This window comes from Halomonas sp. LMYGS-3, from assembly GCF_059509875.1.
Genome location: NZ_JCAKFQ010000025.1, coordinates 1 through 57,671 on the forward strand (window position 1 = coordinate 1; position 57,671 = coordinate 57,671).

50 protein-coding genes (1 of these 50 running past the window's edge) are annotated in these 57,671 nt (G+C 61.0%); 22 read left to right on the forward strand and 28 right to left on the reverse strand.

The features are described 5' to 3' along the window. Positions 1-307 precede the first annotated feature (307 nt). The 6 genes from AC5W54_RS18050 (at position 308) to AC5W54_RS18075 (ending at position 5,185) form a co-directional block, all read left to right on the forward strand. The gene (locus AC5W54_RS18050; protein WP_495963482.1) at positions 308-1,288 is read left to right on the forward strand and encodes an AAA family ATPase; all 981 of its coding nucleotides are present in this window, start codon (positions 308-310) and stop codon (positions 1,286-1,288) included. Continuing rightward, positions 1,285-3,015 (forward strand): cobaltochelatase CobT-related protein, encoded by a 1,731-nt coding sequence (locus AC5W54_RS18055; protein WP_495963483.1) that lies wholly within the window; start codon positions 1,285-1,287, stop codon positions 3,013-3,015. The genes AC5W54_RS18050 and AC5W54_RS18055 overlap by 4 nt, the downstream gene beginning before the upstream one ends. Before the next feature lie 17 nt (positions 3,016-3,032). Then, entirely contained in the window at positions 3,033-3,386 is a 354-nt protein-coding gene (locus AC5W54_RS18060) for a Lin0512 family protein (RefSeq protein ID WP_495963484.1), read from the forward strand. Continuing rightward, on the forward strand, positions 3,379-3,753 hold the full coding sequence (locus AC5W54_RS18065) for a Lin0512 family protein (protein WP_495963485.1): 375 nt from the start codon (positions 3,379-3,381) through the stop codon (positions 3,751-3,753). Before AC5W54_RS18060 ends, AC5W54_RS18065 begins: the two co-directional genes overlap by 8 nt. 256 nt (positions 3,754-4,009) lie before the next feature. Next, a complete protein-coding gene (locus tag AC5W54_RS18070; protein ID WP_495963486.1) occupies positions 4,010-4,681 on the forward strand; it encodes an alanine:cation symporter family protein in 672 nt (223 codons plus the stop codon). A gap of 300 nt (positions 4,682-4,981) precedes the next feature. Next, entirely contained in the window at positions 4,982-5,185 is a 204-nt protein-coding gene (locus tag AC5W54_RS18075; protein WP_495963487.1) for a hypothetical protein, read from the forward strand. A 43-nt stretch (positions 5,186-5,228) separates the two neighbouring features. On the opposite strand, the gene AC5W54_RS18080 is transcribed toward AC5W54_RS18075, so the two are convergent. Genes AC5W54_RS18080 through AC5W54_RS18095 form a run of 4 tightly spaced genes read right to left on the reverse strand, consistent with a single transcriptional unit; the run spans position 5,229 to position 11,601 of the window. After that, positions 5,229-6,968 carry a SulP family inorganic anion transporter gene (locus AC5W54_RS18080; protein WP_495963488.1) on the reverse strand — a complete coding sequence of 580 codons (1,740 nt, stop codon included), beginning with the start codon at positions 6,966-6,968 and terminating at the stop codon, positions 5,229-5,231. Positions 6,969-6,987: 19 nt separating this feature from the next. Beyond that, the gene (locus tag AC5W54_RS18085) at positions 6,988-7,926 is read right to left on the reverse strand and encodes a dimethyl sulfoxide reductase anchor subunit family protein (protein ID WP_495963489.1); all 939 of its coding nucleotides are present in this window, start codon (positions 7,924-7,926) and stop codon (positions 6,988-6,990) included. A gap of 13 nt (positions 7,927-7,939) precedes the next feature. After that, complete coding sequence (locus tag AC5W54_RS18090; RefSeq protein WP_282720075.1) at positions 7,940-8,638, reverse strand: 4Fe-4S dicluster domain-containing protein; 699 nt, start codon at positions 8,636-8,638, stop codon at positions 7,940-7,942. A gap of 2 nt (positions 8,639-8,640) precedes the next feature. Beyond that, entirely contained in the window at positions 8,641-11,601 is a 2,961-nt protein-coding gene (locus AC5W54_RS18095; RefSeq protein WP_495963490.1) for a molybdopterin oxidoreductase family protein, read from the reverse strand. 174 nt (positions 11,602-11,775) lie between these two features. Here AC5W54_RS18095 and AC5W54_RS18100 point away from each other — a divergent pair, with 174 nt between their 5' ends. Beyond that, on the forward strand, positions 11,776-12,663 hold the full coding sequence (locus tag AC5W54_RS18100; RefSeq protein WP_495963491.1) for a LysR substrate-binding domain-containing protein: 888 nt from the start codon (positions 11,776-11,778) through the stop codon (positions 12,661-12,663). Positions 12,664-12,701: 38 nt separating this feature from the next. On the opposite strand, the gene AC5W54_RS18105 is transcribed toward AC5W54_RS18100, so the two are convergent. From AC5W54_RS18105 to AC5W54_RS18155, 11 genes are all read right to left on the reverse strand, one after another. Further along, positions 12,702-13,451, reverse strand: coding sequence for a TSUP family transporter (locus AC5W54_RS18105; RefSeq protein ID WP_495963492.1), 750 nt, complete (start codon positions 13,449-13,451; stop codon positions 12,702-12,704). Positions 13,452-13,656: 205 nt separating this feature from the next. Next, positions 13,657-14,487: a 3-oxoadipate:acetyl-CoA acetyltransferase gene (locus AC5W54_RS18110; RefSeq protein ID WP_495963493.1), complete on the reverse strand. Its 831-nt coding sequence runs from the start codon at positions 14,485-14,487 to the stop codon at positions 13,657-13,659. A gap of 156 nt (positions 14,488-14,643) precedes the next feature. Beyond that, positions 14,644-15,255, reverse strand: a complete 612-nt coding sequence (locus AC5W54_RS18115; protein WP_495963494.1) for a glutathione S-transferase family protein — start codon at positions 15,253-15,255, stop codon at positions 14,644-14,646. Between the two features lie 69 nt (positions 15,256-15,324). After that, positions 15,325-16,767, reverse strand: coding sequence for a pyruvate carboxylase subunit B (locus AC5W54_RS18120; protein ID WP_495963495.1), 1,443 nt, complete (start codon positions 16,765-16,767; stop codon positions 15,325-15,327). Continuing rightward, positions 16,745-18,118 (reverse strand): acetyl-CoA carboxylase biotin carboxylase subunit, encoded by a 1,374-nt coding sequence (locus AC5W54_RS18125; RefSeq protein ID WP_495963496.1) that lies wholly within the window; start codon positions 18,116-18,118, stop codon positions 16,745-16,747. Before AC5W54_RS18125 ends, AC5W54_RS18120 begins: the two co-directional genes overlap by 23 nt. 70 nt (positions 18,119-18,188) lie before the next feature. Then, positions 18,189-18,683 carry an acetyl-CoA carboxylase biotin carboxyl carrier protein gene (locus AC5W54_RS18130; RefSeq protein WP_495963497.1) on the reverse strand — a complete coding sequence of 165 codons (495 nt, stop codon included), beginning with the start codon at positions 18,681-18,683 and terminating at the stop codon, positions 18,189-18,191. Positions 18,684-18,812: 129 nt separating this feature from the next. Further along, positions 18,813-19,268, reverse strand: coding sequence for a hypothetical protein (locus tag AC5W54_RS18135; protein WP_495963498.1), 456 nt, complete (start codon positions 19,266-19,268; stop codon positions 18,813-18,815). A gap of 26 nt (positions 19,269-19,294) precedes the next feature. After that, positions 19,295-21,271, reverse strand: coding sequence for a TRAP transporter permease (locus tag AC5W54_RS18140; RefSeq protein WP_495963499.1), 1,977 nt, complete (start codon positions 21,269-21,271; stop codon positions 19,295-19,297). A gap of 141 nt (positions 21,272-21,412) precedes the next feature. Continuing rightward, the gene (locus tag AC5W54_RS18145) at positions 21,413-22,495 is read right to left on the reverse strand and encodes a TAXI family TRAP transporter solute-binding subunit (RefSeq protein WP_495963500.1); all 1,083 of its coding nucleotides are present in this window, start codon (positions 22,493-22,495) and stop codon (positions 21,413-21,415) included. Between the two features lie 108 nt (positions 22,496-22,603). Next, positions 22,604-23,365 carry an SDR family NAD(P)-dependent oxidoreductase gene (locus AC5W54_RS18150; protein WP_495963501.1) on the reverse strand — a complete coding sequence of 254 codons (762 nt, stop codon included), beginning with the start codon at positions 23,363-23,365 and terminating at the stop codon, positions 22,604-22,606. Between the two features lies 1 nt (position 23,366). Beyond that, positions 23,367-24,278, reverse strand: coding sequence for a beta-keto acid cleavage family enzyme (locus AC5W54_RS18155; protein WP_495963502.1), 912 nt, complete (start codon positions 24,276-24,278; stop codon positions 23,367-23,369). 221 nt (positions 24,279-24,499) lie between these two features. Between AC5W54_RS18155 and AC5W54_RS18160 the strand changes: the two genes are divergently transcribed. Next, positions 24,500-25,438, forward strand: coding sequence for a LysR family transcriptional regulator (locus tag AC5W54_RS18160; protein ID WP_495963503.1), 939 nt, complete (start codon positions 24,500-24,502; stop codon positions 25,436-25,438). A gap of 110 nt (positions 25,439-25,548) precedes the next feature. Here the strand turns inward: AC5W54_RS18160 and AC5W54_RS18165 are convergent, their stop codons facing one another. From AC5W54_RS18165 to AC5W54_RS18190, 6 genes are all read right to left on the reverse strand, one after another. Continuing rightward, on the reverse strand, positions 25,549-26,031 hold the full coding sequence (locus AC5W54_RS18165) for a universal stress protein (RefSeq protein WP_495963504.1): 483 nt from the start codon (positions 26,029-26,031) through the stop codon (positions 25,549-25,551). A gap of 71 nt (positions 26,032-26,102) precedes the next feature. Beyond that, positions 26,103-27,665, reverse strand: coding sequence for an AMP-binding protein (locus AC5W54_RS18170; RefSeq protein ID WP_495963505.1), 1,563 nt, complete (start codon positions 27,663-27,665; stop codon positions 26,103-26,105). Positions 27,666-27,698: 33 nt separating this feature from the next. Beyond that, positions 27,699-29,144, reverse strand: coding sequence for an acylating sulfoacetaldehyde dehydrogenase (gene sauS, locus AC5W54_RS18175; protein ID WP_495963506.1), 1,446 nt, complete (start codon positions 29,142-29,144; stop codon positions 27,699-27,701). A 189-nt stretch (positions 29,145-29,333) separates the two neighbouring features. Further along, positions 29,334-30,341, reverse strand: coding sequence for a Bug family tripartite tricarboxylate transporter substrate binding protein (locus AC5W54_RS18180; protein WP_495963507.1), 1,008 nt, complete (start codon positions 30,339-30,341; stop codon positions 29,334-29,336). 43 nt (positions 30,342-30,384) lie between these two features. Beyond that, on the reverse strand, positions 30,385-30,837 hold the full coding sequence (locus tag AC5W54_RS18185) for a tripartite tricarboxylate transporter TctB family protein (protein ID WP_495963508.1): 453 nt from the start codon (positions 30,835-30,837) through the stop codon (positions 30,385-30,387). Then, complete coding sequence (locus tag AC5W54_RS18190) at positions 30,834-32,363, reverse strand: tripartite tricarboxylate transporter permease (RefSeq protein WP_495963509.1); 1,530 nt, start codon at positions 32,361-32,363, stop codon at positions 30,834-30,836. Before AC5W54_RS18190 ends, AC5W54_RS18185 begins: the two co-directional genes overlap by 4 nt. A 529-nt stretch (positions 32,364-32,892) precedes the next feature. On the opposite strand from AC5W54_RS18190, the gene AC5W54_RS18195 reads away from it, so the two are divergent. Next, complete coding sequence (locus AC5W54_RS18195; RefSeq protein ID WP_495963510.1) at positions 32,893-33,702, forward strand: GntR family transcriptional regulator; 810 nt, start codon at positions 32,893-32,895, stop codon at positions 33,700-33,702. A 204-nt stretch (positions 33,703-33,906) separates the two neighbouring features. Here the strand turns inward: AC5W54_RS18195 and AC5W54_RS18200 are convergent, their stop codons facing one another. The 3 genes from AC5W54_RS18200 to AC5W54_RS18210 form a co-directional block, all read right to left on the reverse strand. Beyond that, positions 33,907-34,752 (reverse strand): fumarylacetoacetate hydrolase family protein, encoded by an 846-nt coding sequence (locus tag AC5W54_RS18200; RefSeq protein WP_495963511.1) that lies wholly within the window; start codon positions 34,750-34,752, stop codon positions 33,907-33,909. Positions 34,753-34,863: 111 nt separating this feature from the next. Beyond that, on the reverse strand, positions 34,864-35,745 hold the full coding sequence (locus AC5W54_RS18205; RefSeq protein ID WP_495963512.1) for a TauD/TfdA dioxygenase family protein: 882 nt from the start codon (positions 35,743-35,745) through the stop codon (positions 34,864-34,866). Positions 35,746-35,775: 30 nt separating this feature from the next. Continuing rightward, positions 35,776-36,885, reverse strand: coding sequence for a mandelate racemase/muconate lactonizing enzyme family protein (locus AC5W54_RS18210; RefSeq protein WP_495963513.1), 1,110 nt, complete (start codon positions 36,883-36,885; stop codon positions 35,776-35,778). A gap of 407 nt (positions 36,886-37,292) precedes the next feature. Between AC5W54_RS18210 and AC5W54_RS18215 the strand changes: the two genes are divergently transcribed. The 10 genes from AC5W54_RS18215 to AC5W54_RS18260 all read left to right on the forward strand — a co-directional run bounded on the left by AC5W54_RS18215 (position 37,293) and on the right by AC5W54_RS18260 (position 46,642). Then, positions 37,293-37,976 (forward strand): GntR family transcriptional regulator, encoded by a 684-nt coding sequence (locus tag AC5W54_RS18215; protein WP_495963514.1) that lies wholly within the window; start codon positions 37,293-37,295, stop codon positions 37,974-37,976. Between the two features lie 179 nt (positions 37,977-38,155). Then, complete coding sequence (locus AC5W54_RS18220) at positions 38,156-39,121, forward strand: Bug family tripartite tricarboxylate transporter substrate binding protein (RefSeq protein WP_495963515.1); 966 nt, start codon at positions 38,156-38,158, stop codon at positions 39,119-39,121. A gap of 10 nt (positions 39,122-39,131) precedes the next feature. After that, positions 39,132-39,560, forward strand: coding sequence for a tripartite tricarboxylate transporter TctB family protein (locus tag AC5W54_RS18225; RefSeq protein WP_495963516.1), 429 nt, complete (start codon positions 39,132-39,134; stop codon positions 39,558-39,560). A gap of 42 nt (positions 39,561-39,602) precedes the next feature. Next, positions 39,603-41,123 (forward strand): tripartite tricarboxylate transporter permease, encoded by a 1,521-nt coding sequence (locus AC5W54_RS18230; RefSeq protein WP_495963517.1) that lies wholly within the window; start codon positions 39,603-39,605, stop codon positions 41,121-41,123. Between the two features lie 29 nt (positions 41,124-41,152). Further along, the gene (locus AC5W54_RS18235) at positions 41,153-42,139 is read left to right on the forward strand and encodes a quinone oxidoreductase family protein (RefSeq protein WP_495963518.1); all 987 of its coding nucleotides are present in this window, start codon (positions 41,153-41,155) and stop codon (positions 42,137-42,139) included. A gap of 66 nt (positions 42,140-42,205) precedes the next feature. After that, a complete protein-coding gene (locus AC5W54_RS18240) occupies positions 42,206-42,406 on the forward strand; it encodes a hypothetical protein (RefSeq protein WP_495963519.1) in 201 nt (66 codons plus the stop codon). Between the two features lie 5 nt (positions 42,407-42,411). After that, on the forward strand, positions 42,412-43,836 hold the full coding sequence (locus tag AC5W54_RS18245) for an amidase (RefSeq protein WP_495963520.1): 1,425 nt from the start codon (positions 42,412-42,414) through the stop codon (positions 43,834-43,836). An 80-nt stretch (positions 43,837-43,916) separates the two neighbouring features. Continuing rightward, the gene (locus AC5W54_RS18250; RefSeq protein WP_495963521.1) at positions 43,917-44,663 is read left to right on the forward strand and encodes a sulfite exporter TauE/SafE family protein; all 747 of its coding nucleotides are present in this window, start codon (positions 43,917-43,919) and stop codon (positions 44,661-44,663) included. Between the two features lie 134 nt (positions 44,664-44,797). Continuing rightward, positions 44,798-46,231 (forward strand): aldehyde dehydrogenase family protein, encoded by a 1,434-nt coding sequence (locus AC5W54_RS18255; protein WP_495963522.1) that lies wholly within the window; start codon positions 44,798-44,800, stop codon positions 46,229-46,231. A 168-nt stretch (positions 46,232-46,399) separates the two neighbouring features. After that, positions 46,400-46,642: a hypothetical protein gene (locus tag AC5W54_RS18260; protein WP_495963523.1), complete on the forward strand. Its 243-nt coding sequence runs from the start codon at positions 46,400-46,402 to the stop codon at positions 46,640-46,642. A gap of 240 nt (positions 46,643-46,882) precedes the next feature. On the opposite strand, the gene AC5W54_RS18265 is transcribed toward AC5W54_RS18260, so the two are convergent. From AC5W54_RS18265 to AC5W54_RS18280, 4 genes are all read right to left on the reverse strand, one after another. Next, positions 46,883-48,856 (reverse strand): aconitate hydratase, encoded by a 1,974-nt coding sequence (locus AC5W54_RS18265; RefSeq protein ID WP_495963524.1) that lies wholly within the window; start codon positions 48,854-48,856, stop codon positions 46,883-46,885. Positions 48,857-48,953: 97 nt separating this feature from the next. Then, entirely contained in the window at positions 48,954-50,447 is a 1,494-nt protein-coding gene (locus AC5W54_RS18270) for a tripartite tricarboxylate transporter permease (RefSeq protein WP_495963525.1), read from the reverse strand. Then, complete coding sequence (locus tag AC5W54_RS18275; RefSeq protein ID WP_495963526.1) at positions 50,444-50,965, reverse strand: tripartite tricarboxylate transporter TctB family protein; 522 nt, start codon at positions 50,963-50,965, stop codon at positions 50,444-50,446. Before AC5W54_RS18275 ends, AC5W54_RS18270 begins: the two co-directional genes overlap by 4 nt. 71 nt (positions 50,966-51,036) lie before the next feature. Next, positions 51,037-52,059 (reverse strand): Bug family tripartite tricarboxylate transporter substrate binding protein, encoded by a 1,023-nt coding sequence (locus tag AC5W54_RS18280; RefSeq protein WP_495963527.1) that lies wholly within the window; start codon positions 52,057-52,059, stop codon positions 51,037-51,039. Positions 52,060-52,836: 777 nt separating this feature from the next. Here AC5W54_RS18280 and AC5W54_RS18285 point away from each other — a divergent pair. The 3 genes in view from AC5W54_RS18285 to AC5W54_RS18295 are tightly spaced (at most 19 nt apart) and all read left to right on the forward strand, a layout consistent with a single transcriptional unit that may run on beyond the window. Beyond that, positions 52,837-53,916, forward strand: coding sequence for a mandelate racemase/muconate lactonizing enzyme family protein (locus AC5W54_RS18285; RefSeq protein ID WP_495963528.1), 1,080 nt, complete (start codon positions 52,837-52,839; stop codon positions 53,914-53,916). 19 nt (positions 53,917-53,935) lie between these two features. Next, positions 53,936-55,471: an acyl-CoA carboxylase subunit beta gene (locus AC5W54_RS18290; RefSeq protein ID WP_495963529.1), complete on the forward strand. Its 1,536-nt coding sequence runs from the start codon at positions 53,936-53,938 to the stop codon at positions 55,469-55,471. 11 nt (positions 55,472-55,482) lie between these two features. Further along, positions 55,483-57,671 carry the 5' portion of an acetate--CoA ligase family protein gene (locus tag AC5W54_RS18295; protein ID WP_495963530.1) on the forward strand. It continues 1 nt past the right edge of the window, so 2,189 of the gene's 2,190 nt are visible here — the first part of the coding sequence; its start codon is at positions 55,483-55,485; its stop codon straddles the right edge of the window (only 2 of its three bases are visible, at positions 57,670-57,671).

Sequence of the window (57,671 nt, forward strand, 5' to 3'; positions counted from 1 at the left end):
GTTGGCGACCAGGGTTTCGACGAACGCCTCGGAGGGGGTCATGGTCTGCTTGCCCTGCACGACGCGGCGGGTGTCTTGGGGATCGGGGGTGCTCATCGGGGTCCTCCTCGGCGCATCGCCGAATAGCGTTTTTGTGGTACAAAAAGTTCCGATTACCGAAACATGGTCAGAATCTAGCGCCCACAAACGACAACGTCAACATGAAATCTCGAAAAACGATACGATTTGATTTGTTTTCAGAAACAAGGTTACTCTCTCCCCACATGCTCCATGAACGAACCCAGGCCACCCGGCCGAGGAGACAGCGATGACGGATCTTCTTACTGCTCGCCCCGACACCCTGCTGTCGGCACGGGAACTGTTCGACATCGACAGCGATCTGCAGGTGCCCGCCTTCCACGAACGCAGCGAGTACGTGCCGGAGGTCGACGAGGCCTATCGCTTCAACCCCGATGTCACGTTGGCCATCCTGGCTGGCTTCACCCGCAACCGCCGAGTGATGGTTCAGGGCCTGCATGGCACCGGCAAGTCGACCCACATCGAGCAGGTGGCGGCCCGGCTCAACTGGCCCTGCCTGAGGGTCAACCTGGACGGCCATATAAGCCGCCTGGACCTGGTGGGCAAGGACACCATCGTGGTACGCGACGGCCTGCAGGTGACGGAGTTCCAGGAGGGAATCGTTCCCTGGTCACTGCAGCGCCCCGTGGCACTGATCTTCGACGAGTACGACGCCGGGCGGCCCGACGTGATGTTCGTCATCCAGCGCATCCTCGAGCGAGACGGCCAGTTCTCGCTGCTCGACCAGAACCGGGTGATCAACCCGCATCCCCACTTCCGGCTGTTCGCCACCGCCAACACCGTGGGGCTGGGCAACCTGTCAGGGCTGTATCAAGGCACCCAGGTACTCAACCATGCGCAGATCGACCGCTGGAACATCGTCGCCAATCTGGACTACCTCTCCGCCGAGGAGGAGATCGAGATCGTGCTGGCCCGGGTGCCCCACAAGGCCACCGAGAAGGGCCGCAAACTCATCGCCTCCATGGTGGCGGTCGCCAACCTCACCCGTCAGGGCTTCGCCGCCGGTGACCTGTCCACGCTGATGTCGCCGCGCACAGTGATCACCTGGGCCGAGAACTGCGAGATCTTCCGCAACCCGGCCCTGGCCTTCCGCCTCTCCTTTCTCAACAAGTGCGACGAGGCGGAGCGGTGGATCGTTGCCGAGTACTACCAGCGCTGCTTCGGCGAGGAGCTCGACGAGTCCTGGCTGCACGAGAGTGCTGCCTCATGACGGCCAGCGCCCAGCAGCAGGCACGCCGCCAGCAGCGGGTCGAAGCGCTCTGCGCGGCGACACTGCGCGCGCTCACCGGGCAGCCCGACCTGCACTATCGTGGCAAGCGGCTCTACCGGGGCGAGCGCTTCCTGCCGATGCATGCCCCTCACCAGCGCGTCGACCCGGCGCTGGCGCCCTTCGCCGACTGTCGTGCCGCCGCCGACGGCATGGCGCTGCGCCTGCGGCACTCCGACCCCGACCTCCACCAGCGCTGCTGTCCCGAGGCCCCAATCGCCCGGCTGATCTTCGAGTTGCTCGAGCAGCTGCGCGTCGAAACCCTGGTGCCGGATGGCCTGCCCGGCATGGCCAGCAACCTGAGGCGTCGCTTCACGCACTGGTCGCGGGACTTCCACCGTTCCGGCCACACCGAAGGCAGCATCGGCATGCTGCTCTACACCGTGGCCCAGATGTGCTGGTCGCGGCTGAATGCCTGTCGCGTGCTCGAGGAGACCGAGGACTACATCGAGGGCACCCGGGCCTCACTGGTGGGGGCCATGGGCAGCGCGCTGGTCGGCATTCGCCGCCACCGCCACGACCAGCAAGCGTTCGCCCCCCACGCCTTGGCAATCGCCAGACTGATCGACGGACTCGTCGAGGCCGAGCGTGCCGACGCGCCCGAGGGCAGAGACGAGACTGACGAACAGGCAGTGAAGGAGGGCTTCTCCCTGCTGCTGGACTTCGACCAGGACGCCGGCGATGACGAGGGGTTTGCCACGGCACGCAGCGGCGCCAGCAAGGCCTTCGCGGAGAGTGACCAGGCCTATCGCGTCTACACGACCCGCTATGACCGGGAAGTGGCCGCTGGCCGCCTGGTACGTCGGGCGCTGCTCGACGAATACCGTGAGCGCCTGGACAAGGGCATCACCGAACAGGGCATCAACCTGCCGCGACTGGCACGCCAGTTGGGCGCGGTACTCGCCAAGCCACAGCGCGACGGCTGGCGCTTCGGCGAGGAAGAGGGCCGCATCGACGGCCGCCGCCTCGCCCAGTTGGTCAGCTCGCCCGCCGAACGGCGGCTGTTCTGCCAGGAGCAGTACCGCTCCACGGCCGACTGCGTGGTCAGCCTGCTGATCGACTGCTCGGGGTCGATGCGCCACCAGATCGAGCCGCTGGCCATGCTGGCCGACTGCCTGATCCGCGCCCTCGAAATGATCGGCGCGCGCAGCGAACTGCTCGGCTTCACCACCGGCGCCTGGAACGGCGGCAAGCCCTACCAGGAGTGGATGAGACAGGGCCGGCCCCGTCACCCCGGGCGACTCAACGAGGTCTGCCACCTGGTGTTCAAGGAAGCCGACCGTGGCTGGCGACGCAGCCGCCGCGACATCGCCGCCCTGCTCAAGGCCGATCTCTTCCGCGAGGGTATCGACGGCGAGGCGGTGGAGTGGGCGTGCAACCGGCTGCAGGCTCGCAGCGAAGCACGCAAGATCCTGATCGTGATCTCCGATGGCTGTCCGGCCGACAGCGCCACCGGCCTGGCCAACGACGCCTACTACCTGGACAACCACCTCAAGGAAGTCGTGGCCCGACGCAGCCAGCAAGGCGAGGTGGAGATCCTGGGGCTCGGCGTGGGGCTGGATCTCAGCCCCTTCTATCGCCGTTGTCTGGCCACCGACATGTCCCAGACGCTCGACAGCCAGTTATTCTCGGAAATCGTGCAACTCATCGGCGGCCGCCATCGGCGCTGAGCGACAGGAGGTCGAATATGGCCAAGACCCGCATGGTGACCCAGTTCGGCATGGGCACCTCGATCCGCAGCCACCACTATACCGAGGCGGCGGCACGGGCGATCCGCGATGCCCTGTGGCACAACTCGCTCAACGTCGCCGACGCCTTCGGCTTTCCCAAGGAGGCGATGCTGATCGAAGTGGAGATCGGTATCCAGCAGCCCGAGGCCGTGGATACCGAGGCGCTGCTGGGCATCTTTCCCTACGGCCAGCCGCGGATCTCGGTGGTCAAGGGCGGCCTCGACGTCGATAAACCGGACGGCTCGGGTACCACCGTGGTCGCCAATGCCGCCGTCATCGTCTCCTTCGACATGGAGCGGAGCCATGACTGAGCGTCGTATCATCCTCGAGATGGGGACCGGCAACGATCTCTACGGCGAGGACTACACCAAGGCGGCCTGTCGCGCGGTGCAGGACGCGCTGCACCACTCCTCGATCGTGCTGTTCAAGTCACTGGGCATTGACCACCAGGAGATGCGCGTGCAGGTCACCATCGGCGTGCAGCAACCCGAGCGGGTCGACGTCGACGTGGTCACGGCCGAACTGCCTCGCGGCCGGGCCGAGGTCAACGTCGTGCACGGCGGGCTCAATGTTCACGACCCGGACAACGACACTACCCATGTGATTGCCACGGCGGCGATTGCCGCCCTGCTGCCGATCGACCCTGCGCGGTGGCGGTTGAGTGCGGGCAGGGACTGATGGGCGCGATGGGCTGACGCTGTCAGTTTCCGCCTCTTCCATTCGCTGCCGGCCACAGGTGCCATCATTGTCTCCCGACTGGCCCCAACGCCAGGGAGCCAGCCCTGCCAGGGTCATGACTAGCGAGACGATAGCTCACCACTCGACGGAAGGCCGAGCGGCCTGACCCTGGCCCTGATACAACGACAACGACTCGCGAGGCACCCTGCTTATGAGTCTCCCTCTTCCCCACCCATCGCGGGCACGGACCTGGGCATTGCCCCCACTGCTGAGCGCGACGTCCAGCGCCCAGGCAGCCTGTATCGACCAGGCCGCCGAGGCCGGTATCGGCTCATCGGCCATCGCCCATGCCGCGGTGCGCACTCGACAGCCGATGACCGAAGGCTATGTCTCGCTGCTCGAGCCCCTGGTCGACACCATCATCATCTGCAGCCTGACCGGCCTGGTGATCGTCACCACGCTCTACTACGATCCGGCCCTCACCAACGGGGCTGGCGGCATCGAGATGACCTCACGGGCCTTCGAGCGCAACGTGGCCTGGTTTCCGCTGCCGCTGTCGGTGGCGGCCCTGCTGTTCGCCTTCTCCACCGCCATCTCCTGGTCCTACTACGGCCTCAAGGGCTGGAGCTACCTGTTCGGGGAGGGGCGGCTGGGACGCAACCTGTTCAAGGGGCTGTTCTGTACCTTCATCGTGATCGGCTCGATGATCCAGCTGCAGTCGATGCTCGACCTCTCCGATGCGCTGGTGTTCGTGATCTGCGTGCCCAACATCCTCGGCATCTATCTGCTGGCACCGGTGATCAAGCGGGAACTGAAGCGCTACCACCGCAGACTGGCCAGCGGCGAGATCCTCGATCCTCGCGCTCGCGCATCGCTGCCGCCGGCCACTGCCACATCAACGAAGGCCTCTGACCCGACCAATGGCTGAATCCCCTGGTCAGGGGCCTCGAGCCAGGACGTGTCTAGTGAAGTCTGCCAAGACCAGGCCGATGCGGATCGCCGTCAGCACGGATAAGACGCGACGGCAGCCCGAGGTGGCGGCGTCATCCCCCCTCCTTGGGCGCGTGCCTCGTTCGCCGCCACATATAACCTAATGATCTATCAATTTTTCTATTTATTCCTTTTAACCGATCATTGGCTCTTTATACTGCGAGGACAAGCCATACGACATGGGAGGCCCGACGTCTCCCAACCTGTCTTCCAGTATCTGGCAGTGGAGGCACGCGCCATGATCGAACCACAACGGACTATCAGCCGTCATCAGCTGGAAGAGCGGATCGCCTACCTGCAGGTGACACTCGCGGCGCTGACCGCGCAGCTGGAGAGCCAGCGCCAACTCGATACGGCCGCAGGGGCGCAAGCCACTCACTCACCTCTTGCCCCCCCCCAACCGGACCCGGTCGAAACTCCCCTGCCGATCGCGGCCGGCTGATCCACCGTCGACTGGCATACGCCCGCGCCGAAAAGGCACGGCGTTAGCCTCTAGTGCCTTGCATTCGGGTGTTCTGTGGGCCGGGCGAGTCGCTGCTGCCCAAGCGGCGCGAAAGACTCGCCAGTGCCTCGTCCGGCGAGGTGAAGCAGTTCGTCTCGGTGAGCGTCTCGCAATAGCGGGCCTGGCGCAGCAGTGTCAGCGCCGACGGCTTGAAGTTGCAGAAGTACAGCTCGCCGCCCAACGCCCGCAGCCGATCGACCTCGCGGGCCAGCAGTTCCGCACCGGCGAAGTCGATGAAGTTGACCCCCTGACCGACCAGCACAATGTGCCGATAGCCCTCGGCGGTCTGCTGGTGCAGCGTCCACTGCACATGATCCACGGCGCCGAAATACAGCGATCCCTCGAGTCTGAGCACCTGCACCTGGCCATCGGGTAGCCGACCGGGAGCGGCCGGCACCGCGTACGGCGCGCCGGCGACCGATTCGGGAGCGAGTGGCACCAGCGGCGGCTGCGCGGTGCGCTTGAGGTAGAGGACGAGGGACAGCAGTACACCCAGGTAGATGGCGAACTCCAGGGCCAGCAACAAGGTCGAGGCGAAGGTCACCCCCAGGATGGCCGTCTCGCCGCGGCTGATACTCACCAGGTCACGGATCTCGTGCCAGTCGATCAGGTTCCAGGCGATCAGTAACACGATGCCCGCCATCGCCGGCATCGGCAGGTGGCGGGTAATGCCCGGTGCCAGTAGCAGGATTCCCACCAGGATGACCGAGGCGAACACTGCCGCCAACGGGGTGCGGGCCCCGGCATCGTAGTTGGCACCGCTGCGGGTGAAGGAGCCGGACCCGGCGTAACAGGAGAAGAAACTGCCCACCACGTTGGACAGCCCCTGCCCCACGAACTCCTGATTGCCGTCGATGCGTTGGTGAGAGCGCATGGCCACGGCCCGGGCGATGGAGACCGCCTCGATCAGCGCGATGATGGCCACGGCCAGGGCCCCGGGGGCCAGCTCGCGCAGGGCCTCGAGGGACAGGATCGGCATCGAGGGCGGCGGCAGTTGGGCGGGCATGGCGCCCACCATGGGCACACCGCGTTCGACCCCACCGATTCCCCAGGCAAAGAGGCCACCCACCGCCATGGCGAGCAACATGTAGGGCCAACGCGGACACAAGCGACGAATCAGGAGTGCGCTGCCCAGTGTCACCAGGCCGACGGCCAGCACGGCGAAATTGGTCTCGGGCAGGGCCCTCGCCACATCGATCAGGGACGGGATGAATGCCTGTCCTGAGGGCAGCTCGACCCCGAAGAGGTGCCGCAATTGACTGGTGGCAATGAGCACGGCGGCACCGGCGGTAAAGCCGATCACCACCGTATGGGAGATGAAGTTGACCAGCGCCCCGAGACGCACCAGCCCCAGCGCCAGCTGGATGAGCCCCGTCAGCAGGGTCAAGGTAATCACGTAGGGGATGAACTCGGGGCTGTCAGGCGAGACCACGCCGGAAACCACACTGAACACGACGATGGAGATCGCCGCCGTGGGCCCCGATACCAGATGCCGCGACGAACCGAACAGGCCGGCCACGATGGCCGTGACAATCGCCGTATAGAGCCCGTACTGGGGCGGCAGCCCGGCAATCAGGGCATACGCCACCCCCTGCGGCAGCACGATCACCGCCCCGGTCAGACCGGCCATCAGGTCGGCACGCAGGGTGGATCGATCCACCCCGGGCAGCCAGGTCAGAAAGGGGAAGAGTCGCGCCAGCCGCGGAGAGGAGGAGCGTTTCATGAGGCCTCCCAATCCCGGCTCAGCACTGCTGGCGACCGTAATACAGGTTGACCACGTGGCGCGCCTCGGCGAAGAACAGCCAGCGCTCCGCCAGTAATCCGACGATCACCACCAATGGCGCCAGAAGCGCCACCATGGCGATATCTGTCCGCAGGAGTACCACCAGCATCAGGAACGGCAGGATGAAGCCACAGAGATGGACGACCAGACGGAGTTGCAGGATCCGTTCTGCCGCCGCCTGGAAGCTGAATTCGCGGTTGAGGAAGCTGTCGCTGCTCTGGCCTGGCTCGAGCATCTTGATACGCGAGCGCGTGATGCCCAGCGCGGTATTGATGGTGGGCCCCTGGGGCTTGCCGATCCAGAAGTAATAGACGCCCTTGGCGATCCCCGCGATCACCAGCAGCACCAGCGCCATCGTTGCCACGGTTTCCGCGTTCCCCCCGAACGCCACGGTCAGGGCGGTCAGTAGTACCGCCCCGGAGGCGAGCCCGAGCAGCAGGTAGTTGGCGGGCACCAGAGGGCTGTTCCACTGCGGGATGGTGCGCAGGCTGGCGTAGATCATCCCGGTGGCGAACACCGTGACGAGCGCCAGCAGCATCGCCAGGGTGCCGGCGATCGCCGACCACCAGGCCAGCTCGCCCCCTGAGAGCCACAGCCCCAACGCGTAGAGCATCACGCACGGGTAGAACAGCACCGAGAAGACCGCCTCGCGCGACAGCCAGGAGGTGCGGAAGCGAAAGAAGGCGCGCCAGGCATTCCTGGGGTTGGCGAGGTGCAGCGTGGACGCCAGCAGCCCCAGAGTGGCCAGCAAGACGCCGACGATGATCGCGGCCAGGGTGCCCGACCCGCCCATTCCCGGCACGCCACCCAACAGGTGAAGCGAGATCGTGAGCATGACGAGACCGAAGCCGGCGCCGGACGCGACGGTAAAGAAGATGACGGACAACGCAGGATGCATGTGAACTCTCCTGTTAGCGCGAGACGCTCTTGCCGATCCAGCTCTTGAAGCGCTCGGTCAGCGATGGCAGGGGGGTGCCCGGCGTGGTCTCCGCATGGGGCTTGTGGCGTGGCGGCAGGTAGTGATTGACCGGGTTGTAGCCGAGCTCGGACATGGGTTGGTGACCGTTACGCTCACGCACCAGCCGGCTGACCTCGGAATCCGGGTCATCGAAGTCGCCGAACACCCGCGCACTGGTGGGACAGGTGATCACGCAGGCCGGCTGCCGATCGGCCTCGGGCAGCAGCTCGTCGTAGATGCGATCCACGCACAGGGTGCACTTCTTCATCGTCCCGACGGCTTCGTCGAGCTCGCGGGCGCCATAGGGACACGCCCAGGCGCAGAGGTTGCAGCCCATGCACTTGTCCTGGTCGACCAGCACGATGCCGTCCTCCTCACGCTTGAAGGAGGCACCGGTGGGACACACCGTGACGCAATCCGCCGTTTCGCAGTGCATGCACGACATGGGCATGTTGATGGTCTTGTTGTTGGGGTAGGTGTCCACCTCGTAGGTACGCACCCGGTTGAAGGCGACGCCACTGGGTTCCTTGCCGTAAGGCTGGTAGTCGGTCAGCGGGCCCAGGGTCCCCGAGGTGTTCCACTGCTTGCAGGCCACCACGCAGGCGTGGCAGCCCACGCAGGTGTCCGTATCGATGACCAGGCCGAGTTTCATGTCTACCTCCGCTTGATGATGTCCAGGAGAGAGCGACGCAGGGGCACCGCTTCATGGGTCTGATAGCGAAGCTGATCGGGTGGGGGCGTGGCGCCGGGCAGCGGTTTCACGGTGGCGAAATGCGGCCAGCTGCTGCCCGCCTCGTCCGGCTCAGCCGGGGTGATGCTCACCTGGAGGTCGTACCAGGCGGCCTGGCCGGTGACCGGATCGGAGTTGGTCAGGCGCCGCTCGTCATCAGCGGCCGGCAGCAGCTCCGAGATCAGGTGGTTCATCAGGAAGCCGCGCTGCGATTCGGGGGCATCCGCTGACAGGCCCCAGGCCCCGCTCTGCTTGCCGATCGCATTCCAGGTCCACACCGTGTCTTCCTGGCACCCCTCCATCAGCTTGACCTGCACCCGGATACGGCCGTGATGCGATTCGACCCATACCCAGCTCTTGTCCTCGATCCCGAGGCGCTCGCCCTGGCCGCGGTTCATGAACAGGAAGTTCTCCGCGGTGATCTGACGCAGCCAGGCATTCTGTGAGTCCCAGGAGTGATACATGTGCATCGGGCGCTGGTTGATGGCATGGAAGGGGTAACGTTCCCGTGCCACGCGCTGTTCCTCCAGCGGCACATAGTACTGGGGCAGCGGATCGAAGTACTGCACCAGCCGCTCGCGGTCTACCGTCTCGGGCGGCAGCGGGCCGGCGTAGAGCCCCTGCCCAGCCAGGCGGAACTTCTGCAGCACTTCGGAGTAGAGCTCCATGACGATGGGCTCGCTCGAGGGGTTGAACCCCACCTCCTTGGCCCACTTCAGGTAGTCGCGGTTGGCGAAGCGGTAGAAGCGCATCGACTCAGGCAAGTGATACTGGAAGAACCCACCGTTTTCCTTGTACTTCTCCCACTGCTGCGGGTTCGGCGCCCCGCGCAGGTGCTGGGTGCCGTCCTCGCCACGCCAGCCGGCGAGGAAGCCGATGCCGGGGGCCTTCTCCCAGCGGGTGATGAAATCGGTGTAACCGCGGTACTTGGGCTGGCCCTGCTCATCGACGAAGGCCGGAAAGCCCAGCCGCCCGGCGAGATCCACCATGACCTCCTGCCAGGGCCGCACGTTGCGGTCCGGCACCAGCACCGGCACGCGCACGGCGTCGCACGGCGCGTCCGGCTCGGAGATCGGCCGGTCGAGCATGGAGATGGCGTCGTGACGTTCCAGATAGGTGGTATCCGGCAGCACCAGATCGGCGAAATTCACCGTCTCGGAGTGGAAGGCATCCACCACCACCAGGAAGGGCAGCTTGTAGTCGCCGTTGGCGTCCTTGGCCCGCAGCATGTCCTGCACGCTGTTGGTGTTCATGGTCGAGTTCCAGGCCATGTTGGCCATGAACAGGATCAGCGTGTCGATGGGGTAAGGGTCGCCGTTGACCGCATTGGTGATGACCATGTGCATCAGTCCGTGGTTGGCCAGCGGCGCCTCCCACGAATAGGCCTTGTCGATACGCAGCGGGCGGCCCTCGGCATCGATGACCAGGTCCTCGGGCGACGTCGGAAAGCCCAGCGGCGGTGCCGTCAGGGGGGTATTCGGCGCCGTGTCGCGTGCGGGCTTGACGGGGGGCGGCGTATGCCGGGGAAATGGCGCCTTGGCCCGATGCCCTCCCGGCACGTCGATGGTGCCCAGGAAGACCTGCAGCAGATGCAGTGCCCGGCAGGTCTGGAAGCCGTTGGAGTGGGCCGAGATGCCGCGCATGGCGTGCATGGCCACCGGACGACCGATGAAGCGGTCATGCTTGCGTCCGGCCCAGTCGGTCCACTCGCAGGCGATCTCGATGGTCTCCTTGAAGGCCACATGAGCCATCTCGAGCGCCAGGCGCTCGATGGTGTCCGCCGGGAGACCGCACACCTCCGCCGCCCTTGCCGGGGCATACTGCGGATCGAGATACTTCTCGGCGATCAGCGTCATTACGGTGCGCGCCCGGCGGCCATCGGGCAGGGTGTACTCGCCAAACAGCGCCGCCTCGACCTCGGGCATCATGCCATTGACGAACACCTCCTGGGCGGTGTCCCAGACCAGCGGCTGGCCCTCGTCGTCGCGGGCGATCAGGCCATCATCGGCATGGCCGGGATTGTCGATCACCAGGAACGGTGCGTTGGTGTAGCGTCCCAGGTACTCCCAGTCCACCAGGTCTCGGCTGAGCAGTACATGGCACATGGAGAGCGCGAGCATGCCGTCGGTCCCGGGGCGAATCGGTACCCACTCATCGGCGACGGCCTGGTAGCCGGTGCGCACGGGGTTGACCGCGACGAACTTGGCCCCGCGGCGCTTGAGTTTCTCGATGCCGATCTTGATCGGGTTGGAGGCATGATCCTCGGCCACCCCCCACAGCATGAAGTACTTGGCCCGGTCCCAGTCGGGGTCACCGAACTCCCAGAACGACTGGCCGATGCTGTAGAGCCCCGCGGCGGCCATGTTCACCGAGCAGAAGCCGCCATGGGCGGCCCAGTTGATGGTGCCGAACTGCTGGGCCCAAAGCCCGGTGAGGGCCTGCATCTGATCGCGGCCGGTGAAGAAGGCGAGCTTCTTGGGGTCGGTGGCGCGGATCTCACGCAGGCGTTCGGTGAGGACTTCCAGCGCCTCGTCCCAGGAAACCTCGACGAACTCGCCGGCGCCGCGCTCGGTGCCCGGCTTGCGCATCAGCGGGTTGCGCAGCTTGGCCGGCGACATCTGCTTCATGATGCCGGCATTACCCTTGGCACAGAGCACCCCCTTGTTGATGGGGTGGTCGGGGTTGCCGCGGATGAAGCGCACCCGGTTGTCCTCCACGGTCACCTCGATGCCGCAGCGGCAGGCGCACATGTAGCAGGTGGTGTGGTGCTTCTCCTGGGCCGAATGATCTTCGAAAGATGGCAGCTCCCGAGCGGCGGAAGCCGCATCCGCACTTGGCACGGCACCATTCGGCGCGAAGAGCATTTGCAGGGCTTTATCGAACACGGGTTGCCTCCTTCGAGCTGCCATCCGGCTTGGCGCCGATTCCGAAACTGCTGGTCATCAGTGAGCCCGGTGCATTAAAAAGGGCATAAGGTAATTTCCATATCGAGCTTAGCTGCGGCTAAACTATAGTGACAGTTCATGGAAGTTAATCTTGCATAACCCTGGGTAATGAAGATGAACCTGCACCTGCTCCGAATCTTCGTCGCCGTGGTCGATGCCGGCAGTTTCTCTCGTGCCGCGGAAGCGCTGGCGATCAGCCAGCCCGCCGTCTCCAAGGCGGTGCGTGAGCTCGAGTCACAGTTGGAAACCACCCTGCTGGATCGCCAGGGCCGCTCGTTCCGACCGAGCGAGCCCGGCCAGGCCCTCCATACCTACGGCAGGAGCATCTTCGCGCTTGAGCGAGAGGCCCACGAGGCGGTGGCTGCCTTCTACGGCCTCGAGCGCGGGCGGCTAACGATCGGCGCCAGCACGACCATCGCCACCTACTGGCTCCCGCCGCTGGTCGCTGAATTTCATCGCCGCCACCCCCGTATCGAGATACGGCTGGTCAGCGAGAACACAAAGCAGATCATTGAATCGCTGATCGACTGTCAGGTGGATGTCGCGCTGGTAGAAGGGATGACGGCCGACCCACGTGTCGAGGCACGCCCCTGGTTCGAGGAGGAGATGGTGGTCATCGCCGCCGACTCACCTGAGCCAAACCAGCAGCCGACAGAGACGACGTCGCCTGCGGCAGAGCCGGTGTGGGTGGTACGCGAGCCCGGCTCGGGCACCCGGGAAGCCACCGACGCGCTATTGGGAGAGCTGGGCATGGCGAGCCCGCAAACCATCGAGGTCGGTAGCAACGAGGCGATCGTCCAGACCGTCTCATCGGGAATCGGGCTCGGCCTGGTCCCCCGCATCTGTGCCAGGGACCAATTGAGGCTGGGCCAGGTGAGGGAGGTGGACATCGGCAAGCCGGCGATCCAGCGCCAGCTCTACCGGGTGCGGCTACCCCACCGCACGGTCAGCCAGGTGGCGATCGCCTTCGAGGCGCTGCTTGCGACGAAATCATCTATCTAATGAAAACGTGTGAGATATCGCATGAAACGAGCTACCTGTCATAGCGGAAACGCGGTATAAATAATGAAGCCGCCCGTCAGGACCAATATAATGAAAACGAAACGCCGCATGGATGCATCCGACACGTTTGGAGGCAGTCGTCCACCTAACCAGCCGAAAAACATCACAACCGGAATTGACAGAACCCCTAGGCGCACCACGTCAAAACCAACATTCCCCTCAAGCCCTACGACTATCAACCTCCCGACACCTAAAGCGCCAAAAAGAGCAATTAAAGAAACACGAATACTCTCGATACTTAGCGGCTGACGGTAAAGCTGATAGACAAGTGGCGGCGCCGGCACACTGAACAAACCACCAAGGACTCCGCCCACAGCTCCCATGGATATGAAGCTAGATGCACTGGACATTGCTTTTCTTGGCTTTGGCCGCCAGATAAGCACCACCCCCCCACCTACAATCAACAACCCCAGCAATAAACGCAAAACTGCCTCTGCATAAGCGCTGAGGTAGCGAAGCGCTATTACCCCAACGACCATTGCAGGCATCAAACCGACAAGAGTCATGCGTATAATCCACCAATCGGCATTCCTTAAACGTGGCAGCACGACAACACCTCCAAGTGCCACGCTCATGACATTCAATGCCGTGGCAGTTGCAGCGATGGAGCTGATCTCGAGCAAAACCACGGCGCTAAGCACAAATATCCCCAGCGCAAATCCGGTAACGCTCTGAGCATAGGCACCCAAAGCGACGGCAACCAGAAAGAGCGGGAGTGAAGCTTCCATCTACTTTACGTGCCGAACAGCGATGTCATTTCAAGTCGTTGGTGGACTTTCTCGAGAGACATGTTTTGATGGCCTTTTCAATAAAATAGTTAAAGGTTGCGGGGTCTTTCAGCACCATGAAAGTGGGCGATTTATCGATTCCAGCATGGAATTATCCATTACCCCGACACCATGGGAACACCGCCACTGTTTAACCACTCTTCCGTCAGTGCTTCTGAATACCGAGAATTTCCCTGGCTTGCTGCCAGGTAGCTACAGGACGCTCGTATTTTTCGCATAGTTGTGTGACTCGCTTGACAAGTGCAGCATTGGAGGGTGCCAAGGTATCCTTGGTCAGGCGAACATTGTCTTCCATTCCGGTGCGAGTGTGGCCACCTGCGGCAATCGACCATTCGTTGACGACCACTTGCTGTGATCCCATTCCGGCCCCACACCATTGCGATCCCGGCGCAATGCGGTTAAGAGTGTCGATGTAAAAATCGAAGGTTGGCTTATCTACTGGCATAGCGTTTTTGATACCCATGACAAACTGCACGTATAAGGGTGCCTTGATTTTTCCTTGAGCCATCAGGTTTGCCGCCTGATGAATATGTGAAAGATCGAAGGCCTCTACCTCAGGCTTTATATTATATTTCAGCATTTCGCCAGCCAGCCAATCCACCAGCTCCGGAGAATTCTCATAAACTCGGTTGGGAAAGTTATTTGAGCCCACCGAGAGACTGGCCATGTCAGGCTTTAACGGCAACATACCGCCGCGTTCTCGATCGGCCCCCGAACGACCTCCTGTAGAGAATTGCACGATCATCCCGGGACAAAACTTCTCCAACCCCTCCTTCAAGCGTGCAAATTTTTCCGGATCAGAACTGGGTGTTTCATCCTCATTACGCACATGGCAGTGAGCAATACTTGCACCAGCCTCAAAAGCTTCCTGGGTACTCTCTACCTGCTCTTCAATTGTGACAGGAACCGCAGGATTATTGCTTTTCTTAGGGAGGCTACCGGTGATCGCAACACAAATAATGCAAGGATTAGACATCTCGAATTCCTCTTATGGGTTAAACCTTCTTCTCTGCAGAACCATTTGCAAAGCCAGTCGACTGACAGCCACTTACTTCTTAAGAGAGTGGTAATCGGCCACAATCTCGCCTCAGTAGAAATTTCTGTCATGCTCGCCTTCCGCCAGGACGATGCTTCATACCACTGGCCGGGTCTTCGCAAAAGCGGCGTACTCCCGCATTTTTGCCAACATACCCTCCAGGTGCGGGTATGCCGACGGCGTGAACAGTGTGTCGTCGACCAGCGGCAAGAACTCGCAGGCTACGGCGGTACTGATGTCAGCCTGCGTCAGGCGCTCACCCAACATCCACGGCCCCTGAACCTGGCCTTCCAACCACTCGAGTGCCGAGCGGACCTGCCCGCGATTGTGTTCGACCCAAGGTTCATGAATCTTCTCGGGAGGTCTCATGGCCATTTCCCAACGCATCTGACCGGCCTTTTCCATTGCCCCAACGGCAACGGCAGTCAGCCGCAAGGCAGCTCGGCGCAGCTGGCCAGCCGGGGGCATGAGAGCCCGGTCTGGACCCGCCAGCTCATCCAGGTAATCAAGAATGGCCGCACTGTCCACCAGGACCTCCCCTCCCTCAAGTACCAGCGCGGGAATGCGTCCCACCGGATTCAGCCGACGAACCTCATCGAGGTTATTCCACGCCGTCAGCGGCTCGTTCTCGAATTCGAAGTCAAGCATACCCAGCGTGATCGCAACACGCCGAGTAAATGGCGAAAGGTACCTACCGATCAAGAGCATCACCACTCTCCTCATTAATGAGCGAGGGATAGCCGCTTTCACAGCCCGACATGATCCCCCGCCAATCCGCTAGCTGTCAGTCGTTATCGCGAAGGAGCGGATCCATGGTCGCTCTGCCAGCCCCTTGGCCAAGGCACCGACCGGTGAGTCACCGATAACGTAATCGGTATTGATCGGGCCCGCCGCTTTCAGGGCATCGTACTCACGATCGTCGTAGAATACCGAAAGCAAGATATCATCATCGGAGGCAGAGCGACCGCGACGCTTACGTGCTGCCTCCAGTTGTGGCTCGATATAGGAGCCGGTTCGCCCAGTGACCGGTTCCTTGCCACGCGTAAGCTTGTCGAACAGGTCCGGCTCGATCTTGCCGGGGACTTCCCCGAAGTAGCCGAGCACGTACTGCCGGATCTCGTCGGCCACGGCGTCGTAGCGGTGTTTACTGGTGATGTTCAGGAACGCCTGAGTCGCGACGTATTGGGCAAAGGGACTCACCAGAATCGGGTAGCCCAGGTCCTGGCGCACGCGCCCCGCCTCCTCCAGAAGCTCCTCGAGACGATGCTCCATGCCCATGCCCACCAGCTGGGCCTGCAGGTTGGAGATCATTCCCCCCGGCACCTGGTGATGGAAATGGAACTCGTCGTACTCGCGGATCTCACCGGTGGGCTTGCCTTCCTTCCAGGCGATGTAACGCAGCTTGTCCGCGGCTTCCTCGATATTGCTCAAATCCAGGGGAACATCGATCCCGGCGTGGCGCAGGTTGTTCACGATGCTCTCCGTCGCCGGGTGAGAGGCACCGTTGGCCAGTGTGGAGGTCGCCGTGTGCAGCACATCGGCACCCAGCTGGGCACAGCGAAACAGCACATACGGCGCCAATCCCGATAGGCAATGGCTATGGATGCCAAGAGGCAGGTCACCACACGCCTGCTTCGCCGCCGGCACGAGAGTGGCGGCACGCTCCGGCGTCAACAGACCACTGGGGTCCTTGAGGTAGATGGCATCGGCCCCCAGCTTGACCATCTCCTTGATCTTGCGGACATAGTACTCGTCCGTGTGGACAGGACTGACCGTATAGACGAAGCCGGAGGAGGTATAGAGCCCAGCCTGCTTGGCGGCACGAATCGGCACTTCGAGGTTGCGCACATCATTCAAGGCATCATAGGTCGTGTGGTAGGTGATGCCGTTGGCCATCATGCGCTCGGCTGTCAAGGCCACCACATCATCGGCAAAATACTTGAAGGTGAAGAGGCTCTGGCCACGGTGATGGACGATCAATGGGGTCTTCTTCGCCCATTGGCTGGCGATCCGCATCCGTTCCCAGGGGTCCTCCCGCAGGAAGCGTACACAGACATCGAAGACGGCACCGCCCACCAGGTCGATCGCCTCGAAGCCCGCATCGTCCAGGTGGCCGATGATGGGTTTCATCATGCCAGTGGTCATGCGGGTGGCCCACAGACACTGATGGGCATCCCTCAGCGTCACATCGATCAGCTTAACTTGCCTTTGCCCACTCATAGAGCCTCCCGATATTGTCGTCCACCCAACGGGTGTATACGTCGCCGCTCTTGAATTCCGGCTGTTCCATGAGCAGTAGATAGAAGGGAATGGTCGTCGAGACACCTTCAATGAGGAAGGTGGAAAGTACCTGGCGCGAGCGCTCGATCGCCTCCTCCCGCGTGTGGCCGCCGATAATCAGCTTGCCCAACAAGGAATCGTACTGGGCGGGGACCGTGTAACCTGGGTAGACGTGAGAATCGAGTCGTATGCCTCGCCCATGACGGCAGTGCCAGCGGGTTATCATCCCTGGGGAGGGCTGAAACCCGTGGGAGGCATCCTCGGCATTGATGCGCCATTCAATGGCATGCTCCCAGGGCTTTTCCCCTGAGGTTTTCAACTGCATACGCTTTCCGGATGCAATACGCAATTGCTCATAAACGATATCGACGCCGGTGACCATCTCGGACACCGGATGCTCCACCTGGATGCGAGTGTTCATTTCGATGAAGAAGAAGCCACCGTTCACCGTGTCGTACAGGAACTCCACGGTGCCGGCGTTTTCATAGTGCATCGTACTGGTGAGTGCAACGGCCATGTCGCACACTTCCTTGCGCTCCGCATCATTCAGTGCGGGAGACGGGCTCTCCTCGATCAACTTCTGGTGGCGACGCTGGATTGTGCAGTCGCGCTCGCCCAGGTGGGTATGCTGGCCGTGGCGATCACTGAGTACCTGGACCTCGATATGGCGAGCCTTGTCAAAGTAGCGTTCCATGTAGATGGTTCCGTCACCGAAAGCGGCTTCTGCCTCGCGCGTGGCCTGCCTGAATTCCCCCTCGAACTCAGCGGCCGAACGGACAACGCGCATACCACGCCCTCCTCCGCCAGCGGCCGCCTTCAGTAACAGGGGAAAGCCGATCTCCTCGATCATCGCCATGGCCTGGGGCAACTCGGCCAGGGTAAAGCCGCCGTCCGTGCCGGGCACGACGCGCACCCCAGCTCGCGATGCGGCCTGGCGCGCCATGACCTTGTCACCCATGAGATCGATCATCTCGGCACTGGGACCGACGAAGGTCAGCCCCGCCTCTGAGCAGGCACGGGCGAAACCGGCATTCTCGGCCAGGAAACCGTATCCGGGGTGGATGGCATCGGCACCCGTGGCCTTGGCCACGAACAGCAGCTTCTCGACATCGAGATAGCTCTGCGCGGCGTTAGCAGGGCCGATACACACTGCCTCATCGGCCATCCAGGCATGCCGGGAGTGGCGATCGGCTTCCGAATACACTGCCACCGACGTCACCCCAGCCTTGCGGCAGGCCTTGATGATCCGCAGTGCAATCTCGCCTCGGTTTGCTACAAGAAGTTTTTTCATATCTTACCCTTGACCAAATCACGGGAGTCAGAATGAGTGACTGACTTCATGAACGAGTCCTTCGCAGGGCTCACTGGCTGGCATCGATGGCGATAAGGACCTGGCCTTTGTCTATGCCCATGCCGTCTTCCACATTGATGGAGGCGACACGGCCTGAACATGGCGCATATAAGGTCGAGAAGAGTTTCATGACTTCGATGATGCACAGGGGGTCCCCTTCCTTTACCTCATCGCCCACCTCGACGAAGGTCGGCTCATCGGGTGATGGTCGACGATAGAAGACACCATTCATGGGCGCGACCAGCTCGACATGACCCGCGCCACCGGATGGCGCTTGAGACGCCGGGGATGACGCCTGGGGCTCGGCCGGTTGGTCCCCGGTCTCGTCGGACGAACGCGCCTGGCGGCGAGGACGTGACCTTGCAGGGGACAGTGAGGCTCCCGCCCCCTCGACCTTGCGCCGCAGCAACAAGTCGATGCCATCCATCTGGAGGCTGAACTCCTCGCAAGTGCTCTCTTCGAGGTGGGAGAGAATTTCGACAAGTTCCTTATGCGTTAAGCTCATCGTGTTCTACCTTCGCTAAATGATGAAAGTGACATCCCCCACGGGATAGTCGATCACGCAAGGCATCCGACCTACTCATGCCCGCGCCGGCGCGGAGGGGCGAGCCGCCTGCTCGCGACCAACTTGTGGCTAGGTCCCGGTCCCGCTGCCTCCCTCACCGGTGGTGGTGTCCAGCATAGCCAGGGTCTGGGCATATTCGACGAAGTCGCCATCGTCCAGGCAGAGGTCGACGATCCGCCCGTCCATGGGGGCCTCGACCCTTTCCGTGCTATCGCCGGGCCCTGAAATCGTGCCTACCGAATCACCCTTCCGCACTTGGCCCCCGACCTGCAGCCCAGGAGCGGCAAAAAAGTAGCCGAGTTGCCTCGCGCGGACCTCTTGAAGCGGCTGGGGTAATGGCTCCGGCTTGCCGGCTGGCAGCGCCTCGGCCTGAGCGGGAGCCCCGGACGCCGCCGCGGCCTCTGCCGCCTGGCGCCAGCTGGTGACGGCGACCCGGAGACCACCCAGCGAGAGATCCAGATCCTCCTCCCTGGCGGAATCGATGATGGTCAGGATTCGGGACACTTCTGCATACGTGAGAGTCATGTCTGATTGCACCTCTGCTCGTGGCATCACGTCCGATGCCGCGCGTTGTGTGACGTGGTCTGGCTACCAAGATCGGCGGGAACGGCAGCGCGTGCCAGCCGTGCCGTGAACCAGCACCAGCTCACCAGGGTCAGGGTGCTGGACAGCAGGATGATGTCGCGCACCACGGGCCGTCCGTAGGTCGTCAGCGTCCAGTACCCGATCACCGCCAGCACCGCGAACGCCCAGCGTTCGACACTCCCCAGCCGCTTGAAGCAGTAACCGTAGGCGGCGATCGCGAACGCGACCTGGGTCACCAGCACTTCAATGACCGGCATGATCATGCTGGCATCGACATCGGGAAAACCAAGCAAGCGGGGATTGAAGATAAAGGCGAAAGGGATGATGAAGGTCGTGCCGGCTATCTTCATCGCATTCATCGCGGTGTCACGGAAAGAGGCCGACGACAGCTTCGCGGCCGCCAGCACCGAGACGGCGATGGGTGGTGTCAAGGTCGAGAAGACGGCGAAATAGAAAACGAAGAAATGGGCCTGGAAGGCGGGCACGCCGGCTTCCTGAAGGAAAGGCACCATCGCCAGCGATGCCACCACATAGGCAATCGGCGTCGGCAGCCCCATCCCCAGTAGGATGGACAGCACCATCGCCCCCACCAGCAACAGCAACTGCACATCCGGCAGCATGGTCGCCAGCATGCTCGCCATGCGCCCCGAAAGGTTGGTGGTCACCATGACCTGCCCCAGCGGCCCGATTGCCAGGATCAACAGCGACAGGATCGTCGTCAGGTACATGCCCTCGCGGAGGGCACTCCTGAGATCCAACCAGCTGGGGCGATAGCGCCCCTGGAAGAACGCCAGGACAAGCGCCGACACGATACCAACCAAAGCGGCAAAGCCCGGGGAACGGAACCCAAGCAGCAGCCAGACGACGAGGCCCAGCGAGATGACCAGTGTCGGCAACATGCGCCAGATCAGCGAGGATTCCACCACCTCATTGAGCTTGGGAAGTTCCTCGCGCATCGCATAGACCGCGATGGAGATGGTCGCGCCAAAGATATACAGCATGGCGGGAATCAGCGCCGCCAGGGCGACCGTGACATAGGGCATCCCGAGGAAGGAAGCGATCAGGAAGCCCGCGAGCCCCAGTACCGGTGGCATCAACTGTCCCACGGTAGAGGCCGTGGCTTCGATGGCACCCGCCATGGCCGGGTCATAGCCATAGCGCTTCATCATCGGGATGGTCAGGCGCCCCGTCAGCACCACGTTGGAGACGGCCTGACCCATGACGGACCCGATGGCGCTACTGCCGAGAACGGCAGGCAGCGCAGCCCCACCCCGGACATGGTTGCCCGCGGCGCGCCCCACCTCGATCATCATGCGTAGCATGCCGACGCCGAGCAGCGCGACACCGAAGTAGGTCAGGAGGTAGATATCGTCGGCCGCCACGCCGGAAAACTGGAAGAAGCCCTGATTGGTATTCAGGGTCACGTAATTCATGATGAAGGCTTCGTTGTAGCCCGGATGGCGCAACAGGGCGATGGGGATGAGGTCGCCGAAGAAGAAGTACGCGATGGCAAGGCCCGACAGCAACGACAGCAACCAACCCCAGTGCAGCCAGGTCAGGGCGATGATAGCGAAGATGATCAGGTAGCCCATGTCGATCGCCGTCTGGTCGAAGAACGGCGCGTTCATCACCAGGTCCTCGACGTTCAGGCGAAAATATCCCATTCCGATCAAACCACTAACTGTCGCCAACAACGCGATCACGGCCTTGATGGATGCCCAGGGCAAGCTGGCGCGCCGCAGCGCCTCAGGATTGTCGGGAACCTTGGTCACCCCGCTGAGGTGATTCCTGAGCTGATCGACGAAATCGATGAAGGCCAGGAGACCCGCCATGACGATGATGCCCAGGGCAAAGGTCACATAGAACTCGGGACCATGGGAGACCATCCCGAATACCCCGAGGCCGATGAACGCCACCATCGAGAGCCCGGCCAGCCACAGCATGGCCTCGAGCACTCTGGCTACCGCCCTGATAACTGAAAGACCTTGCGAAGTCATAGAGTCATTACCACTGAAGGATATGGTCCATCTGGTCGGGAAGGGCCCCCGAGCGGGGCCCCTCCCTCTGCTGGCAGGCGGGGCGGGTTAGAGTTCGGGGTAGGTAACCGGCTCATAGTCGGTGCGGTCTTCCCACCAGCCGAGTTCCTTGTAGGCCTTGATGGCACCGGGGTGGGCATTCTCTTCGGAGAGACCGGCCACCATGTTGCCGGGCGACCAGAACCGCCAGATGCCCTGGCCGGAGTCGCGCAGCTTGGGACCGAATTCGGCAACCGCTTTCACCATCTTGTAAGCGACATCCTCCGGGAAATCGGGGTGGACGGCCTCGTAGATGCGATTGCCGCCAACCATGAACGGCTCGTCCTGATCCGGCAGACTACCGGCGGGAACGGTCAGCTTGAGCAGGGTCATGCTGAACTTTTCATTGAGGGTATCGATGGCCTCTTCCGTGACCGGCAGATAGCGGATAGTCGCACCGGACGCCTCGAGCTGGCTGGTCAGGTTGTTGGTCCACCAGATGTCACCGTCGGCATTGGTGATCAGCGCCATCAGGGCCGCATCGGTGTTGCCGTCGATCAGCTGCTGGGTCATCACCGGCGGGGTGACATAGCGAATGTCGGTATTTTCCTCGGTGATGCCGTAGCTATGCTCCAGCAGCAGGCTGGCCGTCATGCCCCAGTCACTCTGGGTCGGCAAGCCGATGGACACGCGCTTCCCCTTGAGGTCGTCGATGCTGCTGATATCCGGATCCAGGGTCACGAAGAACTTGCCCTGGGCGACCAGCCCTTCCCCGAACAGCAACTTGAACTTGATCGGGATGGGTTCGGGCACGAAGCGCTGAAGCTCAGGCGTGCCACCCTGGAAGGCCGCCTGGATGACCGTGTCCTCGGTGCCGAAGATGGTCTTCTGCCAGTTGGATTCGTCCGCCATCGCACGCACGTTGTACATGAATCCTGGCGTCTCCTGGGCCGCCGGCAGGATGTCGGAATCCGCGCGCGCCATCTGCGCCGCCAGGATCGTGTGCGCCTCAGGCAGGCCGCAGCCGAGCGGACAGGTGAGGATGGGTACCATCGTCTGCGCCTGGACCGTGGACACGGCCGCCAAGGGCACGGCGGCAATCGCTATCGCAGCGAGTAGTGAACGGATGGGTGTGCTGAAACATTTTTTCATGGTGGCTACTCCCGAAGTATCCCGGATCTCTCCGGTTAATTGGCGCCAGGCGCCATCTTGTTGTTGATCTGGTGAATCTACCTCGGCCGGTCCCTCGCCGCGTTAACGTCAGATCAGCGTACGACCGCCATCGACGAAAATCGTCTGCCCGGTAATGAACGCGCCTGCGGCGGAAGCCAGCAGCAAGGTCGCACCCAGCAGGTCCTCTGGTGTCCCGAACCGACCCATGGGAATCTTTCCCAGGGCCCGCGCACGACTGGCCTCATCAGCCAGTAGCTGCCGTTCCGTCAGCGGCGTCGGCGTCATCGCCGGACCAATGGCATTCACCGTGATGCCCTGCCCGGCCCACTCCAGCGCCAGGATCTTTACCAGTTGCGATAACGCCGCCTTGCTGGACGAATAGGCCGCATAGCACGGATTGACCACGCGACTGGAAACGGAGGCAAGATGAATGATCCGCCCCTCGTCTTGCGCTTGCATGACCCTCGCCGCTGCTCGCGACAAGGCAAAGGCACCGGTGACATTGACCGCCATGGTCTTCTCGAAATCCTCGACGGAGAGCTCGAGGGCAGGGGCGATGTTGGCGATGCCGGCACTGTTGAGCACGACATCGACACGCCCGAACCGCGATCGCGTCGTGATCATCGCGTCTTCGACCCCCGCCGGATCGGTGAGATCGAGCAACTGGAAACCATGGCCATGGCCGGGTAGCTGCTCGACCACCGCTTCGCCCTCGTCCCTCAGGCGGTCGGCCATCACAAGGTGTGCACCACGCACGGCAAGCTCATGGCTCAGGGCGCGCCCTAGGCCACGGGCCCCCCCGGCGACAAACACTACCTTCTCCGCCACATCGAATAATGGATCGGGCATCTCAGGCCCCTGCCGTCCGGGTGGTAGGGGCCACCGGCATGTGGAGCCGCTGTCTTGTCTCATCGATGGTCGCGACGTCACGGCCGAGTTCCCTGATGATGCGCACGGCACGCGACACCAGCTGTTCGTTGCTCTTCGCCAATTCGCCGCGCTGGTAATGCACGGTATCCTCGAAGCCTGTGCGCATGTTCCCACCCATGGCGACGGCTATGGTGGTCAGTGGAAGCTGGGAGCGACCGATGGAGACGATCTGCCAGCTAGAGCTTTCGGGGATGGCATCGAGCATCATCATCAGATACTTGGGGTCAGCGGGCATACCACCGTTGATTCCCAACACAAAGCTGAAGTGCAGCGGCTCTTCGAGCACCCCTTGATCGCGTAGCTGAAGCATATTTTCAATGTGACTGATATCATACACTTCGAGCTCGTTGACGATCCTCCGCTCCTTGCAGGCAGTAATGAATTCACGGTTCCACCCCTTGGAGTTGTCGAACAGAAACTCCGCATCCTTGTGGGCGAAATGGAAGGTGCCGGCGTTAACCGTCAGCATGTCCGGAGCCGGGTCCAGGTCCAGCAGCGCCATGCGTTGTTCCTGGGTGAAGCCGCTCCAATGCCCTTCCCCTTCGCGTCGGATACCGATGCCGTTACCGACCTGGGTGATCATTCCCGGGCAGCGCTCGTTGATTCCGGTAATCACCTCGCTATAAATTCCGGGATCTGCCGAAGTACGCCCCTGCTTATCTCGGACATGAATATGGGCAATCGTGGCGCCAGCAGAGAAGGATTTCTCAAACGCCGCAACGATCTCTTCTGGCTGCTCGGGTAGAGCAGAATTCGCCTCCTTGCCATGCAACCCCCCGGTAGTGGCAACGGTCAAGACAACTGGGTCATTCTTGTACATGTTCGCTTTCATTGTTGCTTATCCTCAGCGCAGGAGATCGAACTAAGCCAAGCCCTTCATGACAACAAATTCTGTATCCTTCAATGAATACCGTAGGCACAACACTCTATAAGGGTGATATAAGCCCATCCAGCAAAAGATCAGATCCTTTATCAACCGAGCTTCCTCACAGGCTAGACATGGGCTAGTATAAAGCAAATAATGTTTTCCGATGAAATCCAAAGGACAAAGCTATGGACATCTCACTCCGCAGCCTTCGCTACTTCGTCACCACCGCCGAGGAGGGCAGCGTCACAGCAGCAGCTCGCCGCCTGCATATCTCTCAACCTTCGGTTTCCTCATCCATTTTGCACCTCGAAGAATCCTTCAATCAGAAACTGTTCATTCGCAAGCCCGCATGCGGTGTCATGCTGACACCCGCCGGCCAGCAGCTACTCCCTAAGGCACGGGTGCTGCTTGCCCATGCCGAAGAGTTTCACACAATGGCAGGAAAGCTTGATGCAGAGTTATCGGGAAGGATCCGGATGGCATGCTTCGTTAATCTAGCCCCGGTCTATTTTGCCTCTTTGCTGGCAGGGTTCCAGCGACGCTATCCCGACGTGGAGGTCGAGTTCCATGAGCGGGACCAGGCAGAGATACTGAATGGAATCCGTGATGCACGCTACGAACTGGCGTTGACCTTCGATCTTTGCGAGCTTGAAGAGTTCGATGTTACGGTTTTAGCGGAAATTCCACCTCACGCCGTCCTGCCGGAAGATCACCCTTTTGCCCAGCAGACGGCTGTGTCGTTAAAAAAACTTGCACCAGAACCACTCATTCTCATGGACCTACCCCATTCGCGAGAATATCTTCTGTCATTGTTCACCACTTTAGGAATTCGCCCCAACTTGCAATATCTTCCCAAGACTTTCGAAATGGTGCGTGCGATGGCTGGCAATGGGTTGGGCTATGGTCTGCTCGGCCTAGTACCAAGAGCACAGTCCACCTACGACGGCACTGTCGTCAAGTCACTTCCCCTTATCGAGCCGCTACGTTCGTTAAAAGTTGTTTCCGTACAGCTCAAAGACATGCCAGTACGCTGTGTTACGCAAGCATTCATCGAATACATAAAAGAATATTTTTCTTCCATGGTCACTATACCTGGAGCGCCTGAAGATCTCTCATTCTCATGACCGTGCCTGGCCATCAGTAACGGAGATCAAGGTAGCCATGAGGTGTCAATAGAGAAAGCGATGGTTCGAGCATTCTCATTTGGCCATCGCTTCCATCCCCTCCTATTAAATCAGACGGGAAACAGGAAAACGGGGCGCGTTGACTTGAGGGTGACCTTCCTCGCCACCGACCCAATGATCATATCACTCATCCCTGAGTAGCGACGGGAGCCCAGTACGATACAGTCGGCATCAATGCGATCGGCCTCTGCCAGAATCGCGCGGCCTGGTCGACCGGTGAGCACCTTGATTTCGGCGACCCTCGCCTGCACCGACTCCTCCGATTCCAGGGTCGATTGACTGAACTGCTCCAGGCGCCGTTTCATTTCGCCGATGAGCTCATCGAAGGTGGATTCCCTGTAACCTTCCATCACCGAGCTCGAGATATAACGCTCGGCGATGTTGTTACGGAGAATGGCTGGCTCTTCGACCACATGTACGATATTGATGGACGCTCCGTACTTCTCGGCAATGCTGACGGCGCAACGGAAGACATTGGGCCCGTGCGGACCGAGATCTGTCGCATAAAGAATGCGTTTGATGTTGAACTGCATGATTCGCACTCCACAATGGCCCGGGAGCCAGAATCCCAGGCCGGTTGACGTCACGCCGGTGGCGAACAGACTCAGGCCCGATCGGCGACCATATGCTGTTCTTCGATCAACTCTTCGAGCATATCGGCAATCTTCAACCGCTGCACCTTCCCGGAGGGCCCTCTCGGCAACCACTGCACGATATGGATACCCTTCGGGCTCTTGAACTTGCCTAGCTCCTGATGACAGAAGCCGATCAGTTCCTCCACGCTCGCCTGTTGGCCGCTCTTGAAAACCACACACGCCATGATTTCCTGACCATACTTCTCGTCCTCGATGGCGTAGGCTACCGCCTCCAGTACGACGGGATGCTTCAGCAGGGTATCGTCGATCTCGCGCGGCGCGATGTTTTCACCGCCCTTGATGATCAGCTCCTTGAGCCGGCCGGTAATGAAGAAGAAGCCCTCATCGTCCTGATAGCCGAGGTCCCCCGTGTGCAGCCAGCCATCCGAATCCAGCGACTCCGCGGTTGCCTGGGGATTCTTGTAGTATCCTTGCATCACGTTATCACCGCGCACTACGAGCTCACCGATCTCTCCTCTCGTCGCCTCTTGCCCGTGCTCGGTCACCACCCTTACCTCATTGCGGTACGCGATACCGGGTGAGCCGTACCGGGCCTGGAACGGCGGCAAGGGGTTGGACAGGATCTGCGCCGCCGTTTCGGTGAGGCCCATGGTTTCGATCAAGGGGATGCCAAACTCTTGCTCGAACGCCTTGTGACTGGAGGCCGGCAGGGCCGAAGACGCCGAACGACCGAAGCGAACCTGAGCATAGTCAGGATTGTCTTTGACGTTTGTTTCCCGACTGTCACCCCGCTCCAGCAAGTACGCGATGATGGTGGGCACCACACTGAACCAGGTGCACCTGTGTTCGCGAAGCAGTTCCCAGAAGGAACTCGTGCTGAAACGGTGGGGCATCACCACGCTGCCGCCACTGATCAGCGGCGCGATCAGCGTGACGATCTCTGCATTGATGTGATACAACGGCAGCACGCATAGCCCCCTATCTGCCTTGGACAGTGCATGGGCCTCCACCGTATTCATGCCACCGGCGATCACGTTCCGATGAGTGAGCAGCACCCCCTTGGGCTTGCCTGTGGTACCCGAGGTATACATCAGCAGTGCGCTGTCATCGGGTTCGACGGCGGGAAGGGTGGGATCCTCGGCTTCGGCCTTCGTGGGCCATTGCGGTCCTCGATCCGGGCAGGTCGGAACGACACAGACCGGACGCGCAACCCGGCTGCCGAGAGCATGGGCCCGCTCCAGGTGCTGGGGTGAAGCGAACAAGGTGTTGGCGTCGCAATGCTCCAGCACGTACTCCAGCTGGCTTTCGCCAGCGATCGCGTTGAGGGGGACCGCGACGCGACCGCTGGCCATCAGGGCAAGCAGAAGCGTCGCCGTCCACTGGCCATTGTCCATGAGCATGGCGACATGCTCGCCCGCGCGGCATCCCATGGCGTCTAGCTGAGCCGACACCTGCGCTACTCGCTCGCGAAGCTGCGAGAACAAAAACTGCTCGCCACTCTCCGGAGCGATCAGAAAGGTCCTGTCCCCGCAATCGGCAGCCAAACTGTTGATCTGATGTTGAATCGTCATGATGCCATCATTCTCCCATTGCTTTTGTATTAATCAGGAACTGGCAAGGCCGTACTTGTTCAGGTAGGTGCCGAACAGGTCTTCGGTGGTCGGTTCGTTCGGCGCAATCGTGCGTGAAATCCGTGTAACATTGAGGTAGTGCCGGTAGTTGAGGTTGTCGGAAATGCTGTTCTTCCCCCAGGTGCCGCAGCCCATGGAGAGCGAGAACGGCAAGCCGTTGTCGAAGTTGCCACCATTGGCGAAGGCATGAGCCTGATTCACGATCACGCGGCAGACCGGCATTTCCAGACCCAGCCGACGCACATGCGCGTCGTCATCGGTATGAATGCCACAGGAATGGCCCTTCCCTTGATGGTCGAGCAGGCGTCTGGTCTGCTCGAAAGCGCCATCGAAGTCACCGGCGCGGTAAACGGCCAGTACCGGGGAAAGCTTTTCTCCCGAGAAGGGGTAGTCCTTGCCAACATGCTGCTCCTCGACCATAAAGAAAGTGGCCGACTGCAGCTCAGGACGCTCGAGCCCGGCTATCTGGGCGATCTCGGGAGCCTTCCTGGCGATAATGTGCCGGCTCAGGCTGCCGTCTATCCACATGGCCTCTTCCAGCTGGCGTTTCTCATCCGCCGTCAGCATCACGCCGCCACTGCGCTCGAGGGCCGCGATGGCCGGCTCGTAGACGGCATCGAGGATGACCAGGCTGTTCTCCGACGAACAGCTGGTGGCATTGTCGAAGGTCTTGGAGGCGGTGATCTTCCGGGCTGCATCATCAAGGTCCGCAGACTCGTCGATGATCACGGGCACGTTGCCCGCTCCGACGCCGATAGCCGGGGTCCCACTGGAGTAGGCGGACCTGACATTGTTCTGCGAGCCGGTGACCACCACCAGGTCTACCTGGTTCATCAGTTCATAGGTGGTCGCCTTGCTGACCGGGGTCGGCAGCTGCTGTACCAGGTCTCTCGGTGCACCGACCCGGTCGAGCTCGGCATGCATGAACTCCAGCAGCAGGGTGCAGACGGCCTGCCCCTTGGGCGATGGCGCCAGAATGATCGCATTGCGCCCCTTGAGGGCATTGATCGTCTTGTTGGTCGGGGTCGCAGCGGGATTGGTCGACGGCACCACGGCGCCGACCACGCCGACCGGGCGGGCGATTTCCACCAGGCCGAGCTCGGGCAGCTCCTGAATGACACCCACGCTCTTCGCCTGCTGAAGATCCCGCAACAACCCCATGGTCTTGCGGCGATTCTTGGTGATCTTGTCCTCGACGTTACCGAGTCCGGTGGTCTCGACCGCAAGCTCGGAGAGCCGGCGATTGCGCTCGGGATGGACCAGCGCCCAGGCGACGGCCGTCACGACCTCATCCACCTGCTTCTGGTCATAATTCTCGTACTCGGCCTGAGCGGCACGGGCACGTGCCACCAGTGAGGCCACAGTCGCCCGGGCATCGAACGTATCCTGACGTTGACTGACTTGGGTGCTACTCACCATAACCGTTGCTCCATATTATCTTACGACTTAAATAACTTAGATACATGAGTTGAGACACATTGAGCCCTGCTTGTACTCCTCCGGGCGACATGGACCGCGCGGCCGGCAGTCTTCAGTGTTGTTGTGGGGATGCGGCAGCGACTCGGCTGCAGCATCCCGCCAGGATACCCGGGGCCGGATCCGTCGTGATCAGTCCTCGGCGGCTTCCTCCAGCTCTTCGGCATCGAGGCCGGCAAACAGCTCCTCGAGATAGGCCTGACGCTCCTGCCACATCTTTTTCAGCTCCTCGCGATCCAACACGCGCATGGGAGAGCCCCCCTCCTTCATCTTGGCCTTCACCTCGTCATCGTTGAACATCTCCACAGCGCCCTGGGAGAGGATTTCCAGCTTCTCCTCGGGGACCCCGGAGCGAGTCATCAGGCCGCGGAAGTTGACGCTGGAATCATCGATGTCATAGCCCGACTCCTGAAAGGTCGGCACATCGGGAAGGAATGTCTCGTCGCGCTCCAGATCGGCGATCCCCAGGATTTTCAGGCGGTCCTGGCTCCGATAAGCATCTGACAGGTTGTTGAAACCGGCCATGACCTGCCCGCCCTGGACGAAGCGCAGAGCATCGACGCCTCCGGAGGTGGGCACATACTTGAGTTCGATATCCGCTGCATTTTCCAGCTGGAGTGTGGCGATATGGTGGCCGACGAAGAGGCCGGCACCTGAGACAGTGACGCGCCCAGGATTCTCCCTGGCATATTCGACCAGGTCATCGATGGTATCGAATGGACTGTCGCGACCGACGATGAGGACAGCAGGGTCCACCCCCCAGTTGGCGATGGGCTCCAGGTTGTCGAGGCTGTAGTGCGTGTCATACATCAGTGATTGCGCAATGAAGTGCGGCACGTTATAGGCAGCAACATCATAGCCATCGTCCTTGCCGTTCTGAACCAAGTAGTTCCAGCCCACCTGGCCACCGGCACCCGGCCGGTTGACGATCACCATCGGCTCGCCAAGATAGGTCTCCGCCTTCGAAGTCGCGATCCGGGCCTGGAAGTCCGTCGCACCGCCGGCCGAATAGGACACGGTCACGTTGATGGGATTGCTCGGATATTCCTCTGCCAGGGTGGCGCCACTGGTGGCCAGCAGCGCCCCTGCCAGGATTCCGGTAACCAGCTTCTTTTCTTGGAGCAGGCGTTTGTTGTTCATGTTGCGTCTCCTTCGTCTCGGGAATTGTTATGTCTTTCGGTGTCTAGACCAGGATCCCATCAGGAATCTGGACTCGAAGCAGAGTGACAAATATGAGATACAGCACTCCTAGGAAAAGGCCCGCGATGACGGCGCCTTTGAGGGCTCCACGCAAGCTGATGTGTTGCGGGGAGTAGATCAGGGTGATCAGGAAAAAGGCGATGAAGGACGTCGCGAAGAATCCCAGCCACCCCATGAGCAGCAGAAAGCCGACGAGAATCAGCAGTAGCGGCCAGATGCCACCCCACGGGATCGACTCTTCATCGGCCGCGGTGACCGGTTGCTTCGGCACCAGGGCCAGCAGCACCAGGATCGCGGCGATCGCCACGGCCACCATGGCGGTGATCTGCGGGAACTCGTAGCCCGATACATTGGGCATGAACGACGCGGTCGCCAGGCCCACTGCCACCAGCAGAGCCCCCACTGCGGTCAACCGATGCTTGCGGTGAGTGGTCATGATTTCACCTCCAGGGTACGTCCGGTGGACTGACGACGATGGCGTGCGCGCACCTTGAACTCCGTGACGATGCTATAGCCGATCGACAGCACGCAGAGGGTGATCAGCAGCAGGTTGATGCCGCCGGTGAAGAAATACTGGAAGGTGCCATCCATCGCCTGACCGAGCATCTGCCCCTGCAGGAAGTTGGTTTCCGCGATCGGCCCCAGGATGATGCCAAGCACGACGGGCCCCGGGCCGAAACCAAAGCGCATGGCGAAGTACATCGCACAGCCCATGGTCATCATGATGATCACATCGGAAACGCTGTTCTGAACGCTGTAGGTGCCAAAGACAGCCAGAATGGCCACCGCGGCCGCCATGTGTTGCTTGGGGATCCGGATCACGTACTTGCTGAACCGGCTGATATAGAGACCGAAGACCACCATCAGTACCTGGCTGACCAGCAGAGCGCCCATGAAGGTCCAGGCAACAGAGGCGTGCTGGGTGAACAGGTCCGGGCCGGGGAACAACCCCTGGATCAGCAACCCACCCAGCAGTACGGCGGCGGTGGGGCTTCCAGGAATACCGAGCGATAACATGGGGACCAGGGAAGCGCCGACCATGGAGTTATTCGCACTCTCCGAGGCAATGACCCCTTCCGGCTCGCCCTTGCCAAAGGCATCGGGGTTGCGGCTGAACTTCTTGTTCTGGTCGTAGGCGATCAGGCCGGCGATCTGCCCACCGGCACCGGGGATCAGACCCACCAGCGTCCCGATCACGCTACCGATGCCCAGGGCTCGCACCCGCGACAGGTTGTAGACGATCGAAGTCCAGATAGGACGATGCTCCATGCCGAAGACCTCCCCGCCGCGACCGCGCCGGGCGTCCTCGACCATCTGGAAGACCTGCGGAATCGCGAAGAGGCCGATGAGCGCGGGAATGATGGTCACCCCGCCCTGAAGATGCTCCGTGAACACGAATCGCTCGGTGCCTGCGACCGGATTGAAACCGATCAGCGAGATCCAGATACCAACGGCGCCGGCCAGGAGCCCCTTGAGCACCGAAGTGCTGCCCAGCGAGCCGATGACGGTGATGCCGAGGATGGCGATCCAGAAGAGCTCCGAGGGCCCGAAGCGCAACGCAAAGCCGGCCAGCAATGGAGTGAAGAAGATCAGGACCAGCACGCCGATCACGCCGCCGACCCCTGAGCTGATGAAGCAATAATGCAGCGCCTCCGTGGCGCGGCCATTCTTGGCCATCGGATGGCCGTCCAGCATCGTCGCGATGTTGGCCGGCGCGCCGGGTATGTTCACCAGGATGGCGCTCACTGCTCCACCTGCCACTGTTGCGGTATACAACACCCCCAGCAGGATCAGGCCGGAAGTGGCATCCATCTGGAAGGTGAAGGGAATGAGCAAGGCCACTGCCATGGTGGGACTGAGACCTGGGGTCGCCCCAAGCAACAACCCGACGACGGTCCCGGCGATGAGTATCATCAGGTTCCAGCCGCTCAGGACCTGGGGTAGGTATTGGAATAACTCCACGAGACCACTCCTCCTCTGGTTGCCCAAGCTCCATCGGGCGTTACTTGTTATATGAGGAACTGCTGTTACCTAGTCATATACATAACCTACATAATGTACTAGACTAGGGATGCAAGGCTGTCAAACGGCGAAGTGGCCCTTTCGACCGTGAAAGTGCAGCCGGACGAAGCCGGCAAGACAGCCCGTATAGAAGACAATTGCATGTTTTTAAAACCATTTGACAGGCACTGACGTGGACCGAATCGATCTGGCCAATGGATACAAAACGCCACACGAATACTGAGGCCAGGAGCAGATCGAGCCCGACAGGTCTGGGCCGCGAGGTGCCAGCGAGCACCCGATCGAGATACATTTCGCAACAAATCCGATATTCGGAAGGACGGGTGTTGCCGCATCGGGAAACCGCACACCGCAGCGGGACCCATTTGACAACCATCGCCAAGGGATCTGTGGTGTACGATAGATGTATCCACATGACGGCATCACGCCCGACACAGCGGGATGACAGCCTTGACGGGAGCCGAAGACCATGCAGCTGGATGCGAAACGTGAGGAAAGCGCCGTGGATATGGAGACAGCAGCCGAGGCTGATCGGCTGAGCCTGTTCACTGCAACACCCCTTGAAGCGACTCAAGGCAAGCCACTTTATCGTGTGGTCGAGGACCATATTCGGAATCTCATCACTACGGGCCATTTGACCCCGGGTGATCTGATCCCGTCTGAATCCCAACTGGCGAAAGCCTTGGGCGTGAGTCCCGGCACCGTCAAGAAGGCCATCACCAACCTCGTCTGGGAGCAGTTGCTGTTCAGGCACCAGGGAAAAGGGACCTACGTCTCCCGGGTCGACTTCGAAAAAAGCCTGTTTCGTTTCTTTTCCTACGGCGATGCGGAAGGTCGCTCGATTCGCATTCATAAGGAAACCACTTCTCGCCGCCGGCAACCCGGTCCCACGGATATCTGCCGACGGCTTGGCGTAGCAGAAGGTTCGGAACTTGTGTACATTGAGCGGCTGGGCTCGATAGGAGACCAGCCCATTCTGGTGGAATACTCCTGGTGGCCGGCCACCGTGGTACCAGGGCTCGAGGACGAAAGCATCCACATTCCCGACTATCTTTATGCCTTGGTACTCGATAAATATGGCATCCCGATCGTGCGGGCCCAGGAAACACTCACTGCCGATGCCGCTGATGCCCAGACCGCCAAGATGATCGGCATCGCCGAAGGGACGCCCGTCGTTGTCCTCAAGCGGATGACGTACACGAAGGGTGACCGGATCGTGGAGGTGCGGACCACCAAGGGAAGGGCCGACCGCTTCAGTTACAAGACCGAGATTCGTTAGCGCCCTTTGCCCCTGCTCTCACCGACCCCTGCTTGCCGGCTCCGCCGTTCCCGCCAGAGGCGGAGCGGTATCCGCAGTCAGCAGGCTCACGCCACCATTCGGGATGACCTGCCTCAGCACCGCAGACGCACTGCCACCACGATCATAGGCACGATGCCAACGATGACCGCCCGGGCAGACGGCGATCCGATATAGCCTACCGGGCTAGCGCGAACTTACTACCCGTTGGGCCTGCTCACCCAGCCCTTCAACACCCAAGCGCATGATATTCCCCTCCTGCAGGTAAACCTTGGGTGACTGGCCCATGCCGACGCCTGCCGGGGTGCCGGTGGCGATGATGTCGCCGGGCATCAAGGTCATGAATTGGCTGATATAGCTTACCAGGTAGGGCACCTTGAAGATCATGTTTGCGGTCGTGCCATCCTGATACCGCTTGCCATCGACCTCGAGCCAGAGGCGCAGGTTGTTGGGCTCCGGCACTTCATCACGGGTCACAAGGTAGGGCCCCACAGGACCGAAGGTATCGGCCGACTTACCCTTTACCCATTGGCCGGAATGCTCCAGCTGAAAGGCGCGCTCGGAAAGGTCGTTGAGTACGCAATAGCCGGCGATATAATCGAGCGCATTCTGCTCGGAAACATACCTCGCCTCGCTCCCGATGACGATACCCAGTTCCACCTCCCAGTCGCTCTTCTCTGAACGGCGCGGCAGAATGATGTCATCATCCGGGCCAACGATGGCGCTGGTAGCTTTCATGAACAGGATAGGCTCAGCAGGGGGAGTCATGCCCGACTCCTCGGCGTGGTCCGAATAGTTCAGGCCAACACAGAGATATTTTCCGCTGCCGGAAACGCAGGGGCCCAGGCGTTGCGTATCATCGACGATGGGCAGGCTCGCCGGGTCCAGTTGGCCGAGTCGCATGAGTGTCTCGTCCGACAGGTTGGCGGGGGTGATGTCATCGATGACGTCTGAAAGGTCACGGATCGTGTTGTCGGTGTCCAATAACCCGGGCTTTTCGCTACCGGGCGGGCCAAAACGCAGCAGACGCATGGCATCCTCCTGATGTTTATCTCTGATAGGGGCACGGGGGCCATGACGGCATGGACCTGTTCCCCACGGTGCATGGTGATGGGGCTCGCCAGTGGCGCTGGCGGGCAATGATCACGCCGGGCGGGCTTCACCCTTTACCTGAGTACGGTGCATGATGCGGCGCGCACTATCGTCGAAGGCGTCTCGGCGATGCATGGTGCAGCGGTTATCCCAGAGGATAAGGTCACCTGCCTGCCAGACCTGGTCCCAGCGGAATTCTGGCGCGATCGCATGGGCCCACAACTTGTCGAGCAGCGCTTCACTCTCCTCGACATCAAGGCCTTCGATATGGGCATTGCCCCTCCGGCCGAGATACAGGCACTGTCTGCCGGTCATGGGGTGGGTGCAAACCAGCGGGTGGTAGGTGCCGGGGATCTTGCGTGGATCGGATTCATTAGCGTACTCCTCGAACCCTTTGCGCACCTCTCCCGCGCTGTTGCGGCTGATATCGTGTTTGCAGCGCTTGCCGGTGATGGCCTGCTTCAGGTCGTTCGGCAGCGCCTCGTAGGCGGCATACATGTTCAGGAAGCTGGTATTGCCACCCTGTTCGGGCACCTCCAGCGAATAGAGGCAGCTCATCTTGGGAGGCATCTCCACATAGGACATGTCGGTATGCCACTCGGCTTCCGCATTGCCGAGGCTGCCGATGGAGCGCCCCCCTTCCTTCACGTTGGAGATCACCACGATCTCGGGATACTCGGGGATTTCACGCTTGCCGGAGCTCGAGATCGGCGCCAGGTCAAGCTCGCCAAAATGCTTGCTGAACCGGATTAGGTCCGCGTCGGACAGGGACTGGCCACGAAAGCGCAACACGAGGTTCTGGTGCCAGGCATCGACAATGGCGGCAACCTGATCATCGGTAAGCGGCCTGGACAGGTCAACGCCGGTAATGTCCGCCCCGAGAGCGGCGCCTGAGGGTGTTATGGTCACAGTGTTCATCGTTGTCGTTGTCATGGGACACCTCTTAGCTGGTTGCCTCTTGAGTCATGAGAACTCGCGTGTGTCGATGGCCAAGGAAGCCAGTCGCTCCTGGTCAACGGCGACTGTGCGTGGGTCCGGCAGCTCGAGTCTGCCTTGGTGCACGGTCAGCGGGGTATCGAGCAGGCTGTCGGTGGTCTTCAGGAAGCCATTCATCTCGGCAGCCGTGTCGAGGCCCAGTTGGCCGAAGCAGACTGCTTCGTGGAAGCACCCAAGGTCACTGGCGACACCATTGCCGACGACCACATCGAGGCCCAATGATCGGCACAGCGATACCTGGTCCGCTAGGCCCTGGGGGCCACCTGACTTGCTCATCTTGAGCTTGACGGCTGCCACGCCATCGAGAGTGGCGGCGCGGCGGATGTCCGAGTCGTCGTAGATCGATTCGTCGAGCATCAGCGGGAGCAGCTTCAGGCGGCCGATTGCTTCCAACTGGTCCCAGCGGTCGGCGGGCACCGGCTGCTCGAACACCTCGACGGCATCCGCGGGAACGCGCTGGGCGAAGTCGATGGCATCCGCCAGGCTGTACCCCTGGTTGGCATCCATTCGCAGTCGTGCCTTGCCCTCCGCGGCTTCGGCAATGCGACAGACCCGCTCGGCATCCTCACGGGGGTCATAGCCCACCTTGACCTTGAGTGTGGTGTAGCCGTCCTCCAGGAGCCGGCGGGCCACATCGGGCGCCACCTGCTTGTCGAGCGTGTTCACCGTGCCCAGCAGCCTCACCGCAGGGGGAGCATCACGGTGGAGTAGCGGACTCCTGGCGAGGTCGGCCAACCCTTCGTGGACCGCTGACACCTCGAACGGATATTTCGCCAGCGATGCATCGAGCAACTCGTGCAGCGCCTTGGGGGGGGCGCCAACGATGCCGGGCAACTGTTGGCTTATCCAGTGCCAGGCCTGTTCAGGCGTTTCCGGAGAGTAGCCCGTGACAGGGCAGGCCTCACCCCAGCCGACACGACCTTCGCCATCGACGAGCTTGATCACCATGACATCGAAACTCTCGAGTCGGCAGAGCGCATTTTCGTAGGGTACCTTGAGCGGCACACGTAGCCAGTAAGCCCGCGCGGCTCGCACTTCTTGTGTGGAGCCAGGCACTTCTCCCTGAGTCTCGGTCACCGTCACTCCTCCCCTTGGTGCGGCATGGGTGAATTTCACCCCCTGGGGCGCATCGAGGCAGGTGTTCAGGCGGGAACCATGAAACCTCCATCGCCGACGTCTCGATGCACAATTTGGTGACAGTCTAGAAATCCTGTCGCTGAATGTCAACTTTATCGATAATATTATTTTTGTCGATAAAGTCTTTCGGTACGCTCGTCTCAAGAGCCGGGGTCGACGCTTGTCTCTATTATATATCTATATAAAACAGTTAGTTGGTGTTATTTATCAGGCGTGAATTCGACGCGATTTTCGGCCATGCATGGTGCTAGGGACGTAGAGCATCAGGATGACAGGCTTGACAGTTTGTCGAGTCGATACGATATTATCGACAAAATCAGATGCTCTCAGCAAGGTTCAACTACCCCATGGATTCCACCAGTACCCTGACACAGGCATCGGTAACGCTGACCGACCAGGCATATGCGGCGCTTCGCATGGATATCCTCAATGGCAAGCTCAAGCCGGGTTTCAAGCTGCGTGTCGAGCATTTGAAAGGGCTCTATGGCACTGGGGCGAGCCCGATTCGGGAGGCGTTGTCTCGTCTCACGGGGGATGGGCTGGTGCATGCGGAGGGGCGTCGAGGCTTTCGAGTGGGCAGGGTGTCGCGTTCCGAGCTGTTCGATATCACGGAAATGCGCATCTTGCTTGAATGCCACGCACTCAGGCAGTCGATCGACAAGGGTGACGATGCCTGGGAGGCGGCCATCATGGCCGCCTTCTATCGACTCTCGAAGCTCGACAGTCGCCTGCTGCTGGCCTCGCCGGGCGAGGAGTGGGAAGTGCGCCACAAGGAGTTCCATACGGCATTGGTATCCGCCTGCGACTCGGACTGGCTGCAATCCAATCGTGAAAACCTGTTCGACCAGAGTGAGCGCTACCGTCGGATCGCGCTATCCATGAAGAACAGCGACAGGCCCGTTCCGGAGGAACACAAGGCCATCATGACGGCCACGCTCTCCCGCGACAGTGAAGCCGCCTGTGCGCTAATGACCGAGCACTTCCGGAGAACGGCGGAAGCTGTGTCCCGCTCGGCGCTGATAGGGCTATGACGGACTTCGGCGTTGTCACCGTCGGTATCGGTGCTACACTGAGGTCTTGCACGAAGTAGTTTCAAAAGAGGCTACTAAAACAAATCCACGTTAAAGGAGGGTGTTGTAAGGCATAACCATCTAGCCACCGAATGTGGCAGTTAAGCCAACAAATACAATATATTGCACTGGAGAAAATCATGCTCAACCTAAAGAAAATTCTTGGGGCATACGTGATCGGGGCCACCTCGCTGGCCATGATCTCTCCCGTCCTGGCCGAGTATCCCGACCAGCCCATCAAAGTCGTGCACACCTCGAGCCCTGGCGCCCCCATTGACGTGATGATGCGCAATCTCGCACAACATATGGAAGAGATCGCCGGTGTGCCGGTCGTCGTCGAGGGTCGCCCTGGGGGCAGCGGTCAGGTTGCCATTTCCTACCTCAAGGGCCAGCCGGCGGATGGCTACACTATCCATACTGATGCCACCGGTATTACCGCAACGCTGCAGCTTCCTGGCGCAGCCCATGACTGGCGTGACCTGACACCATTGTATCGTGTTCAGCTCGATCCGTTTGCCTTGTATGTAAAGCGGGATGGTGACTATTCGAGCCTCGATGATCTGCTTTCGGACATGCGTGAGCGTGGCGAGGAGGTTCGCATCGGTGGCTATGGCACCGGCTCACCACACCAGCTTTCCACCCTGGCAATGGCCGATCAGGCCGGCGTGGATGTTCGCTGGGTGCAATACAACAGTGGCGCCGATGCGGTTGCCGATGTGATGTCCGGTGACCTCGAGGCGGCCATGAGCAACATCGCCATTTATGGTCGCTTCCAGGATCGCACCCAGGTCCTGGCCCACACCGCTGAAGATCGCCTCGATGCCTATCCGGATGTACCGACCTTCGCCGAAGAAGGTCTGGACCTGACGCGTTACCACTGGCGCGGTACCTTCGTGCATGGGGACACCCCGGATGAGATTGTCGATGCCCTCTACGAGATCATGGATCAGGCCGTGCAGACCGAAGGTTTCCAGCAGTACCTGAAGGAGACTTCGACCCTGTCGGGGAGAATGACTCGGCAAGACTTCGCGGCCCTGCTGGAAGAACAAGCGGAATCGGATCGTGCAGTGCTGATCCAGCTTGGCATGATCGAAGATAACGAGTGAGGGTACTGTGATGGTTCCGCTGGTCCACATCATCTATGTCTGCCTCTTCGCGATGGGGGCCCTGTTCATCTGGACGACCCAGGCGTTTCCAAGGCCATTGTCCGCCCATGACATCGGTCCCGCCGTGTTCCCCATGTGGCTGGCCATCGTCATGATGACGCTGATCGTGGTGGATACCCTGATCTCGTGGGGACGTGCCAGGAAGGTGCCACTAGGTAATGTTGGGCTGGCGGCTCTGTTTGCACTGGGCATGGGAAGTACGGTATGGGCATCGAGCCGCTTCGGTTTCTTCTACGTGCTGCCTGTGGCGCTGTACATCGGCTTGTGGGCCATCGGCTCGCAACGCCTGGTGGTCAACGGAGTCTTCAGCCTGGTCATGCCGGTCGTGCTCTGGGCGATCTTCGATCAACTCCTCAGTATCCCACTTTCCCGCCTCTGACAGGCTGGGTTCCCCCGGGATATTTCCTCGTCGGGAGGCTTCATGATAATCGAAGGGTTGATGGCTGGCGCCGATATCCTGGCACAGCCTACCATTCTGCTTGGGGTGCTCATCGGCGTGATGATCGGCATGTCCTTCGGCGTCACGCCGGGCCTGGATGCCACCTCGGGCACCGCACTGCTGGTCTCGGCCACCTTCGCATTGCCCATGGAGGTCGCCATCGGTGCGCTCCTCGGGCTCTACACGGCGGCCACCTACGCTGGTTCTATCACCGCCATCACCATCGGTGTACCGGGTACCCCCGCATCTGCCGCCACAGTGCTTGACGGGTTTCCGATGACCCAAAGCGGGAAGCTGGACCGGGCCTTGAGCATTTCCATCACGGCGTCTGTCATTGGTGGCCTGGCGGGAACGGTGGCGCTGATCTTCCTTGCCGTCCCACTCGCTGAGTTTGCGCTGAACTTCGGCGCGCCGGAGTACTTCGCCTTGGGTTTACTAGGGGTGGCGATCATTTCCAGCCTGGTCCAAGGGATGTTCCTCAGCGGTTTCATCCTGGCCATTTTCGGGTTATTGATCACCACTATCGGCATCGATCCGTTCACCGGCTTTCCGCGCTTTACCTTCGGCAACATTAACCTGATCGAAGGGGTGCCCTATATTCCCGCACTGGTTGGCCTTTTTGCCATTTCCGAGGCGCTCTCCCTGATCGCCGAAAAGGACGATCGCAATGCCACCATCCACAAACCGAGATTCTTTGCCTTCTCGCTAGGCTGGGGGGCATTGCGCAAGATCAGCCGAGCCATGTGCATTGGCTCCGTGGTTGGCGCCATCCTGGGCGCGATTCCGGCGGCGGGGGCGGCAGCGGCCAACTGGATCGGCTACAACGAGGCACGTCGCTTCTCCCGCACGCCGGAAGCCTTCGGCAAGGGCTCGGAAGAGGGGCTGGCTGCAGCGGAGTCCAGTAACAACGGCACGGTCAGCTCTGCCCTGGTACCTCTGCTGGCGTTCGGCATTCCCGGCTCCGCGACCGCCGCGGTCCTGCTAGGCGCCATGATGCTGCACGGGGTAACGCCGGGGCCAAGCCTGTTCGTGGAGGACCCAGGGCTTGTCTACTTCATTTTCCTTGCCCTCGGGTTGGCGAATATCTTCATGCTTGGCTTTGGTATCTTCGGTGTCGGCTTCTGGGTGCGCCTGGTACAGCTGCCCAAGCCGTTCATCGTCATGACGATTCTGACCCTCTCCGTGGTGGGGGCCTTCAGCGTCCGCAGCAATGTCTTCGATGTCTATGTGGCGATCGGCCTCGGTATTTTCGGCTTCCTGCTGCGTCGAGCCGGGCTCTCCGTGGTACCCATTGTGCTGGCGATCGTGCTCGGTGGATTGATCGAGGAGAATTTCCGGCGAGCACTGATCGCTTCCAACAGTGGCATGTGGGTCTTTGTCGAGCGTCCGATCACAGCGGTGATCCTGGCCATCACGCTGGTGACCTTCCTGGCACCGCTGATTCGTGCGGCCAGGGTACAGCTTGCCGGCCGTCGCGCATCGAATGCGGCGGGCCAGGGATGATGGCTACCACCTCGAGCGGAGATGCCCGCATGCGCGCAGTGAGAATCCACCGGTACGGGACGGCCGACGAGTTGCATTGCGACGCCGTGCCGGTTCCCGAGCCGGGCCCTGGTGAGGTGCTGGTTCGCCAGCGCTTTGCCGGGGTCAACTTTGCCGACGTCTATATGCGAAACGGCCTCTATCATGGCGAGCACACCTACGGTACCCAGGTGCCCTTCACCCTGGGACTCGAGGGGGTGGGGGTGGTGGAGGCGGTCGGCGCAGGTGTCTCGAGCCTCGAACCCGAGATGCGTGTCGGTTACTGCCTGGCCAGGGGCGGCTATGCCGAATCGACGGTCGTGCCCGCCGACAAGGTGATCCGGCTGCCCGACTGGTGCCCGGACGACACGGCGGCGGCACTGATGCTGCAAGGTGCCACCAGCCACTATCTCACCCACTCACTGTTCAGACTCGAGCCAGGGCATGCCTGCCTGATCCATGCCGGGGCGGGGGGTGTAGGCCAATTGTTGATCCAGATTGCCAAGGCACGAGGCGCATTCGTCATCACCACGGTGGGTAGCCAGGCCAAGGCCGAGCTGGCTCGTTCGCTCGGTGCCGACCAGGTGATCCTGTATCGACAGCAGGATGTGGTAGCCGAGGTCGAGAAGGCCACCGCTGGTGCTGGCGTAGATGTCGTCTATGACTCAGTAGGCAAGGACACCATCCACACCAGCCTGCGCTGCCTGAAGGTGCGGGGGACCTGCGCCCTGTTCGGAGCCAGTTCCGGACCCGTGGAAGCCATCACCCCCATGGAACTCGCCGAAGCGGGTTCGATCTTCCTGACCCGCCCCCACCTCGCGCACTACCGACGCACCGCCGGGGAAGCCCAGTGGCGAGCCGACGACCTCTTCGAGCTGCTGCATGACGGGCGGCTCAAGGTTGCCATCGACAGCCGGCTCCCTCTCGAGGCGGCTGCCGAAGCCCACCGCCGCCTGGAATCACGTGCCAGCAGCGGCAAGATCCTGCTGGCGATCTGACGCGTAGCGGGGGCGTCGTGTGGCCCCGACGGTCAGTCGAACCACAACATAATGAGGAAGTCGATCATGGATCCAGCATCCACCATTGAAGGCGTGTTCGAGCATTTCCAGGGTACCGCCCTGCCTCCCGGTCGCGCTCGGGAGTTGATGCAGGAGCTGGCGCCCATCAATGCCTCCACCCGCGAATGCTATGACCAGGCCGCCAACTTCAATGCGCAGCCGGCCGACTTCCTGAGCACCCTGCTCGAACTGCAACGCAAGGAGTGAGGAACATGGGACAGGATCTTTCCAGACTGAGCCTCTTCGGGGCCAGGCAAGGGCTCGAGTCCGGTCGTGTCACGTCACGGCAACTGACGGAGGCCTGCCTCGAGGCCATCGAGTGCCGGGATGGCCGCGTCAACAGCTTCCTCACAGTGGAGTATCAGGCGGTGCTTCGGGCCGCCGATGAGGCCGACCAGGCACGCAAGGTCGGCAAGCGGGCCCCACTGCTCGGCATCCCGCTGGCCCACAAGGACATGTACTACCGCCAGGGGCGGGTCAGTACCTGTGGTTCCATCATCATGGCCGATCAGCCCGCCACCACCACGGCAACGGTGCTGGAGCGCCTCGACCAGGCGGGCGCGCTGGAGCTGGGTGCCTTGAACATGTCGGAGTTCGCCGCCGGCCCCACCGGGCACAACGCGCACTACGGCGATGTCCACAACCCCTGGCATACCGAGCATATCCCGGGTGGTTCCTCGAGCGGCCCGGGGGCTGCCGTGGCGGCGCGGCTCTGTTACGGCTCCCTGGGTTCCGATACTGGTGCCTCGATTCGCGTACCGGCTGCCTGCTGTGGCGTGGTGGGACTCAAGCCGACCTATGGCCGAATCAGCCGCTACGGTGCCATGCCGCGTTCGTGGAGCAATGACTGCATGGGCCCGCTGGCGAGAACGGTCATGGACTGTGCACAGCTGATGCAGGTGCTCGCGGGTCGCGATACCCGGGATAGCTCAAGCCTCGATGCCCCTGTCCCCGATTATCTGGCAGCCCTGGAGCAGGGCGTCAAGGGACTGCGTATCGGGGTTCCCACCCGGCATTTTGCTGAAGGTGTGGATGACGAGATCGCCGAGGCGCTGACCCGCAGCAGGCAGATACTCGAGCAGGCGGGATGTCGTCTGGTGGACGTGGACGTGCCGGACCCGAAACTGCTCTATGACCTCGGTGAAACCCTTTCCAAGGGTGAAGCCTCGACCATCCACCGCCGCTGGCTGCAACAGCGGCCGCAGGACTACAGCGATCATGTGCGGACTCGACTGGAAGCCGGCCAGGCCCTTCCGGCGACGCGCTATCTCGAGGCGCTCTCGTTGCGCGGCGAGGTCGTCAGGAACTTCGTTGCCGATGCGTTCAAGGCGACGGTGGATGTCCTGCATCTTCCGGTGCTTGGCCGACCCGTGCCGACTCTGGCGGAAACCGATTTCCATGGCAGTGGCACAGTGGGGGAAACCGTTTCCGCCATCACCCGCTTCACTCGCCCGATCAACTACCTGGGCCTTCCCGCCTTGAGTGTGCCGTGCGGTTTTTCCCAAGGCGGCTTGCCGATCGCCTTTCAGCTGGTCGGCAGGCCGCTGGATGAGGATCGCCTGCTCGCCATCGGTCATGCCTATCAGCAGCTCACCGAGTGGCATCGCATGGAGCCGGAAATGGTGGCCAGCGGCTAGCTGGCCGCCTTTACAACATGGCGGGCCGGCCCGCGGCAGAGGGGCTGAACCATGGATCGTGACACGACAGGGAGCTGCAGGTGGATCTGACTCTCATCCAGATGCTGAGCATCGCGGTGTTGGTATTGCTGGGCGCCGTGGTGCAGGGCACCATCGGCTTCGGCTTGGCCATCGTCGCCGCACCCTTCCTGATCCTGATTCACCCAGAGCTCGTCCCCGGGCCGGTGCTGTTCTTCGGTATGGCCAGCGCCGCCTTCAATGTCTGGGCAAATCGCGCCGGCCTGGCGTTCCGCGAGCTGACGCTGGCCCTGGTGGCCCGCGTCCCCGGCACCCTGCTGGCCATGGTCGTTCTGGTGGTTGCCTCACCCTCGGTGCTTTCAGTGCTGCTGGGCTTGAGTGTGCTGGCGGCGGTGGTGCTGAGCATTCGCACGCCCTACGTCGAGCGTACCCGGCGTGTCATGTTCACCGCCGGGTTCATGTCGGGCTTCATGGGCACCACGACGGCGATCGGTGGGCCGCCGATCGCCCTGGCCTACCAGAGTGCGACCGGGCCCGAGGCTCGAGCCAACCTCGGGGGTTACATGCTGGTGGGCATGATCGCCTCGTTGTTTGCCCTGGTGTTGATAGGGCGGTTCACCGGAGAACATCTGACGATATCGCTGATCATGCTGGTGCCCGTGGTTCTGGGCGTCTACCTGGCGAGAATCCTGGCGCCACTGATCAACCCGGCGTGGCTGCGTCCTGCCCTGCTGGTGCTTTGCAGCATATCGGGTACTGTGGCCCTGGCGAAAGGAGGGCTCGAGCTGTTGCCCTGGTTGGGGAGCTGAAAGCAGCCAGGCAACGCCCGTTCACGCTGATGACCTGTCCACACCTCCCCTGATATCCATGCCGTCGATACTGCCCTGCCCCTCCATCGGGCATGTCGGCAGGCACCGGTGAATGCAGACGAGAAGGTAGGCATATGAACAACGAAAGGCTCTTGATCGATGGTCAGTGGTGCGAGGGCGAGGCTGGCCAGGTAACCCTTAATGACCGCTATCGCGGCACCCTTGCGGCAGTGATCGAGCAGGCCTCGAACCGGCAGGTTGATGCCGCCGTGGAGGCGGCACTCAAGGCGTTTCGTGGCACTCCCATTCCGGCCTACCAGCGCTATGCCATTCTCGACCGGGCAGCCCGGCTCATGGAGGAGCGGCATGAACAGATCCTGCATGACCTGATCACCGAGACTGGATATGCCGTTGGCGACGCCCGCAGCGAATTGGATCGCTGCGTGTTGACCCTGCAGCAGTGTGCCGAGGAGGCCAAGCGTATCCACGGCGAAGGCGTGCCGATGGAGGGGGCGCCGGGTCACGAGCACCGGATCGGTTTCACGGTACGGGTCCCGCGTGGGGTGGTCTGCGCCATCACGCCCTTCAATGCCCCTCTCAACACCGTTGCCCACAAGATCGCACCGGCGCTCGCCGCCGGAAATGCGGTGTTGCTGAAACCGGCGGAACAGACCCCGATGTGCGCCAACCACCTGGCCAGGCTGTTGTGTGATGCGGGCCTTCCGGCTGGCTATCTGAACGTGGTCCACGGGCCCGGAGAGATGGTGGGTAAGCGCCTGCTGGAAAACCAGGCGGTTGATTTCTATGCCTTCACCGGCTCGACGGCCGTCGGCGAGCTAATCAGGGCGCGTATCGGCCTTCGCCATACCTCGCTGGAGCTCGGTAACATCTCCAGCACCATCGTGTGCCAGGACGCCAGCCTGGAGGTGGCCCTGCCGAGGATCATCGCCAGTGCCTTTCGTAAGGCAGGCCAGGTATGCACCTCGATCCAGAAGCTTTTCGTCCAGCGTGGCGTCTACCCCGAGGTGGTAGCGCAGCTCAAGGACAGACTGGCCACCCTCAAGGCCGGAGACCCCACCGATCCCGGTACCTTCATCGGCCCGCTGATCGACCTGGATGCCGCCAAGCGTGTCGACGAGTGGATACAGGAGGCCGTGGATGGCGGCGCCAGCATCGTCACCGGTGGTGAGCGACGGGGATCGCTACTGACGCCGACCGTGCTCGCCGACGTGCCAACCGACTGCCGCCTCTTTAGGGAAGAAGTCTTCGGCCCAGTGGTATGCGTCATGCCCTTCGATAACCTCGAGGAGGCCATTGATGGCGCCAACGACAGTCCTTATGGCCTCACGGCGGGCATCTTCACCCGCAATCTCGATGAAGGCCTGAGCGCGGCTCGTCGTCTTCGCGTGGGTTCCCTGCACATCAACGAAACGTCCAGTGCACGGGTCGACCAGATGCCATCCGGCGGCGTCAAGGCAAGCGGTACGGGCCGCGAGGGACCGAGATACGCTATTGAGGAAATGACCGAGGAACGACTTGTCACGATCAGCCCCTCACGTCTCGCGTAGGGCAATCGCAAGCAAGGCCAGTGTGACAACGTCTCCACCGTCGAGGCGTTGTCATGTGGTATCCAGGAGGGCCCATGACCTGGGCCAGGATTGTCGACATTGACGCGTTGCAGCATTCGCTGCTATCATCCATGGCGTTCACAGACAATCACCAAGGAGCTTATTAAGATGAAAGTTCAATGCATTGATGCTCAGAGTGCCGAAGCGATTGCCCGTCATGCCGCTCAGTACCGGCTCCAGGACTACGGCGTTTCCATCTCCTCCGAAGGTAATACCTTGAGCGTCGCACCCGCCAATGCCCTCGTACGGCTGTTCTCCAACGCCATCGGCAAGGTGTTCGATCTGTTCTTCGATCGACCTGAGCGTGACGTGTCCCAGCAACGCGTCAGCGGCGATATCGTCACTCCCTGAAGTAAGCGCAGTATGACCCAGCTCATGATATCCAGCCCCGTGGACCAACAATTCCTAACCGGGGCCAGCACACAACCCATCACGAATATCCCCCTCCAGGCACACCAGCCAGCATTTCTTGTTAACTGCTTGTTTCTATTCTCTTCTTTCTAATTCCTTCCTGCCACCTGCTCCTCCGCTCTCTTGCTTGCAACGTTTCGCTTCTAGCTTCTCCCTTGCCACTTTCCCAAGCGATAAGCCTCAGGCCACTGTGTTGCACCGCAGCCAATTGATGAGCCCTCCCGCATGGAAGATATCGCGCTGGCGCTCGGACATGCGATGCTCTGCCCGCAGCTCGAGATCCTTGCCCGGTACCCTGATGATGACCTCCCTGGAAGCTTCGACCTGGCCGTGTACATCCACGACCTCCAGCACATCCTCCTGGTCCAGTCGGTCATGGTCCTGTGGATACTGGAACATCAGTGCGAGGATGCCGGCATTGATCAGGTTCTGGTAATGGATACGCGCAAAGCTCTTGGCCAGCACCAGGCGCAGCCCCAGGTATTGAGGGGCCAGCACAGCATGCTCGCGGCTCGAACCCTGGCCGTAGTTATGGCCGGCCACCAGGGCATGTCCTCCCGATTCGCGGGAAGCGACCCCGCGTTGCGGATAATCCTGTGCCAGGTCGCGGAAGCAGAACTGGCTGATCGCCTGTACGTTCGAGCGATAGGGCATGGCTTCCGAGCCTGCGGGGTTAATGGTGTCGGTGGAGATGTCGTCCCCCATCTTCAGCAGGGTGGTGACCTGGAGCCTGTCGGGTAACGGCTCGATCTCGGGGAGTTGGGCGATATTGGGGCCACGCTGGATCTTGACCTTCCGAGCCTCCTCGAGGGGCAGTGCCGACAGCATCGACGACGCCCCCACGACAGGGTTCGAGGGAAGCAGGTCTGTTTCCGGGTAGCATAGCCCCAGGCTGTCGGCCAGTTCCCTGGGATCGGTGATCTCGCCCGTCAGCGCGGCGGCAGTGACGGTTTCCGGGCTACAGAGGAAGACGTGGTCATCGGCAATGCCGGAGCGGCCAGGAAAGTTGCGGGGTGTCGTACGCAGACTGTTCTGTGCGGTGGCCGGAACCTGGCCCATGCCCATGCAGCCATTGCAGCCGGTCTGGTGGAGGCGGCCGCCGGCCGCTATCAGATGCACCAGTAACCCCTCCGTGGCCAAGTCCGTCAGGACCTGACGGGATGCCGGATTGAGGTCGAAGGAGACCTCCGGATGCACCTGGCGACCCTCCACCATCAAGGCCGCGATGGCCAGATCACGATACCCCGGGTTGGCGGACGATCCGATATAGGATTGATGGACTGGTGTTCCGACCACCTCGCGGACCGGTACCACCTTGTCCGGGCTCGACGGCAACGCAATCAGTGGTTCCAGGCTGGAGAGGTCGATTTCATCGGTGTGTGCATAGCTGGCGCCCTCGTCGGCGGCCAGTTCACGCCAGTCCAACTCCCGGCCATGGTCGCGCAGGAAGCGTCGAGTCTGCGCGTCACTGGGAAAGATACTGGTGGTGGCACCCAACTCGGCCCCCATGTTGGCGATGACGTGGCGGTCCATGGCAGTCAAGGTGGCGACCCCTGGACCATGGTACTCGATGATGCGGCCAGTCCCCCCCTTCACGCTGTGTCGCCGCAGCATCTCCAGGATGACATCCTTGGCACTGACCCAAGGCGGTAGCCTGCCGGTCAGATGCACGCCCATCACCTCGGGCATCGAAATGCTCAAGTGCTCGCCCGCCAGCACGCTGGCAATTTCGATGGACCCCGCGCCGAAGGACAGCATGCCCAGGGAGCCGGCGGCACAGGTGTGCGAATCCGAGCCAGCCAGCAGCATGCCTGGCACCCCCACCCGCTCCATGTGGACCGGGTGGGACACGCCGGTTCCCGGGGGAGCGAAGCGTATGCCGAACCTGGCGGCAGAGGTCTGCAGGAAGATATGGTCGTCGCGGTTGCGATAGTCGGCCTGGAGCAGGTTATGGTCCACATACTGACAGGCTGTCTCGACCTGGATCCGGTCTAGCCCCATGGCATCGAGGGCCAGCATGGTCAGGGTCCCCGTGGCATCCTGCAGCAGGACCTGATCCACCTCAAGGCGTACTTCCTCGCCGGGTCTTGCCGCATCGCCGTGTACCAGGTGGTTGTCGATGAGCTTCTGAGTCAGAGTGCGCGGTTCGGCCATGAAGGTGAGCCTCCTGAATAAATTGCCCGCCAACATGCTCAAGCACAGGCGGGCAAAGATGGCATGTTGGGATTGTTGTCAGCTGCCAGTTTATGCCTCAGGCGGTCTTCCCGGTTCTAAGTGCCGAAATCATTGACTGCGCCAGCGGAAGTATCAAAACGGCGAATGCGCAGAACAGGATGATCGCCGAGATAGGCTGACTGACGAAGTAACTGAAATCATCACCCGAGACACGCAGGCCGCGACGGAGATTGGATTCCATCATACTTCCCAGGACGAGTGCGAGGATGATCGGAGCCGGATGGATATGCAGCTTGCGAAGGACATAACCCAGGATACCGCCCACGACGGTCACCCACACCGACAGGATATTATTATCGTACGTATAGGCACCCAACAGACACACGCTGGTCACCACGGTCGATACCAGAGCAGGGTTGAGACGTGTGATCTGGACCCAGAATCGAGTTCCCAGCAGACCGATAAGCATCATCACGGGCAGGCCGATCAGTAGGGACACGAAGATGGAGTACGGAATCTCGGGATTGCGCGCGAACAGCATGGGGCCGGGGTTGATGCCGTGAATCATCAGGGCACCAATCAGGATGGCGGCACTGGCGGAACCGGGAATGCCCAGCGAGAGCAGTGGTGCCAGGGCGCCTGGGCCAGCCGCATTGTTGGCTGTCTCGGAAGCCACCACCCCTTCGGGGTTACCGGTACCGAAGGTTTCAGGGTGCTTCGATAGACGCTTCGACACGCTGTAACTGACCAGTGAGGCGATGGTGGCCCCGGCGCCGGGGACTACCCCGATCAGGAAGCCGATGATGGAACTGCGGCCCAGTGTCTTGCCATAGGGGAAGATCATGGGAATGGACTTCCACGGGCTCGGCAGGTCGTGAATGCGATCTCCGGATGACTTCAGGGAGCGCTCCAGCATCATGAACACCTCTGAAAGGGCAAAGAGGCCGATCAGGGCGGGCAGGAAGGGCACACCCTCAATGAGTCCGATGTGGAAGACATAGCGCTGGGTACCGGAGATGGGGTCGAGACCGATGGTCACCACCATCAGGCCGATGACCAGCCCGATAACCGCACGAGTCATTGAACCGGCGGCCAACGAGGTGACGAGTGCCAGGCCCAGCAGTGACAGGGCGAAATACTCTGCCGGGCCAAAGGCCAGGGCGATATGCGCAAGCCCAGCCGCACTGACGATCAGTAGCAGAGTGCTGACGAAGGCACCGAAGCCTGAACTGAGGATCGAGAGTGTCAAGGCTTCGCCAGCCTGCCCCTTCATGCGCATGGGGTAACCATCGAAGGCGGTGATAGCGGCAGCTGGCTGCCCCGGCGCATTGACCAGAATGCCGGGAATGGCGGCCGCATAGTCGCCGGCCACATAGATGGCAACCAGCATGACCATTGCGGAAACCGGGTCCATCGAAAAAGTGAAGGGCAGGACGACGGCCATGCCGACGGCAGTGGTCAATCCTGGCAGGGAGCCCACCATGTAGCCGATGGCGATGCCAAATAATAGGGCAAGAATCACATCGATGCTGATGATGGCGATCAAGCCTTGTAGCAGACCTTCAATCATAACCATGTACCTGTCGGCAGCGGCGTTCCCAACGCCATATCAAAGATAAGTTTGGTGAAAACCAGGAAGCCCACGGTCAAGGCGGCAAGCGACCACACCTTCCGTATGCCGGCGGCATAGCCAAATGCCGTGGTGAAGATTGCCGAAGTCAGGTAAAAACCTAACCAAGGCAGAACAGTAGCGTATGCCACTGTACAGATCAGGCCGATAAGCACGGTGAGGGGCTTGTGGATGGTCAGTGCCTCATCTCTCTGCCGAGTGAGGATTCTGCGAAATGCCAGGATGGCCAGCATAATGGCGGATAGAATCGCCAGTGCCCCAATACCGATCGGGAAGGTATGAGCCTGGACCCAGGCGGAACCACGCGTTGGAAAGCCCATGGCTTGAACGATGTACCAGATGGAAATCAGGATAAAAAGACTGGCGGCTACCAGATCAGCAGTCTCGCTCCTGATAGAGACATGCCACTCATTCTTTTCAGCCGGAGTTTCCTTCTCACCGGGGGTGGAAGTGCTCATAGAACTCTCCGTACAAACCAAGAGATACCGGGCGAAAGGTACGCCTCTCGCCCAGTGACAGGGAATCGTGTTTACTCGTCCAGACCGAGGCGCTCCACCCATTCAGCGACCAGCTCATTCTGACGCTTGACGAACTCGGTAAACTCTTCAGGCCCCATGAACCTATTGTTGAGGTTGGAGTTCTCGATGTACTCCTTGTAATCGTCGGTTTGCGTGATCTGCTCCAGCGCATCGGCAAGCTTCGCCTTGATCTCATCGGGAATTCCCTTGGGACCGATGATGCCCCGGAACTGCTGCCAGCTCGAGTCGACGTCATAGCCGGCCTCGGCAAAGGTCGGGGTGTCGGGGTAGGCGCTGACGCGGTCCTCTGACAGCACGCCGAGCACGCGCAGGTTGCCTGCCTCTACATGGTCGCGGGTGATGCCGGTCCAGGCCATGCCGATCGGCACATGGCCGCCGACGTTCGCGGTGACGGAGTCGCCCTGGCTGTCGTAGGGCACATAGCGGACGTCTTCCTCAGTGATGCCGGCGGCCTCGGCGAACATCGCCCATGCGATATGGCCGGTAGAACCGTCGACAGTACCGGACACGCTGTACTGCCCCGGGTTGGCCTTGACTTCCTCGACCAGCCCTTCCAGGGAATCGAAGGGTACCGATTCGTGTACCACCAGGACCGGCGGATCGGTGACCAGTCCGGCGATCCAGTCGACCGAGTCGATGGTGTACTCGTCAAACACGGCATTCATCACCGCGATGTGGGTCGCTGTCGTGGATCCAATGGTATAGCCATCCGGTTCGGCGGTGGTGATGGCGGCCAGCTGAACACCCGTCTGGCCACCGGGACGGTTCTCCACGACGAAAGGTTGGCCAAGGATTTCCTCGAGATCGGTGGCTATCCGGCGTGCCAGCACATCCGTGCCGCCACCCGGCGAGACATGTAGGAGGTACTTGACCGGCTGATTCGGGTAGTCATCAGCTGCATAAGCAGCACTGGCATGCAAACCGACGCCGAGGGTCATTGCACCCAGCATGACGGGAGTTGCAAATTTACAGGCATGGCGTGCCATGCGTCCAAGCAGAATTGTAGTTGTCATCGTTAATACTCCTTGCCGACGCAATCATGTTGAGTCTGGACTGGTGAGCGCAAGCGACAGCACACTCCGATTAAATCTATTGAAATCAAAGACCTATTCATTATTGGCATGACTTCTGCTCTTTAAATTTTTCATGAGATGGCATCCCTCTCACACCCCGGAAAGTAAAACCAGACATGCGGCATGTCAACCGCTCAATGGGCGGTAGTAACTTCAATAGCAACTACTCAAGGAAAAATCAAGCTGCAAGGAGTAGGTCATCCTGGCAGTGAACGGTACCTTTCCCTATGATTGCCGTGTTGTTTTCTAGAAAACATTTTGTATTTTCATGGAGTTATACTCACACCTTCCTCCATGAGGAGGGAGGTTTCTGGGGGGGGGGGGGGGCTTGCCAGATCCGCCGAAAAGTCATGACCCTATCCAGGATTCACCCAGCATGTTGTGTTTTCAGGCAGGCGCCGCATGCGACCTTGGTCGTGCTTTCGAGGCTATTCGTCTGTTGGAACTGGCTTCATCTCAGGTGCTGTCGAGTGAAGAAATCATTTGCAAATGGCCCTCAAGAATTATTTTTAACCGACTGTTTTAATTGACAATACTGTCTAAATTTAGGTCTCTTTCATTCATCGCCTCACGGAAGGTGGTTGCGCTAGCTACTACTCCCGAGCTAGGCTGAGATCGACATACGGCTTAGATATGGGGTCCCGAGACACAAGGGGCGCAAGGCCTTACCCCATCGAATTGCAGGGCTGCATTCTCGTAGAAGAGTGAGACATTCGAATGAAGATCACATCCGTCAATTTAAGGAAGCTCCGCTTACCCTTGGTGGTGCCTTACCGGCTCTCCTACCGAACCTTTGAAGAGTTCGAACCCTATTACGTCGAAATCACAATGGAAGATGGTCGAGTGGGGTTCGGGGACGGCCATATCTCGCCTGGCTCAAGCAGTGAAACCCGCGTGGGTGGCTGGGCGTTCTGCCAGGAGCTAAGCCAGGCAATCCTGGGCATGACCGTCGGGGAGGCCAGGCAGCTCGTCCAGGAGCGCATGCCCGAGAGCAAGGTGGCCGCCAGTGCGCTGGCCACGGCCCTGGAAGTGCTCGACAACACTGACTTGATCGACATTCCTTCTGATCTGCATCTGCCCCTGCTCACCCCCATCAACTCTACCAACCTGGATGATATACCGGGAGAGCTGGATGAGCTGATGGCCAAGGGGTTCAAGACCTTCAAGGTCAAGGTCGGCAAGGATCTCGAGGCCGATCTCAGGCGAGTTGCCGCCATCCAGGAGGTCACGGCCGGAAAAGCGACGCTGCGTCTGGATGCGAACCGAGCCTTCGACCAGGACCAGGGCTGCCGATTCGCTGCTTCGTTGAACCCGGAGGGTATCGAGCTGTTCGAGCAGCCTTGCCTGGCCGAGGACTGGGACGCCAATGCCGCCGTCGCCCGGGTTTCGAAGGTACCGCTGATGCTGGATGAGCCCATCTGCACCCTTGCCGATATCGAGCGCGCCAGTAAGTTGGAGAATGTTCAATTCTGCAAGCTCAAGCTCAAGCGATTTGGCTCCATGCAGGGCCTCAAGGACGGACTCGACGCCGTTCGGGCTCATGGCATGGAGCCCGTTCTCGGCGATGGGCTAGGTAGTGAAATCACCAGCTGGATGGAGGCTTGCGTGGCACAGAGCACCATTCGCAATGCCGGCGAATTCAATGGCTTCCTCAAGCCTGTCCACCGGCTGTTCGACACACCACTGACCTTCAGGGATGGCGATATCATCCTGACCAAGGGGTATCGACCAAGTGTCAACCGTCAGCGGCTGGATGACAGCACAACGGAAAGTCTGAATTTTTCACAAACACGATGAACAAGAGCAGGAGTTGATCATGGCACATGAAGACATCATGAATGAGCTGGACAGGCGGCGTGAGAATGCACGCGCCATGGGTGGTGAGGAGAAGCTCCAGCGACGCAAGGAACGGGGCAGCCTGAATGCCGAGGAGCGGCTGGCATGCCTGGTCGACAAGGACAGCTTCATCGAGGTGGGGCTCCTGGGCGCGGCATCCGGGGGTAACCTCGACCCCGCCAAGACGCCACGCGACAGCAAGATCACCGGCTTCGGCAGGATCGATGGCCGTGACGTCGGCATCTGTGTCAACGACTTTACCGTCAAGGGGGCATCCACCGGTGGCACCAACTCCAAGAAGCTGGGCCATATTCGTCGCTCCACCGTGGAAAGGGGGATTCCCTTCATCCACATTGGCGAGTCGACCGGTGCTAGGCTGCCCGATGCCATGGGCTCCAAGGGCATGGGTACCATGCTGGGCAACGACACGACCCAGTTCCGCCGCGGCCGCGAGAACCCCTGGGCGGCTGCTGCCCTCGATACATCATTCGGCTCGTCCGCTTGGCTGATGTGTTGCTCCGACTTCTCCGTGATGAAGAAAGGATCCGTCATGTCGGTCTCCAGCCCGGGCCTGGTGTCGATGGCCATTGGGGAGCGAGTCGACCCTGAAGACCTGGGTGGCTGGCGCATCCACGCCGACATGACTGGCCTGGTGGATCGCTTCGTCAACACCGATGAAGAGGCCATGGAGGAAATTCGGCGTTTCATCAGTTACATGCCCAACAACAACATGGAGCTGCCGCCTGAATATGACATTCCGGCAGGGTCGGGTGACCAGCAGGAAGACATCCTCAAGATTCTTCCGGAAAGCCGTACCCATGTCTATGACATGCACAAGATCCTCGAGGTTATCGTCGACAAGGACAGCCTGCTGGAGTTCAAGCCACGCTTTGGCAAGCCAGCCATAGCCGCACTCGCTCGCTTGGGTGGCAAGACCGTCGGTATCATTGCCAATAATCCCATGGTGGGTGGCGGTGCCATGTCGGTCGAGGCTATCCGCAAGCTGATCGACCTGACGGTCCTGTGTGACTCCTTCAATATTCCGATCGTGCGTTTCGTGGATACCCCCGGCTTCGTGGTAGGTACTGGCGCGGAGAAGAAGGGGGCTCCTGGCCACATCATGAACCTGATGAACGCCACCTGTCTGACGACGGTTCCCCAGATTACCGTTCTCGTTCGCAAGGCTTACGGGCGTGCCTATGTTGCCCTGGGGGGTGGTGAGCATAACGATGAAATGATCGCCTGGCCGACCGCGGAGGTCAGCTTCATGGACCCGGTATTCGCCACCAAGATCGTGCATGGCCTGAGTCCTGGCGACGATGGTTTTGATCAGGCCCTGGCGGAAATACAGAAGGACATCGAGATCTGGGACATGGCTTCCATATTCTCGGCTCATGATGTCATCAAGCCCCAGGAAACGCGGGACTACCTGATTCGCATGCTGGATGTCCATCGCCGCCGCCGCACCAAGGGGGTCGGTCAGCACCTGATGCAAACCTGGCCCACCAGCAGCTAAGGGTGAATTCAATGAACGATACATTGCACGTCATTACTGAAGCACGTAAGGCCGGGCGCGACTCGCTGACCGAGGCCGAAGGAAAGCAACTTCTCGAAGCCTTCGGTGTCAGGGCGCCGCGCTCCGTGCAAGTCAAGGGGGCCGAGGATGTGTCTTCGGCCCTCCGTGACCTTAAGGCCCCCTATGTCGTCAAGGTGGTATCACCAGATATCCTGCACAAGAGTGATGCCGGTGGCGTTATGCTGAACCTTCAGGGTGCCGACGATGTGGTCGATGCCATCCAGACCATGGCCAAACAGCCCTTGATCCAGGAAGCCAATGTCGAGGGATTCCTGATCGAGGAAATGCTGTCTCCCGGCCAGGAGATCGTGGTCGGGGCGGTGCGTGATCCCTATTTCGGCCCGATGGTGATGGTCGGTCTAGGTGGTATCTTCGTCGAGGTTCTTAAGGATGTGGCCTTCCGGATTTGCCCGATCGGCGAACAGGATGCCTGGCAGATGCTTGAGGATCTCAGGGGCGCTGTCATTCTCGACGGCGTCCGCGGCGGTGAAGCCGTCGACAAGCGTGCCATCGTCGATGTCATCATGCGTCTGGCCGGCCCGGATGGCCTGTTGATGGAGCTCGACGAGGAACTGACGGAAGTCGATATCAACCCGCTCATCGTGTCCAGCACCGGTGCCATCGCCGCCGATGCACGGTTTATCCTTTCGTCGCCGGATGCCAATCAGCCCGCAGCCGTACCTGACGCACCCGATGACGGCCTCTCCGTCATCGACCGGTATACACCGCTGTTCGAGCCCAAGTCCATTGCAGTTGTCGGAGCATCCACCACCGGCGTCACCATGGCCAACACCTTCATCCGGCGCATGAAGGCCTATGGCTACGCCGGTAAACTCTACCCCATCCATCCCAAGGCCGATGAGGTGGAGGGGCTCAAGGCATATCCGAGCCTCGCCGATACCCCTGACCTCGTCGACTACGCCTATATCGCCATCGGCGCGAAGCGCATCCCGGAGCTGCTTGCCTCGGCCAATGGCCGCGTCAAGTTTGCCCAGGTACTGTCCAGTGGTTTCGGCGAGATCGAGGAGGGCAAGGCACTCGAGGAGGAGCTGGTGAAGAGTGCGCGTCAGGGTGGTTGCCGTGTCATCGGTCCCAATTGCCTGGGCATGTACTCTCCCCGCGGGAGAGTCACCTTTCCCGTCGATCCACCGGAGGAAGTGGGCAGTGTCGGCATCATTTCCCAGAGCGGTGGCCTGGGTACCGATATCATTAAGCGTGGCCAGTGGCGCGGCGTGCGCTTCAGTGGCGTCGTGACCATGGGCAACAGCGCCGACCTGGGGCCATCGGACCTTCTGGAGTACTATTTCGCGGATCCACAGACGAAGGTCGTCGGGCTGTACCTGGAGGGGGTCAAGGACGGTCGCCGACTTTTCGAGCTGCTCAATTCGGAGGAAGCCACCAAGCCGGTGGTGATCCTCAAGGGTGGCCGTTCCACCCAAGGCAATGCCGCGGCCGCCTCCCATACCGGCGCACTCGCCGGCGACCAGCGAGCCTGGGATGCGCTGTGCCAGCAAACCTGCTGCTCGATGGTCTCCTCCGTCGATGAGTTCATCGATACCCTGCTGGCCTTCCAGAACACAACCCTGAGGCCGGAGCGCCCGACTCGCCAGGTCGTGCTGTTCGGCAATGGTGGTGGTACGGGGGTGCTGGCCACTGACTACTTCGCCGAGCTTGGGCTCAACATTGAACCCTTCGCCGCGGAAACCCGCGCCGCCCTGGAAGCGCTGGAACTGCCACCGGGTACCAGTGTGGCCAACCCCATCGATGCCCCGGTTGGCACCTTGCAGGAGGAGAATGGGTGGATCGCCGGCAAGATCCTGGACAGGGTCTACGATACGTCCAACCCCGATGCCATCGTCATGCATCTGAACCTTGCCTCCTTTGTCGGGCGCAGTGACAAGGATCCTGTCGATAACCTGATCAAGGTCGCGGAACATGTGCAAATCACCCATCCGGGAAGGGCCCACTTCTTGCTGGTACTCCGTTCCGACGGCTCTCAGGAGCTGGATGACATCAAGCGCAAGTATCGCCAGCAGGCACTGGCTGTCGGCATCCCTGTCTATGACGAGGTGACCAACGCCGCCCAGGCGCTGTCGGTCGTTCAAACCATGGAAGTTCGCTTCGCCGCTCGCCAGCGGTA

Bases quoted from the DNA above. Each gene is read 5' to 3' on its own strand.
- AC5W54_RS18050 (WP_495963482.1), top strand. From the start codon at position 308: ATGACGGATCTTCTTACTGCTCGCCCCGACACCCTGCTGTCGGCACGG.
- AC5W54_RS18055 (WP_495963483.1), top strand. From the start codon at position 1,285: ATGACGGCCAGCGCCCAGCAGCAGGCACGCCGCCAGCAGCGGGTCGAA.
- AC5W54_RS18060 (WP_495963484.1), top strand. From the start codon at position 3,033: ATGGCCAAGACCCGCATGGTGACCCAGTTCGGCATGGGCACCTCGATC.
- AC5W54_RS18065 (WP_495963485.1), top strand. From the start codon at position 3,379: ATGACTGAGCGTCGTATCATCCTCGAGATGGGGACCGGCAACGATCTC.
- AC5W54_RS18075 (WP_495963487.1), top strand. From the start codon at position 4,982: ATGATCGAACCACAACGGACTATCAGCCGTCATCAGCTGGAAGAGCGG.
- AC5W54_RS18080 (WP_495963488.1), bottom strand. From the start codon at position 6,968: ATGAAACGCTCCTCCTCTCCGCGGCTGGCGCGACTCTTCCCCTTTCTG.
- AC5W54_RS18085 (WP_495963489.1), bottom strand. From the start codon at position 7,926: ATGCATCCTGCGTTGTCCGTCATCTTCTTTACCGTCGCGTCCGGCGCC.
- AC5W54_RS18090 (WP_282720075.1), bottom strand. From the start codon at position 8,638: ATGAAACTCGGCCTGGTCATCGATACGGACACCTGCGTGGGCTGCCAC.
- AC5W54_RS18100 (WP_495963491.1), top strand. From the start codon at position 11,776: ATGAACCTGCACCTGCTCCGAATCTTCGTCGCCGTGGTCGATGCCGGC.
- AC5W54_RS18105 (WP_495963492.1), bottom strand. From the start codon at position 13,451: ATGGAAGCTTCACTCCCGCTCTTTCTGGTTGCCGTCGCTTTGGGTGCC.
- AC5W54_RS18110 (WP_495963493.1), bottom strand. From the start codon at position 14,487: ATGTCTAATCCTTGCATTATTTGTGTTGCGATCACCGGTAGCCTCCCT.
- AC5W54_RS18115 (WP_495963494.1), bottom strand. From the start codon at position 15,255: ATGCTCTTGATCGGTAGGTACCTTTCGCCATTTACTCGGCGTGTTGCG.
- AC5W54_RS18120 (WP_495963495.1), bottom strand. From the start codon at position 16,767: ATGAGTGGGCAAAGGCAAGTTAAGCTGATCGATGTGACGCTGAGGGAT.
- AC5W54_RS18125 (WP_495963496.1), bottom strand. From the start codon at position 18,118: ATGAAAAAACTTCTTGTAGCAAACCGAGGCGAGATTGCACTGCGGATC.
- AC5W54_RS18130 (WP_495963497.1), bottom strand. From the start codon at position 18,683: ATGAGCTTAACGCATAAGGAACTTGTCGAAATTCTCTCCCACCTCGAA.
- AC5W54_RS18135 (WP_495963498.1), bottom strand. From the start codon at position 19,268: ATGACTCTCACGTATGCAGAAGTGTCCCGAATCCTGACCATCATCGAT.
- AC5W54_RS18140 (WP_495963499.1), bottom strand. From the start codon at position 21,271: ATGCTGTGGCTGGCCGGGCTCTCGATGGTGGCGTTCATCGGCCTCGGG.
- AC5W54_RS18145 (WP_495963500.1), bottom strand. From the start codon at position 22,495: ATGAAAAAATGTTTCAGCACACCCATCCGTTCACTACTCGCTGCGATA.
- AC5W54_RS18150 (WP_495963501.1), bottom strand. From the start codon at position 23,365: ATGCCCGATCCATTATTCGATGTGGCGGAGAAGGTAGTGTTTGTCGCC.
- AC5W54_RS18155 (WP_495963502.1), bottom strand. From the start codon at position 24,278: ATGAAAGCGAACATGTACAAGAATGACCCAGTTGTCTTGACCGTTGCC.
- AC5W54_RS18160 (WP_495963503.1), top strand. From the start codon at position 24,500: ATGGACATCTCACTCCGCAGCCTTCGCTACTTCGTCACCACCGCCGAG.
- AC5W54_RS18165 (WP_495963504.1), bottom strand. From the start codon at position 26,031: ATGCAGTTCAACATCAAACGCATTCTTTATGCGACAGATCTCGGTCCG.
- AC5W54_RS18170 (WP_495963505.1), bottom strand. From the start codon at position 27,665: ATGACGATTCAACATCAGATCAACAGTTTGGCTGCCGATTGCGGGGAC.
- sauS (WP_495963506.1), bottom strand. From the start codon at position 29,144: ATGGTGAGTAGCACCCAAGTCAGTCAACGTCAGGATACGTTCGATGCC.
- AC5W54_RS18180 (WP_495963507.1), bottom strand. From the start codon at position 30,341: ATGAACAACAAACGCCTGCTCCAAGAAAAGAAGCTGGTTACCGGAATC.
- AC5W54_RS18185 (WP_495963508.1), bottom strand. From the start codon at position 30,837: ATGACCACTCACCGCAAGCATCGGTTGACCGCAGTGGGGGCTCTGCTG.
- AC5W54_RS18195 (WP_495963510.1), top strand. From the start codon at position 32,893: ATGCAGCTGGATGCGAAACGTGAGGAAAGCGCCGTGGATATGGAGACA.
- AC5W54_RS18200 (WP_495963511.1), bottom strand. From the start codon at position 34,752: ATGCGTCTGCTGCGTTTTGGCCCGCCCGGTAGCGAAAAGCCCGGGTTA.
- AC5W54_RS18205 (WP_495963512.1), bottom strand. From the start codon at position 35,745: ATGACAACGACAACGATGAACACTGTGACCATAACACCCTCAGGCGCC.
- AC5W54_RS18215 (WP_495963514.1), top strand. From the start codon at position 37,293: ATGGATTCCACCAGTACCCTGACACAGGCATCGGTAACGCTGACCGAC.
- AC5W54_RS18220 (WP_495963515.1), top strand. From the start codon at position 38,156: ATGCTCAACCTAAAGAAAATTCTTGGGGCATACGTGATCGGGGCCACC.
- AC5W54_RS18225 (WP_495963516.1), top strand. From the start codon at position 39,132: ATGGTTCCGCTGGTCCACATCATCTATGTCTGCCTCTTCGCGATGGGG.
- AC5W54_RS18230 (WP_495963517.1), top strand. From the start codon at position 39,603: ATGATAATCGAAGGGTTGATGGCTGGCGCCGATATCCTGGCACAGCCT.
- AC5W54_RS18235 (WP_495963518.1), top strand. From the start codon at position 41,153: ATGCGCGCAGTGAGAATCCACCGGTACGGGACGGCCGACGAGTTGCAT.
- AC5W54_RS18240 (WP_495963519.1), top strand. From the start codon at position 42,206: ATGGATCCAGCATCCACCATTGAAGGCGTGTTCGAGCATTTCCAGGGT.
- AC5W54_RS18245 (WP_495963520.1), top strand. From the start codon at position 42,412: ATGGGACAGGATCTTTCCAGACTGAGCCTCTTCGGGGCCAGGCAAGGG.
- AC5W54_RS18255 (WP_495963522.1), top strand. From the start codon at position 44,798: ATGAACAACGAAAGGCTCTTGATCGATGGTCAGTGGTGCGAGGGCGAG.
- AC5W54_RS18260 (WP_495963523.1), top strand. From the start codon at position 46,400: ATGAAAGTTCAATGCATTGATGCTCAGAGTGCCGAAGCGATTGCCCGT.
- AC5W54_RS18265 (WP_495963524.1), bottom strand. From the start codon at position 48,856: ATGGCCGAACCGCGCACTCTGACTCAGAAGCTCATCGACAACCACCTG.
- AC5W54_RS18270 (WP_495963525.1), bottom strand. From the start codon at position 50,447: ATGATTGAAGGTCTGCTACAAGGCTTGATCGCCATCATCAGCATCGAT.
- AC5W54_RS18275 (WP_495963526.1), bottom strand. From the start codon at position 50,965: ATGAGCACTTCCACCCCCGGTGAGAAGGAAACTCCGGCTGAAAAGAAT.
- AC5W54_RS18280 (WP_495963527.1), bottom strand. From the start codon at position 52,059: ATGACAACTACAATTCTGCTTGGACGCATGGCACGCCATGCCTGTAAA.
- AC5W54_RS18285 (WP_495963528.1), top strand. From the start codon at position 52,837: ATGAAGATCACATCCGTCAATTTAAGGAAGCTCCGCTTACCCTTGGTG.
- AC5W54_RS18290 (WP_495963529.1), top strand. From the start codon at position 53,936: ATGGCACATGAAGACATCATGAATGAGCTGGACAGGCGGCGTGAGAAT.